Raw genomic sequence first — 57671 nt, forward strand, 5'->3', positions numbered from 1 at the left:
GGCTGTTGTCCGGTATAGAAGGATACAGCGTAGTCCAGATCGATGCCCAGCGGCGGGCCTATACCTGGCTGGACGACTACCGGAAGTCGGCGGAGAACGGCTCGGATGTTGTCCTGACGATCGATATAGCGGCCCAGGTCACCGCGGAACAGGTGCTTGAAGAGGCGATCGCATGGCACGAGGCGCTCGGCGGCATGGTCATCGTGATGGATCCGGGGAACGGCGACATACTGGCCATGGCCAGTTCGCCGGATTTCGATCCCAACACGCCGGGCCGGTTTTCCTTCGAAGCCCAGAAAATCAGGCCCGTGGTAGACACCTACGAGCCCGGTTCGACGTTCAAGATCGTCGCCGCGACCGCGGCCCTGGAAACCGGCGCGTTCTCGCTCGAGGACCGGATCGACACGAGCGAAGGACGGATCGAAATAGGTACCCAGACGATATCGGACCACGACGTCTTCGACGAACTGAGCGTGCGGGAAGTCATCGAGCATTCCAGTAACGTGGGTACCGTGAAAATCGCCCTGGAACTCGGCGAGAAGTCATTTTATGAATACACCCGGTCATTCGGATTCGGCATGAAGACGGGCGTGGCGCTGCCGGGCGAAGTCAACGGGATCCTGCACAAACCGGCCAGGTGGTCCAGGTCGACGCTGCCCACCATGTCCATCGGCTACGGGGTTTCCGTAACCGGAGTGCAACTCGCGTCCGCCTATTGCGCGGTGGCCAACGGAGGGCAGCTCCTGCAACCCCGGATCATCAAGTCCATCGTGCGAAACGACGGTACGGTGGTGTCCGTACCGAAATCCGTCGTTCGCAGAGTGATGAAACGGGAGACCGCCGAAACCTTGATGGACGTGTTTACCGGGGTGGTTGACCGGGGCACGGGGACGAAGGGCGCGGTGTCCGGATTCAAGGTCGCCGGGAAGACCGGCACGGCCTGGAAAGCGCGAGAGGACGGCAGGGGATACACCCGGAACTACCGGTCTTCATTCGTCGGCATGTTCCCCGCGTCGGATCCGGAGATAGTCGTACTGGTCATGATCGACGAACCGAAGAAACGCGGTTTCTACGGTGGGTCGGTGGCCGCGCCCGTCTTCAACAAGATCGTCCGCCGGCTCGTCCATCTGCCGGATGGTCCTGTGGAGTCGATACCCGAATCCGACGACGGTTTGCCGCTGCACCTGGCCTCCATCGAGCCGAACGCCGCTTCGGACCGTGAATCCGAAGTATCCGACCGGCTCGACCCAGGCTTCAGAGGTCCGATGCCTCGGGACCTGCTGCCGCTCGACGGCCGCTGGGAAATCGAGCGTCCCGGTTCCCTTACCGGGCCGGGCCGGGCCCGGGTCGCACTTCCGTCCGTCATCGGCATGAGCGTAAGAGAAGCCGTCAAGACCCTGGCTGAAATGGGCATCGAAGCGACCATAGTCGGCACGGGTTACGTCCGGCGCCAGATTCCGGCACCGGGCCACGGGGTCTATTCAGGTGATCGATGCATCATCGAATGCGGCCCATACAACTAGCCTTCCCACCGCTTGCCTCGAGCGGGGGACGGCACTGAGGGTCAAGGCCGTGATACAGCTTACCGAATTACTGGACGCGCTGCCTCGGAAAGAGGTGATTCGCTTGTCGGCTGGAGCGGCCCAGGCGGACCAGGCGACCCAGGCGACCCAGGCGGGCCAGGCGGACCAGGAGATCGGCGGGATCGTTCACGATTCGAGGTCCGTCAATCCCGGTGACGTCTTCGTCGCGCTGCGCGAACCGTCGGGCCGCGACGGCCACCGGTACGTCCGTGACGCAGTGGCGCGGGGCGCTTCGGTAGTGGTCCAGGAAAACGAAGAACGCCTCGCTGGCGCGACCACGGTAATCGTTCCGGACACCTCCAGAGCGTACGGTCTGATGGCGGCCGCGTATTACGGCCGGCCGGCGGACGACCTTTGCATGGTCGGCGTCACGGGAACCAACGGCAAGACGACGGTGTCGACGCTGGTCGAGGCCATCCTAAGGGAGTGCGGCCGGTCCGTGGGTGGCATCGGCACGCTGGGCAGCCGTTACATGGGCGAGATGCTCGACTGGAAGCTGAGTCACACCACGCCCTATCCGATGGAACTGCACCGCACCTTGAGGAAGATCCGGGACCGGGGCGGTGAATCCGTCGTCATGGAAGTTTCCTCCCACAGCCTGGCCTGGCAGCGACTGTTCGGTCTGCGGTTCACCACGGGCGTCTTTACCAATCTGTCCCGGGAGCACCTGGACGACCACAAGACCTTTGACGCCTACAGGGAGGCCAAGACGCTGCTTTTCTCCGAGATGCTCGACGAGAAGGGCACCGCCGTTCTCAACATGGATGATCCGGCCTTCGTGCATTTCAGAAACGCCTCGCGCGCGCGCGTCCTTTCCTATGGGTTGGACAAGAGAGCGGACGTCCACCGGGCGGGTCCGATCGGTTACCACGCGGACCGGACCACCCTGGCGGTGCAGGTTCGTTCCGATCCGCCGTTTAACGTGACGCTGCCGCTCCTGGGTCGATTCAACGCATACAACGCCCTCGCGGCGATTTCCGTGGGGCTGCAGTTCGGCATCGACGGCGCGCTGATGAACCGGGCCGTTTCCGGGATCAGGGTACCCGGCCGACTGGAGCGGGTCGACGCAGGACAGCCCTTCAACGTGCTCGTGGATTTCGCCCATACGCCCGATGCGCTCGGTGCCGTGCTGTCGGCCTGCCGGGACTGGACGCGTGGAAACCTGACCGTCGTGTTCGGCTGCGGAGGGGACCGGGACCCGGGAAAGCGGCCCCTCATGGGCAGGGCGGCTTCGACGCACGCCGACGTCGTCATCGTGACGACCGACAACCCCAGAACGGAACCGCCCGACCGGATCATCAGGGATATCGAGCCGGGTCTACTGCCTGATGTCCGCTCCCATATCGTCCAGGACCGCGGCGAAGCGATCCGGAAGGCTCTCCGTGAAGCGGGCGAAGGCGACACCGTGTTGATTGCCGGAAGGGGAGACACCGTCTACCAGGTCGTGGGCGATACGCAGATCGAGTTCGACGACCGGATCAAGGCCCGGGAATGTCTCGAGGCGCATTATGGATAATCACAACGGGAACGATGAGCCCACCCTGAAGGAAATCGCCGGAATCATGGGCGGCCGTCTGCACGTTCCGACCCCGGCGCATGGTCGCAGCCGGATCACGGGCGTCTGTTCGGATACCCGGCGCATCGAGGAAGGCAACCTGTTTGTCGCGATTGCCGGCGAGCGGTTCGATGGTCACGATTTCGTACCCGAGGCCGTGCGCGCGGGTGCGCGCGCCTCCCTCGTCACGGACGACTGGCATGCGCGCCGGCCGGACCGGGAAGCCCCGGACGCCGCGCGGATCGTCGTGCCCGAAGTACTTCCGGCGCTGCAGGCCTTCGCGGGCTGGCACCGGAGGCGTTTCGACCTGCCCGTCGTCGCGGTTACGGGCTCCAGCGGGAAGACCACCACGAAGAACATGATTGCCTCCGTGCTGGCCGAGCGCTACCGGGTCTTCAAGACACCCGGGAACCTTAACAGCCAGCTGGGCGTCTCCGAAGCCCTGTTTTCCCTGCAGGAAGACCACGGCGCCGCGGTACTCGAACTGGGCATGAACCACGCGGGCGAACTGGATCGGCTGTCCCGGATGACCCGTCCATCCATCGGCGTGATTACCAACGTGGGGCCCGCACATATCGAGTTCTTCGAGTCCATCGAAGGTATCGCCCGGGCCAAGGGCGAGATCCTCGACCACCTGCCGGAAGGCGGGAGCGCGGTGTTGAACGCCGACGACCCCCTCGTCATGAAGCAGGCCGGACGCAGCCTGGCGCGGGTGGTTACCTTCGGCCGCAGCGCGGGGGCCGACGTCCGGCTGGCACGCGTCCGGACCGAACTGTCCGGCTCGTCCTTCACGGTGTCGGACGGGGCTTCCTTTCGAATCAACCTGATGGGAGAGCACCAGGTCATGAACGCCTCGGCCGCCGTGGCGGTGGGCAGGCTTTCGGGAATCGACGACCAGGATATCGCCCGTGCGCTGCGGAGCGTCGAGCACACGCCCATGCGCATGGAGTACAGGAAGGCGGGCGCCGTTCACCTGATCAACGACGCGTACAACGCCAATCCGGCGTCCATGATGGCGGCCCTGGACGCGCTGGCAGTGGCCGATGGCCGTAAACTGGTCGTCCTCGGAGACATGCTGGAACTGGGCGAGCTGGGCAGGGCGGCGCACCGGGAAATCGGAAAGCGCGCCGCGGAGGTGGCGGAGCGGATCATCACGGTGGGAGAACTGGCCCGTGAGATCGCCGCAGCCGCGGTGGACGGCGGCATCCCGGCGTCTCGCGTCGTGTCCTGCAGCTACAACGACGAGGCGGCCGCAGCGGTCATGGCGGTAGTCGAAGACGGCGACGTGGTACTCGTCAAGGGATCGCGCGGCATGCGCATGGAAACCGTCATGGAATACCTGGAAAATTCGCTCGGCCAGGGCGAAACGGAGTAACCCCGTGTTGCATCAACGTATCGATCTTCCACTGCTGGTCTCGTCCCTGCTCCTGCTCTGCGTGGGGTCGGTCATGGTTTACAGCGCGAGTTCAGCCGTTGCCGCGGAGATGTTCTCCGGGGACAGTGGATTCTTCGTGAAACGTTACCTGGTGCGGTTGATCCTCGGCATCGTCATCCTGGTCCTCTTCGCCAGCCTGAATTACCAGAAGCTGCAGAAGTGGTCACCGATCCTGCTCGTCATCGGCATGGGGTTTCTGGCCCTCGTGTTCGTTCCCGGCATCGGGGTGACCATCCGCGGAGCGACGCGTACGATAACCCTGTTATCCATGACGATTCAGCCCGCGGAAGGGGTCAAGATCGCCCTGGTGATCTTCCTGGCCTACTGGCTGGCCAGGCGCCAGGACGTCATGGACCGGTTCTTCACCGGTTTTCTGCCCGTGTTGGCGGTGATCGCGACCACCTGCCTGCTGATCGGCCTGCAGCCGGATTACGGCACTTCGATCGTGCTGGCCGCGACCGCCTTCGCAGTGCTCTACGTCGGCCGAGCCCGGTTGCTGCACCTGGCAAGCTCAGTGGGGATCATGATCCCGGTCCTCTTCTACAAGCTGTACTCGTCCGCCCACAGCCGGGGCCGGCTCATGACCTACTTCGAGCGGTTTTTCGGCAATCCCGCCGATCAGGCCCACAATCTCCAGGGCGCGGATTACCAGCTGCAACAGGCACTGATCGGCCTGGGCACGGGAGGCATGTTCGGGAACGGACTGGGGCAGAGCCGGCAGAAGTTCCTGTTTCTTCCCGATCCCCATACGGATTTCGTGTTCGCGGTGATCGGCGAGGAGCTTGGGTTTCTGGGGTCGGTTGCGGTACTGGGCCTCTTTGTCGTCTTCGCGTGGAGAGGGGTCCGCATCGCCCGCATGGCGCCGGACGCCTTCGGGTTTTTCCTGGCATCGGGGCTGACCATGCTCATCACGCTGCACGTACTGGTGAACATCGGGGTGGTGACGGGCCTGCTGCCCACTACGGGCCTGCCGCTGCCCTTCCTGAGCTACGGGGGGTCCTGGCTGCTCGTCTGCATGATGAGTATCGGGATCCTCCTGAATATATCCCGCATGACCTATCGCCGTCAGAGGTTGCAGTATGACTGAACGGACAGACTGTACCGGCCCGACCGGACTGACCGGAGGCTCCGGACGGCAAGTACCGGAAATGACTTGCCGACACGCGCATTTCATCGGCATAGGCGGAATCGGCATGAGCGCACTGGCTGAACTGATGCTCGGAGACGGATACAAGGTCAGCGGATCGGATCTGCGGGGAACGCTGTTGACCGAGCGTCTCCACGGTCTAGGAGCATCCGTCTTTCAGGGCCACGACCCGGCCAACGCGGAGGGCGCCGACCTGATCGTGTATTCCTCTGCCATTTCCGGGGACAATCCCGAACTCGCGGCGGCCCGTCGTCTGGGCCGGCGTACCATCAGCCGCGCCGAACTGCTCGGCATAGTGATGCGCGGGACGCAGGGTATCGCCGTGGCGGGCACCCACGGAAAGACCTCCACGTCGGCCATGATCGTCAAGGTACTGGCCGCCGCGGGTCTGGACCCGACGGCCGTCATCGGCGGGGTCATGACGGAAAACGGATCCACCGTCCGCCGTGGAAACGGTCCGTGGATGATCGCGGAAGCCGATGAGTACGATCGTTCGTTCCATGCGCTGACCCCGGCCATGGCCGTAATCACTTCGGTAGATGCCGACCACATGGAATACTACGGTTCGCAGGAAGCCATCGATGAAGCCTTCACCTTCTTCGCCCATCTCGTGCCTGAGGACCGGCCGCTTATCGTGTGCGCGGACGACCCGGGCATTCGCAGGATCCAGTCCGGCCTGGCCCGCCGCCTGGTGACCTATGGGCTATCGGCGCACGCCTGCATCCGGGCGGACCGGGTGGAATCGAAAGGCTGGAGCGTTTCCGCCGAGGTGTACGTACGGGACGTGCCGGCCGGCCGGCTGGTGCTGCCGCAGCCGGGCGAGTGCAACCTGTCCAACGCCCTGGCCGCCATCGCCGTGGGCGACGATCTCGAGCTGCCCGTCGAGCGGACCATGGCGGCCCTGTCGGAATACCGGGGGCTGAAAAGGCGGTTCGAAGTGCTGGGCAGCATCGGCGGTGTCACGGTGGTGGACGACTACGCCCACCATCCCGTCGAAATCGAGGCCGCACTGCGCGCCGTGTCGAATGCGGGCGCCCGGCGCATGTTCGTGGTGTTCCAGCCACACCTTTACAGCCGGACGCGGAATCTGCGCCGGGAATTCGGACGCGTGCTCGGACGGTTTCCCGCATACCGGACGATCGTTACGGACGTATACGCGTCCAGGGAAACGCCCCGGGACGGGGTGACGGGTGAGATGATCGTCCACGACGCGAGCGCATTCGACGCAAACGTGGCGTATATCCCGGACAAGGACCGGGTAGCGGCCGCGCTGGTGGACGATCTCGAGCCTGGAGACCTGGTGCTGACCCTCGGTGCCGGGGACATTGGCGAGGTGGGAAGCCAGGTTTGCGAACTGCTGCGGAAAAACGGGGTCCGGTCTCATGGAAACTGCTGAACGCTTCAGCGGGCTGGTGCCCGCCGAACGGCTGCGCCGGAACGAGGGCCTCGACCGGCATACCACCTACCGGGTCGGGGGGCCGGCCGACGTGATGTGTCTGCCGGAAACCCGGGCGGAACTGCTCGAAATCGTCACCGCGGCCAGGGTGCACGAGGTCCCCTGGCTCGTGCTTGGGAACGGGAGCAACATCCTCTTCTCGGATGAAGGATTCAGGGGGCTGGTCATCAAGATACGCGGATCGACCCCGTCGGAGGGGACGTTGTGGGATCTGAAGCAGGAAGGCGAGTACCTCCGGGCGGGCGCCGGCGTCAGCCTGCCCCGGCTCGCATGGTCGGCCGCGGCCACCGGACTGGGTGGACTGGAGTTCTGCACCGGGATCCCCGGCGTGGTCGGCGGGTCCATCCGTGGTAACGCGGGCGCCCACGGGAGCGATCTGGGCGGCGTGCTGGAGTCCATAGAACTGATCCAGCCTTCCGGCGACATCGAGACGATCCCGGCCGGCGAAGCGGGGTTTTCCTACCGGGAGAGCGGTATTGATCCGGGCGGAATCGTGACCGGGGCCGTGTTCAGGCTGACGCCGGACGAACCGGAGAACGTGTATGAACGCATACGGGACTTCACCGAATACCGGAAGCGCACGCAGCCATCCGCGGACCAGAGTGCCGGATGCATGTTCAAGAACCCCGAGGGCGGCAAGGCGGGGAGGCTGATCGACGCGGCCGGTTGCAAGGGGCTGCAGGTCGGGGGAGCGAGGGTGTCCGACCTCCACGGGAATTTCGTAATCAACCAGGGCGGCGCGACGGCTTCTGACGCATTGCGACTGATCGACATGGTTCGCGAGCAAGTCTTCGAACGGACCGGCGTAGCCCTGGAACTCGAAGTGCGCGTGATGAAATCGGAGGTCATATGAAGCTGAACCGAACGCATCCCGCAGTCAGGCTGATGCTTGGACTCACGACCGGCCTGCTCGTCTCGGGCGTGGCGGCCGGACTCGCCATGGGCGGCCTGGCCCTGTCCGAGTGGACGAAGACCTCGCAGGCGTTCAATCTGCACGCCATCGACGTCGCGGGGAACCGCCTCGTCGGCAAAGAAGATATCATCACGGTTTCCGGTCTCGAGCGGGGACGGAACATCTGGTCGGCCGACCTCGCGGAGACCGAAAGGCGCCTTATGCTGGCCCGGCGGTTCGAACAGGTCTCGGTCACCAGGAGATTGCCCGGAACTATCGTTGTCCGCGTGGAGGAACTGCATCCGATCGCTTTCGTGCAGCTGGACCGGCTCTACGGCGTCTCTGTACGGGGCGAACTGATCCCCCTGACGCCAGGGATCGGACTGCCGGACCTTCCCGTGATCACCGTCGACGCTTCCAGCTACCAGTGGGCGACGGGTGCCGCGGAGTCGCGGGACCGCAGTTTCGAAACACTGAGAGACGCCATGCGGGTCAATCCGGAGATGGCCCGCGCGCTCTACCTGATGAGGGTGCTCAGGACGATGTCACCGGGGATGTATGACGAGTTGTCCGAAATTCACGTGTCCAGTCCCGATGACCCGATCGCCTACATGGTCGAAGGCGGACTGGCCATCCGGTTCGGGACGGGCCACTATCCCAGGAAGATCGAGATGTTGAGACGGACGGTGGAGAAGCTGGAAGCCGATGCCATCCGGACCCGCCTGATCGACCTGAGGTTCAAGGACCAGGTCATCGTCCGGCCGATCGTATCCAACCGGTCCGGAGGCGGGAGATCGTAGTGTTAAAAGGAGTTGAATATGGCTCGTGAACGTATCGCCGTGCTCGATCTGGGTACCACCAGAACGGTCGTGCTGATCGGCGAGATTGCAGACGACGGCCTGCGGATCCTGGGCAAAGGGGCAAGCGCGTCCCGGGGCCTCAGGCGAGGCGTCGTGGTCAATATGGACGAGGCCGCCCGTTCGATCGGTGAGGCGCTCCAGGCCGCGGAACGTGAGGCGGGCGCCAGGGTGAACGAGGTATTCGTCGGGTTTTCCGGCGAGCACATCGAAAGCGTCAACAGCAGCGGCGCCGTGGCCATCGCGTCCGACGTCGGCCGGGGCGTGACACGGGAGGATGTTCTCCGTGCCCGCGAATCGGCGACGGCCCTGAAAATACCCTCGGACCGCCAGGTGATCCACGTGCTCGCCCAGGACCACATCGTGGACGACCAGGGCGGGATCCACGACCCGTGCGGCATGTCCGGCGTCCGGCTCGAAGTGCGCGTGCATATCGTAACAGGCGCGGTCACCCCGCTGCGCAACGTACGCAACTGTATCGTGCAGTCCGGCATGCAGGTCCGGGAACTCGTCCTGGATACGATCGCCGTGGGCGAGGCGGCACTGACGTCCGACGAGAAAGAACTGGGTGTCGTGCTGCTCGACCTGGGCGGAGGCACGACGAAGGTCGCGCTGATCCACCACGGGAGCATTCGGCATTCGGCGGTCATACCGGCCGGGGGCAACAACCTCACGAACGACATCGCCATCGGACTCCGCACACCCCATGAGGATGCCGAACGGATCAAGTGCGGATATGCGAGTGCGGTCTACGTCCGCCCGGACAGGGACAACATGATCGAAGTGCCCGGGGTCGGCGGCCGCGAGCCGCGGCAGGTGACGCGGGAGGAACTGGCCTTCGTGGTCGGACCGCGGATCAAGGAGCTGCTGTTTCTCGCACGGGAGGAGATCCGAAGCAGCGGATTCGAACACAAGGTCGGCACCGGCATCGTCATAACCGGCGGCGGTGCGCTGATGCCGGGCATCGCGAAACTGGCGGAACAGGTCTTCGGCATGTCCGCGAAAATCGGCGGGCCGCGGGAGTTTCCCGAACTGGAAAGTGACGAGAACGCGCCTGCGTACGCCACAAGTGCCGGCTTGTTGCGCTACGCCATGAACAACCTATTGGAAAAGGAGTGGCACCATGGTACGGAAGGAGGATTGCTGGACCGTGTGATAAGCCGGATCGCGGCCCTGATGTAGCATCCAGTACACATAATCGTACAGATTCGAGCAAAACCGGCAGATTGCTGCCACAAACCCACAGAAGGAGGCTGTAAATGTCTACTTTCGACTTCGATGCGGAACCGGGACTGTTCGCTCGCATGAAGATCATCGGCGTGGGCGGCGCCGGAAAGAACGCCGTCAACCACATGGTTGAAATCGGCGTCCCGGGCGTCGATTTTCTGGTCGCCAACACGGACGCGCAGGACCTGGCGAGTTCCAATGTAAAGTACAAGATACAGCTGGGACACGAGATCACCCGCGGACTCGGCGCCGGCGCGAATCCGGACGTAGGGCGCAAGGCCGCGGAGGAAAGCCGGGACGTCATCGCGGAACACCTGACCGATATCGATATGGTCTTCATCACCGCGGGCATGGGGGGCGGCACGGGAACCGGCGCCGCACCGGTGATCGCGCAGATCGCCAAGGAGTTGGGCGTCCTGGCCGTCGGCGTCGTGACCAAGCCCTTTGCCTTCGAGGGACCCAAGCGGGCGGCGAACGCCGAAACCGGCCTCGCCGCGTTGAAAGAGCATGTGGATACGGTCGTCATCATCCCCAACCAGAAGCTGAAGGAGGCCGTGAGCCACACCACGACTTTCAAAGACGCCCTCAAGGTGGCCGACGAGGTCCTGCTGCAGGCCACGCGCGGCATTTCGGACCTGGTCACCCTGCCCGGGCTGATCAATGTCGATTACGCCGATATCAGGACGACCATGGAGAACAAGGGCGAAGCCCTCATGGGCACCGGCGAGTCCGAGGGAGACAAGCGTGCGCTGGAAGCGGCGGAACGGGCCATGAATCACCCGCTGCTGGCGGACATGGACATCGACGGGGCCAAGGACATTCTGCTGAATATCTCGGGCGGGCAGGATATGACCCTTTTCGAAGTGGAAGAAGTGATGACCACGGTTCAGGCGGCCGCGGGACACACCAACATCATCATGGGTACGGTCCTCGATGAGAGCCTGGAAGGCAAAATCCGGGTGACGCTGATCGCCACGGGACTGGACCAGGCCATGTCTTCGCCGGACGAAATGCTGACCCGGAACATTCTGAAGTTCCAGCCGGACCGTCCTGAAGAGATCGAAACCCCGGCCTTTCAGCGGGTCAAGCGAAACGGGTTCGAGACTGAGGAAGTGGCCGTGGGCGACCCGTCCGACGACGCGGTCGACAACAACGGTCTGGACGTTCCGACCTACATGCGCCGCCGCAGGGCTTTCGGTTCGTAGCATCCCGAATCATCCCCCGCCCGAACGGGTGATTCAGGCACAGGCCGTACCGGTCAAATTCGATTGACAGGCCAACGGCGGGACGATATTTTGAGGCTGGCGTTTCTACGGTGCTGGTTTCAAGATACCATCCCGTCGGAGGGCGTAGTCTTTCCTGTCCGGTATCCGGTCTGATTACGGCCATTCCATATCCTGTTCTATTCTGCAACTTCCGGTTCGACAGGGAGATACATCCGATATGGCCGAGGGATTGCCCCCTCAGTACGACCCCGGAACCGTTGAACGGAAGTGGTACGCTTTCTGGGAAGAGCACAAGTTCTTCCACGCCGATACGGCTTCCGGCAAGCCCCCTTATTCAATCGTCATACCTCCACCCAACATCACCGGTATTCTGCACCTCGGACATGTGCTGAACAACACGATCCAGGACGTGCTCATCCGGTTCAAGCGCATGCAGGGTTTCGAAACCCTCTGGATGCCGGGAACGGATCACGCCGGTATCGCCACGCACGTGGTCGTGGAACGGATGCTCGCGGAACGGGGCATCGACCGCGAGGAGATCGGCCGCGAGCGGTTCGTGGAAGAAATCTGGAAATGGCGCGAGCAGTATGGCGGCACGATCATCCGCCAGTTGAAGGAACTGGGTTGTTCCTGCGACTGGGAGCGCGAGCGTTTCACCATGGACGAGGGGCTTTCCAGGGCGGTACTCACGGTATTCATCGCACTTTTCGAGAAGAAGATGATCTACCGGGGAAATCGCATAATCAACTGGTGTCCCCGCTGCAACACCGCCCTGTCCAACGAAGAGTCCGTACCCCGGGACGACCAGGGGTCGCTGTGGCGGATCCGGTATCCCCTGGCGGACGGCTCGGGCGGGATCAGCATTGCCACGACCAGACCGGAGACCATGCTCGGCGACGTGGCGGTTGCCGTCCACCCGGAGGACGAACGGCACGCGCACCTGGTGGGCGAACAGGTCAGTCTGCCGCTGACGGACCGGACCATCCCGATCATCGCGGACACGGAACTGGTTGACCCGGCATTCGGCACAGGCGCCGTCAAGGTGACGCCGGCCCACGATTTCAACGATTTCATCCTGGGCAACAAGCACGATTTGTCCCAGATCGTGATCATGGACGAAAACGGCGTGATGAACGAAGCCGCCGGTCCCGCCTACCGGGGATTGGACCGGTTCGAGTGCCGGCGCAAGGTCGTGAAGGACCTGGAAGATCTCGGCCTCCTGGAAGGAATCGAAGGTCATGTCCATGCCGTTCGCCACTGCCAGCGTTGCGATACAGTCCTCGAACCCCGGCTTTCCCGCCAGTGGTTCCTGAAAACCCGGCCGCTCGCCCGCCGTCTCCTGCGCACTTTGGAAGAAGACCGGATACCGGGCATTACCCCGGAACACTGGGAGAAGACGTACCGCCACTGGCTGGAAAACATCGAGGACTGGTGCATTTCCCGCCAGTTGTGGTGGGGGCACCGCATTCCGGTATGGTACTGTGCGTCGTGTGGAAGCACGCACGCGGGCATCGAAGCGCCCTTGCAATGCGGCCGTTGCGGCCACGGCGTGCTGCACCAGGACGAAGACGTGCTCGACACCTGGTTCTCATCGGCCCTGTGGCCCTTTTCGACCATGGGCTGGCCGGAACGCACGGCGGAGCTCCAGACCTTCTATCCCACCTCCACCCTGGTCACCGGTCACGACATCCTGTTCTTCTGGGTCGTGCGCATGATGATGATGGGCTATGAATTCATGGACGACCGGCCCTTCGACGACGTCTATCTCACGAGCCTCGTCCGGGACATAAAGGGTCGCAAACTGAGCAAATCGCTGGGTAACTCGCCCGATCCCCTTGAGGTCATGGAAACCTACGGTGCGGACGCGCTGAGGTATGCCATGATGCTGATCGCGCCGCACGGACAGGACTTGCTGTATTCCAACGAACAGGTCGAGGTCGGTCGCAATTTCGCGAATAAAATGTGGAATGCCGCCCGGCTGGTGCTCATGCATCAGAAGCCGCCGGAATCCGGCCTCACGGTTTCCGAGAACCTCTGGGACCGCTGGATCCTGTCCCGGCTGGACCGCACCGTTGAACAGGCGACGCGGTCCCTGGAGCAATACGCCTTCCACGAGACGGCGCTGGTGCTTTACGACTTCTTCTGGCACGACTACTGCGACTGGTATCTCGAAGCGATCAAGCAACGGATCTACGACGAGACGGACGTCGCGTCCGCGGATCAAGCGCGGCGCACGGCCCTGCTCGTGCTCGAACAGACGCTCCGCCTGTTTCACCCGTTCATGCCCTTCATCACCGAGGAAATCTGGCAACATCTGAGACCCTACCTGGATGACCGCGACGCGGAACCGGCGGGCATCGTCGTCGCGTCCTGGCCGGAATCCCGTCCGGACCGGGTTCAGACGGATGCCGAAGGGGACATACGTTATGTCCAGGAACTGATCGGGGCCATCCGGGGCGTCCGCGCCGATTTCAGAGTCCATCCTACCCAGGAGATGGCGGTGCACTGCCGGGTCGCGGACCCCCGCATGATCGAAGTGCTCTCCGGCCAGGCACAGGCCGTCCAGTCGCTTGCCCGATGCAAGCTGGCCTTCGTCGACGGCGATGAGGCCCGTCCCGCCGGTTCTGCGTCCGGTGTTCTGCGGGACATGGAATTCTACATCCCGCTCAGCGGATTGATCGACCTGGAAATCGAAACGGATCGCCTTTCCCGGGAGCGGTCCCGGGTCGAGCAGGAGTTGGAAAAAGTCCGCAAGCGCCTGGCGAACGGCCAGTTCGTGCAAAAAGCGCCGGCGGATGTCGTCGAGAAGGAAAAGGACAAGCAAATCAACTACGAGGACATGATCGGCCGGCTGAATCGGAATCTCGAAATGATTTGTGCAGGATGAGCGTCGAGTGCTATATTGATTTGCACGCCCACAGCGACTGTTCCGACGGCGTCGATTCCCCGGAAGAACTCGTGTCGAAGGCCCGCGCGGCGGGCCTGTGCGCACTGGCGATTACGGACCACGACGCGGTAGACGGTGTGGAACGGGCGCGGCGCGAATCGGCGCGGCGCGAACCAACCCGGCACGAATCGGACCGGGAACTGGAAATCGTACCCGGCGTGGAGCTCAGTGCGCGGGAAGGCGCATCCGACGTGCATATCCTGGGTTACTACTTCGACCCCGGCAACCGGTCGTTGCTTTCGTACCTGGAAACCTTCAGGTCGCAGCGGTTGCACCGGGCGAAGGGCATTGTCCGGAAGTTGAACGACCTGGGCGTACCGCTTGAGCTGGAATCGGTCATCGCCCAGGCGAAGGACGGAAAGACCAGCGTCGGCAGACCACATATCGCCCGCGCGCTGGTGGAAAGCAACCAGGTCGATTCGATCCAGGACGCCTTTACGCGGTACCTGGGCAATCACGCCCCCGCGTACATGCCCAAGGTCTTCTTCGCCGTCGAAGATGCGATTCAGGTGATCCACGAAGCCGGCGGCGCGGCCGTTCTGGCCCATCCAGGGTCCCTCAGGCGGGACGAGTTGATCCCCGGTTTCGTCAAGTCCGGCCTTGACGGCCTGGAGGTCATCCATCCGGACCACTCCGGGACGGCCCGCCGCTACTACGGGCAGCTGGCTGCGAAGCACGGACTGGTTGCAACCGGTGGATCGGACTATCACGGACCCCGGGCGGACCGTTGCGGCCTTGGCGGCATGAAGGTACCTCTGCATCATCTGACGGATCTGAAACGGGTATTAGCTTGATGTAAAGCCGGATGTCGCGCCTACGTTTGGTGTTTCTGCAGGAATCAAGGAGACGAAAAATGCGTTTTACCCTGCCGGACTTCTTTTCCAATGATATCGGCATCGATCTCGGTACGGCAAACACGCTCGTTTACGTGCGCGGCAGAGGCATCGTCATCAACGAACCTTCCGTCGTGGCGGTCAATACCAAGACCGGTAAAGTTGTTGCCGTCGGCGCCGAGGCCAAGGTCATGCTCGGCAGGGAACCACCCGACCTCAAGGCGCACCGGCCGTTGCGCGACGGCGTGATCGCCGACTTTGAATACACCGAAGCCATGATACGGTACTTCATCCGCAAGGTGCTCAAGAATTCGTTCTTCATTCGGCCGCGCGTCGTGGCTTGTATCCCCTCGGGGGTGACCGACGTCGAGATGAGGGCGGTCCGGGATTCGGCGGAGCGGGCCGGCGCCAAGGAAGTGATGCTGATCTCCGAACCCATGGCGGCCGCCATCGGCTGTTCCCTGCCCGTGGAAGAGCCGGTGGGGAGCATGATCATCGACATCGGCGGCGGGACCTCGGAGATCGCCGTGATTTCCCTGGGCGGCATCGTGACGGCGAAGTCGGTACGCATCGGCGGCGATGAAATGGACGAGGCCATCATCAACCACATGAAGAACGACTGCAACCTTCAAATCGGTTTCAACATGGCCGAACAGATCAAGTGGAAACTCGGCTCGGCTTATCCCGTGTTCGACCGGGAACTGGAAATGACGGTAAAGGGGCTCGACCTGATCGACCGGATTCCACGTTCGGTCGTGGTCGATTCCCTGGCGATCCGCAGGGTACTTTCTCAACCGCTCGACGGCGTGATCATGGCGGTGAGGCAAACCCTGGAATTGACGCCGGCGGAACTCGCGGCCGATATCATCGATCGCGGGATCATCATCAGCGGCGGCGGGTCCCGGCTGCCTGGCCTGGACAGGCAAATCACGAAGGAGACGAAGCTGCCGGTAAGGCTCGACGACGAGCCCATGACCTCGGTAGTCCGGGGAGCGGGAAAGATCATCGAGAATTTCGCCGCTTTCGAGACGATGCTGAGCGTCCTGAAAGATTAGCATGTTCCGGTTCTTTTACATTCTCTACCACCATCGCCAGTACACCGCTTTCGTCCTTGCCATGATCATCTCGATCCTGCTGCTGACGGCGGCCCCGCAGCGACAGGTCGGTATCACGCGTATTGTCTGGCTGACGGTACTGACGCCGTTCCAGGAAGCGTTCGCCTTCATCCCTGCCTATTTCAATCTCAAATCCGAGAACCAGCTTCTGCGTCAGAAACTCGTCCAGATGCAGTTGCAGGCGGCCGACTTCGAGGAACGCAGATACGAGAACCAGCGGTTGCGCGGGTTGCTCAGCCTGAAGGAGAAAAACAGGTTCACCTACGTTCCCGCCGAAGTTATTGGCTGGAACACGGACCAGCGACTGAACACCATCGTCATCGACGTCGGCCGTTCCGAGCAGATCCGGAAGTACATGGCCGTAGTCATGGAAGACGGCGTCCTCGGTCGAATTATCGAAGTCGGCCTGACTTCGTCCTACGTCCAGCTGCTGACCAACAGGAACTCTCGGATCAGCGGTCTGGTCCAGCGAAGCAGGGAACAGGGGATCATCCGGTATGTAAATGATGCGTTGTACATGCAGTTGCCCCTCAGGGCCGATGTCCGCATAGGCGACCGCGTGGTGACGTCGGGCCTGGGGGAGACCTTCCCGTCCGGATTGCCTGTGGGCAGCATCGGCCAGATCGCGCTGGATAGCCGGAACCTGTTCAAGCAGGTTTCGATTACGCCCGCGGTGGAACTTAACCGCCTGGAGGAGGTGTTCGTAATCGCGGGTGAGGAAACGCCTGCCGCGGAAGATTCGCTCCTGGCCCAGTGACTTCGGTGAATCCAGGCCGGTTAAATGACCCGGTTTTCCCATGCGTCTAAAACACGTTATCCTGCTGTTCCTGGCGTTTGTGGTCGACAGCACCTGGGGACACGAGATCGCCATTCGGGGAATCCGGCCCGATTTCGTTCTGATGATGCTGATCTACGGCGCGATGGGATCGGGGGCCTTCGCGGGGACCATCCTGGGCTTCAGCGTCGGGCTGCTGGAGGATTTCAACGGCTCGCCTGAGCAACTGGGACTCAACGCCTTGTGCAATACGCTGGTCGCGTACGGTGTGGGCATTGCCGGAAACACGCTTTACCGGGACAGCCTCTCCACCCTGCTGCTCACGCTGCTGGCCGCCAGCTTCGTCCATTCCGCCATATACTGGCTGGTGTTTACCCGTTTCCAACTGGTCGAATCGGTTTACATGCTGGGAACGGTTTCGCTGCTCACGATGCTCTACACGATCTCCGTTGCGCTCCTGCTGATCATCGGATTGACCTATCGACAGGGACAGTTCAATGTCCGTTGGCTTTTCCCAGAATGACAGCCCCACCCACAGGGGCCAGTTATACCTGTTCATCGGCATCGTGACCGCGCTCTTTCTGCTGCTGGCCGTTCGCCTGTTTTATTTCCAGGTCATTTCCGGCGAGGAGTACCGGGCGCATTCGGAACGGAACCGTATCCGTCCCGTCGTGATCGAGGCGTTGCGTGGACTGATCATGGACCGCAACGGGGTCGTCCTGGCGGAGAACAGGCCATCCTATACCATCGCCGCCGCCCCTTTCGAGACCTCCGACGAGACCGTGGACTACCTGGGGGAACTCACCGGGCGGGAAGCCCGGGCCATCCGAATGCGTCTCCGCGATCCGGCGGTGAATCAGTTTAATCCCATACCGGTCCAGCGAAACGTTTCCTATGAAATCGCGTGCCGGGTCGAAGAACATCTTCCGGACCTGCCCGGCGTACTCGTTCAGATCACTCATGGCCGGATGTACGGCACGGGCACGCTGGCGAGCCACGTGCTCGGTTACGTTTCCGAGATCAGCCAACAGGAACTCGAGGGACGGAGCGAAGAAGGCTATCGTTCCGGGGATATCATCGGCAAAATGGGGGTGGAAAAGGCCTTCGAGCATCACCTTCGCGGACAGAACGGCCTGGAATTCATGGAAGTGAACGCGCGCGGGCAGGAACTCGGTCCGTTGCCCGGCATGCCGGCCCTGCTGCCGGAATCGGGAAACAACATCTATCTGACGCTGGACACCCGGGTTCAGGCTGTCGCCGAAGAGGCGATTCCCGATAGCCTGGCCGGTGCGCTGGTGGCGGTGGATCCCATGACCGGCGCGGTCATCGCAATCGTCAGCAGGCCCGGATTCGACCCTAACCTGTTTACGGAGCGGATTCCCCAGGAGACGTGGGATTCGCTTGCCAACCATCCCATGAAGCCCCTGTTGGACCGGACCCTGGACGGGCAGTATCCGCCGGCTTCCACGATGAAGATCGTAACGGCCTCCGCAGCGCTGGACGAGCACGTGGTCACGCCGTCAACGCTTCTCCGCCCCTGCAATCACGGCTACCAGTTCGGAAACCGCTGGGCGGGGTGCTGGACCGCCGGTCACGGTTCCTTGCCGTTCAGGGACGCCATGGCCCGGTCCTGCGACGTCTATTTCTACCAGGTGGGACACCAGCTGGGACTGGAACGCTGGAGCCGGTACGCCCGGGGCTTTGGCCTGGGAACGCCTACCGGTTTCGACGTGGGCGACGAACAGGGCGGCCTGGTTCCGGACACAGACTACTACGATCCTGCGGAAAACCGCGTATGGACGCCCGGAAAGATTCTGAACCTGGCGATCGGTCAGGGCGAACTGCTCGTCACGCCGCTGCAGATGGCGATGTTGACCGCCGCGGTGGCAAACGGAGGCACGCTTTACCGGCCCTACATACTCGACCGGGTGGAGTCCGCCGGCGGAGAAACTGTGGAATCCGGCGAATCGAGCATCAGGGACACGCTGTCCGTTTCCCCGGAGACGCTGCACCTGATCCGGGAATCCCTGATAAGCGTGGTCAATGAGGGGACCGCGCGGTCGGCGCGACTGCCCTACGCGCAACTGGCGGGCAAGACGGGCACGGCCGAAAACCCGCACGGCGACAGTCATTCCTGGTTTGTCGCGTATGCTCCGGCTGAATCACCGCGTATCGCCGTCGCGGCGATCATGGAGAATGCGCCGTCGGGTGCTGCCGTGCCGGTCGTACGCCAGGTTGTCGACACCTGGCTTTCGCTCGAACCGGTACCTGTCGCCGGTGTGATCGACGCCGGATACACGGAAGAAGCCTCGCATTAGCGCCCTTGGGCCCCGGGAGTACGCCTTATAAAACATGGAAACCCATTTAAGCCGCACGCTTGTCATCATCTCCATACTGTTGTCCGTGATCGGCATCATCGTGATCTACAGCGCCACGCGGGACGAGACCGGCCTGGGTACGTCCCGTTACATGCTGCAGTCCATGTGGTTCGTGGCCGGCATCGGGGTGATGTACATCACGTCGGTGCTGCCCATTCGTTTCCTCCAGGCCATGACTATTCCCGTTTTCGTCGTGGTGATGATCCTGCTGGTCGCCGTACTGGCCTCCGAAACCGTCAAGGGGTCCAGCCGTTGGATCAGACTCGGCTTCATCGGCATTCAACCTTCCGAACTGGCGAAGATCGCCGTTATCATGGCGCTCGCGCAGTATCTTTCCCAGTTGCGGACCAACATACACCGGCCCTCGGTCATGGCTACCTGCGGCGTGATCGTGGCGTTGCCCGTTTTTCTCATCCTGTCCCAGCCCGACCTGGGCACCTCCATCGTCTTCGGGGCGATCTTCTGCGGCGTGCTGCTCTGGGCGGGATTGAGCGTCCTCCAGCTGCTGCTCATGGTATCCCCCCTGATCGGCGTCGTGATCGGCGTCGTGAGCGGGTTCGACTGGGTCATCTGGTCCGTATTCATACTGATCGTGGCGGGCATCATGTACCTGAAGTGGCCGCCTCGGTTCGTCATCATATTCCTCACCGTCACGCATCTGGCCGTGGGCCTGGGTGCGGAGCCCCTGTGGGATTCGCTGCACGACTATCAGCAACAACGCGTCGAGACCTTTCTGAATCCCCAGGTAGATCCGAAGGGCGCGGGGTACCAGATCATCCAGTCCAAGATCGCCATCGGATCGGGCGGACTGCTCGGGCGCGGGTTTCTGCAGGGGTCCCAGACCAGCCTTGCGTTCCTGCCCGAACAGCACACGGACTTCATCTTCTCGGTCATCGCCGAGGAATTCGGGTTCGCCGGCTCTATGGCCGTCCTCGTCCTGTACTACGTCTTCATACTCATCGGGATCTACATCGCGATGAACGTTAAAAGCCGGTACCAGAGCCTGCTCGCGGCCGGCTGCGTATCCGTCTTCGTTTTTCACGTGATCATGAACGTGGGGATGGCCGTCGGTGTGCTGCCGATCGCCGGCGTACCCCTGCCCTTTCTCAGCTACGGCGGCTCCTTTCTGATGACCAGCCTGATCCTGTGCGGCCTGCTGCTGAACGTATGGCGCCATCGATTTGACTACTGAATGCGGTTTCACGCCTGAATGCCGGCTGCCGCCGCGAACGAGGAAAGTCCATGCATCCCATCCTTTTTGAGATCGGTCCGTTCACCGTACGCACCTATGGCCTGTTGCTGGCCGTTTCATTCATCGCGGGGATTCTTCTGGCGCTGAGGCGGTCCAGGGCGCGCGGCCTGAACCAGAACCAGATGATCAACATGAGCCTGCTCATCATGCTCGCGGGCATCGTCGGCGCCAGGATCATGTACGTCATACCCCACTGGAACGAGTTCAGCGCGAACCCCCTCGACATCATCAGTCCCTTTCAAAGCTCCGGTTCGATCGGCCTGACCGGCCTGACCATGTACGGCGGGTTCATCGCGGCAGTCCTGGTATCCATCCTCTACCTTCGCGTGAACCGGCTGTCCATATGGAAGGCCTGCGACGCCTTCGCGCCGAGTATCGCGCTCGGCATCGGCGTGAGCCGCGTCGGCTGTTACATGAACGGCTGCTGCTTCGGACTGCCCACCGAGTCCGCCCTGGGGGTGGTCTTCCCGGCGTTCAGCGCGGCAGGCTCGTTCTACCCGGACGTACCCCTGCATCCGGCCCAGCTTTACAACGCGGCGCTGGGCTTCGGTCTTTTCGGCCTGTTGATGTGGCTGGACCGCAGGCCGAGATACGACGGATTCCTCTTCGCCGTGCTGCTGATCGCCGAACCCATCACCCGGTTCTTCGTCGATCTCTTCAGATACTATGAATCGAGCATGACCCTGGGCAGCCTGGGCGGGGTGGCCCTGTCCGTAAACCAGGGGATCAGCCTCGTACTGATCGGCCTGGGACTCCTCCTACTTGGATGGACCAGGACCCGTGCGCGGCAACGCTCGCCGCGAAACCGGTCCCGTCGCGGGTAATGGTTCCGTGCGCGGCGGCCGTGCGTAATGGTACTGAGCACGGCGGCCGTGCGTAATGGTACTGAGCACGGCGGCCGTGCCAGTGCCTGACGTACGCTTCCTACCTTTTACACTTAAAATTCGAACAATACCCCGTCTTTTTTCGACGATTAGGAAGAAGGGGACTGCCGGACTCCGGGGCATGGTCCTGTCCGGCCTGTCCGGCCTGTCCAGCCAGTCCGGCCTTTCCGGTGGTTTCAGTGCGTGCCCGCTCGTGAGTGCCGATCGTTCCTGTCAAGGTTCGAGCCGATCTGATTGATGTCTATGGTTCTGTTTACCCAAACGTTACGCACGGCAGGCCGCACGGCCCTCGACATGGTATATCCCCCGTGCTGCGTCCTCTGCAAGGCCCGGATCTTCGACGAACGCAGCGCCCTCTGTGTCGATTGTGGATTGGGCCTGCTTTCGATCGATGCGCCGTACTGCGAACGATGCGGCCATCCGCTGGCCACCCCGGTAGCCTCGTGTCCGGCCTGCACGGGCCGCACATTCTATTTCGACGGCGCGTTTTCCGCGTTCCTGTTCAACCGGCCGCTTCAGGATCTCATCCACCTGCTCAAGTACCGGAACCGACCCGGGATCGGCCGGTTCCTGGGGTCCCTGCTGGCAAAAAGGGTTGAACAGGCCCCCGGGATACCGCATATTACGGGCGTTTTGCCCGTCCCCCTGCATCCGCTCAGAAGGCGGGAAAGGGGCTACAACCAGAGTACGTGCATCGCCCGGGGCCTATCCGACGTAACGGGCATTCCGGTGCTGGAAAACGTGCTTGGGCGAAACCGGAACACACCGACGCAGACTTCGCTGAGTCCCGAAGCGCGGATGGCAAATGTCGAGGGGGTGTTCGAAGTGGTCCGGCCCGATGCGGTGCGCGGCGCCACGGTATCGCTGCTCGACGACATATTCACAACGGGGGCAACGATTAACAGCTGTGCCCGGGCCCTGCTCCAGGCGGGCGCCGGCAGGGTGTTTGCCCTGACCGTCGCGCGCACCTGAGGCTTTTCGACTCATCGCTGGCGCCCTGGGTGACCTGACACGGCGGGCAGCCCGGCCCCTTTGTATCACCTGTACGCGGGAGAGAAGACATCTGATGCATATCGGTATCCTGACGGGCGGCGGTGATTGCCCGGGTTTGAACGCCGCGATCCGGGCGGTAACCAGGCGCTCGATCAAGTCTTATGGCTCGACGGTTCTCGGAATACGCAATGGATGGGCCGGATTGATCAACAACGATACCAGTCCACTCAGCCTGGTCTCCGTATCCGGCATACTGCACCGGGGCGGAACCATCCTGGGCACTTCCAGGACCAACCCGATGAAGGACGAAGGCAACATTGAACGGATCAAGGACAACGTACGGGATCTAAACCTGGATGCGGTCGTCGCCATCGGCGGCGAGGACACCCTGGGCGCCGCGGCCGCGTTGAACGAAGCCGGCATTCCAATGGTGGGCCTGCCAAAGACGATCGACAATGATATCGTCGGGACGGACATGACTTTCGGCTTCGATACGGCGGTCACAATCGCCACCGACGCCATCGACCGCCTGCACACCACCGCGGAGTCCCATCACCGGGTGATGGTCATCGAGGTGATGGGCCGGCATACGGGGTGGATCGCCATCAAGTCGGGGATCGCCGGCGGGGCGGACTGCATCCTGATCCCGGAGGTGCCCATGGACCTGGACGTGGTTTGCGCGCTCGTCAAACAGCGCATCGACCGGGGCAAGACGTTCAGCCTCGTCGTGGTCGCCGAAGGATTCACCATGAAGGACACCCCGGGCCAGGTGACCCAGGATGACCAGGTCGATGAATTCGGTCACGTTCGATTGGGCGGCATCGGTGAAATAGTCGGCGCCGAGATCGAACGACGGGCGGGCATAGAAACCAGGGTGACCATCCTGGGGTACATTCAGCGTGGAGGATCGCCTACGCCCTACGACCGCGTCCTGGCGACGAGGTACGGCGTGACCGCGGCGGACCTGGTGCACGACGGGGATTTCGGCAAGATGGTGGCGTTGAAGGGCTCGAGGATCGAGAGCGTGCCGTTGTCCGAAGTGACCGGCCGGATCCGCACGGTCGACATGGAGTTGTATGACATTGCCCAGGTATTCTTCGGTTAGTCTGCCAACGGAGTGGTTGTGAAAACGACGGCGCGCCGGTTGATCATCGCCGGCAATTGGAAAATGCATACCGACCTGGTCGAAGGCGCTTCGCTCGTCGCCGAGGTGATCGAACGCACGGAATCGCTCGCCCTGGACGCGGACCTGGTATTGTGCCCGCCTTTCACCCATCTGACCGTGGCGGCCACGCAGCTGTCCGGCAGTTCCATCTCGCTGGGCGCCCAGCACATGCACGATGCCCCTGAAGGCGCGTACACGGGGGAAGTGTCGGCCAGAATGGTGTTGACTTCGGGGTGCAGGTACGTTATATTGGGGCACTCCGAAAGACGGACGTATTTTGGTGAAACGAACGCGTCTGTCAACGGCAAAGTGAGATCTGCGATTTCAGCGGGTCTCACCCCGATCGTCTGCGTCGGCGAGACGCTTGAGGACCGGGAAGCCGGCCGTACCGAGGAGGTTGTCTCCGAACAGGTTCGAGCGGGTCTGTCAGGAACGGATCCCGGGTCGGCCGATGGTCTTGTCCTGGCTTACGAACCGGTCTGGGCGATCGGGACCGGCAGGGTAGCTACTCCCGAGCAGGCGGACCACGTGCACGGTCACCTGAGGAAGGAGATCGCGGATCTGTTTGACGACGACTTCGCCGACCGGATCCGAATCCAGTACGGGGGCAGCGTCAAACCTGAAAACGCGGGCGAGTTGATGAACCGGCCGAACATCGACGGAGCGCTCGTGGGTGGTGCCAGCCTGGACGCCGCCTCGTTCGAGGCCATTGTCCGGGCCGGACTGGAAATCAATGGCGGCTAGCGGAACCTGACCGGCCGCCGGTCGTCAATCGAAGGATACATACCGTGTTTACCACCGTGGTTGCAGTACATGTGCTGGTCTGTCTCGTTCTGATCCTGTCCGTCCTGTTGCAGTCGGGAAAGGGCGGCGGCCTGTCCAGCGCTTTCGGCGCGGGCGGACCTTCCGGTGGCGGCATGGCCGGCCAGATGTTCGGCGGCCGGGGCGCCGCGACTTTCCTGGGCAAGGTGACCACCGTGCTGGCGACGCTTTACATGCTGATCGTCATCGGTCTGAACCTGATCCCCGACGACGTGCAGGGCACGCGAAGCATCATCCAGGAAGAAGCCCTGAGAAACCAGCAGACGTCCCCCGCCCAGGGATTGCCCGACGCTGGATCGGGCCTGCCCCCCGCGCCCGGGGATCCAGGGTCCACGCCTTAGTCCATCGACTATAGTAAGGCGATCCAGCCGCCGGCCGGTCGTCATGACGCCGAAGTGGTGGAATTGGTAGACACGCTGTCTTGAGGGGGCAGTGGGAGAAATCCCGTCGCGGTTCGAATCCGCGCTTCGGCATCCTTTCCTTCATTTCTGTCGTACATCCCTGCCCTCGTGAATCCGGAGGCGTCCCATGCGTCCGGCACGTATACTGTTCTCCCTGTTCGCCGGCCTGGCGACCCTGGCCGTCGTCTCCGTATCTTCCGGCCAGCCTGGCCAGCCCGGCCAGCCTGGCCAGCCCGGCCAGCCTGGCCAGCAACCGCGCACGAATTCGGTGGGCAAGGTCATGCCTCCCGATGCCGCTTCCCTGTCGCAGCAGGTCATTCGCGTGATGAACATGGAGCCGCGCAGCATCGACTCCGGCATCCATCCTTACGACGACGAGGGGTTGGTCATGAGACCCTTCGAAACGCTGATGTGGCGCGATGAATTCATGCGGCCCGTTCCGGGGGCGGCCGAGCGGTACGAGCGATCCGAGGACGGCCTGACCTGGACCTTCTACCTGCGGCCCGGAGCCCGGTGGAGCGACGGACGACCGGTCACCGCCCACGATTTCGTGTACACGTTCCGGCGGAACATCGATCCCGCATCGGCGAACATCTACGCGAATTTCTACTACGACTTCAAGAACGCCCGCGCGATCAACCAGGGGCTGATAGACGATGTCACAACACTGGGCGTCCGCGCGCTGGACGACCTGACCCTGGTCATCGAAACCGAACAGCCAACGCCCTACCTCCTGCACATCATATCGTTCCCGGACACCTTCCCTGCGCCTCGATGGGCGATTGAAAAGTACGGCCGCAAATGGACCGAGCAGGGCAAAATCGTCACCAACAGCGGCTTTAAACTGTCCGAGTGGGTCTCCGGGAGCCATATCAAGTACGTGCCGGATCCCATGTACAACGGTCCGCACAAGCCCTTCCTGGAACAGGTTGTCCAGTTGTTCCGGGAGCCCGCGGCAGCCAACATCCTGCCCTACGAAAACGACGAAGTAGACATGGAAGCGGTCGACCTGGCGGAACTGCGCCGCATCCAGGACGATCCCCGGCTCAGCAAGGAGATCGTCCGTTCGCCGAGTTACCAGACCTGGTACTTTATTTTCAGGACCCGGGAACCCCCCTTTGACGATGTCCGCGTCCGTGAAGCCTTTGCCCGGGTCATCGACCGCGAGTCGATCTGCCGCGTGATTCTCCAGGGCGCCGGCATCCCGGCCTATTCCATGATTCCGCCGGGATTCGACGCCTACGCGGGACCCGAGTACGAGCCGATACAGGGATATGACCCGGAACGGGCCAGGGCGCTCATGGCGGAGGCCGGCTATCCGAGCGGACGGGGCTTCCCGACCGTAGAGACGTGGTTGAGGGCGCCCAACCCCATTACCCGCCGTATTGCCGAGGCGGTCCAGGGCATGGTGAGGAACCATCTCGGGGTGGACATCACCTTTCGCAGCGCCGATATGGGTTCCTACATGAGCGCTTTGTTCGACTGGCAGATTCCTCTCGGATTCATCGCCTGGGGGGCAGACTACCTGGATCCGAGGAACATGCTGGACATGACCTGGCATTCCAGGCCGCGGGGGGCGCAGCGACAGGACTGGACCCATCCCGACTTCGACAATCTCGTGGACCGGGCGGTCGGGGAATCCGACCCCGCACGGCGCACGGGGATATATAAGGACGCCGAACGTATCCTGGTGTCCGACTTCGGCGGGGCATTCGTCTATCATCCCATCGGTTACGGCCTGCGCAAGCCCTGGTTGAAGGGGTACTCCAGGCAGCCCGACGGGACGGTGGGAAGCCTACTGTGGACCGAAGTCTACATCAGTGAACGTTGAAGACGGACAGGGAGGCGCGTCATGACTGGTGAAAAACCTGCCATTCCCGCGGAACAGCGCATCAACATGAGTTGCGGGCAGACGCCCCTCTCGCCTGCCTGTCTCGCGGCCATCGGGAAGCAGCTCGTGGAGCCAGTCTATTATGCCCATTATCCCAAGGTCGAAAAAGAAACGTGCCTCATGCTCAAGCAGCTGATGCATACCGAAAACGGCCCCATGCTCATACCGGGATCCGCCGTGTACGGTCTGGAAGCGGCCATGCTCGGTACCGTGGAGCCCGGAGACCGCGTGCTGACCGTCCAGACCGGCGTCTTCGGCCGGCTGCTGACGGAACTGTCCAGGTTCGCGGGCGGGGATACGGCCGAGGTCGCACTCGAGGAAGGGCAGTCAGTCGACCCGGAAACGATCCGCGCCCGACTGCTTGACGACCCGGAAATCAGACAGGTCGCACTGGTCCACTGTGAGACCACGACCGGTACTTTGAATCCTATCGAGTCCATTGGACGAATGCTGAAGGACGAGTTTCCCCACGTGATCTATATGGTGGACTGCGTGTCGTCCTTCGGTGGGGTCGAGGTGCGCGTCGACGACTGGGGCATCGATCTGCTCGTCACCACGCCCCAGAAGTGCCTGAACGCACCCCAGGGCCTGGCGATCGTGGTGGCCAGCGAAAAGGCGTGGGACAAGATCGAAAACCTGAGGAACGCGCCGCGGGCCATGTGTCTCGATCTCCATTCCTGGCGGCGCTACGGCATGGAGGGAGGTGCCGCGATGGGGTACAATTCGCTTGAAGAGGGGAGCGTTCCCCGGGCAAAAAAACCTCATCCGCGGGACTGGCCCGTCCACGGCCCCCACGCGTCATACACCCTGGTCGCGGGGCTGCACGCCTCGCTGAAGGCCATCATGGACGAGGGGCCGGACCAGGTCTACCGCCGCCAGTACGTCGCGTCGAGGGCGGTCCACGCAGCACTGCGGGCCATGGGTCTCGGCATCTTGGCCGAAACCGAAGCGTCGGCCGCGCCCGTGGCGACCCGCATCGTGTTACCGGACCATCTGGATGCGGCCGAGTTGAACCGGATCCTCTTTGAAGAGCACGGTATCGCGATCAGCAGCCTCGCCCGGATCGGGACCATGGGCTTCATGGCCGTTCCGGAGCACGTGCTGCGGACGATATCGGCGCTGGAGCAGACCCTTGACAAGATGGGATGGGAAGTGGAGAAAGGCGCGGGCGTAGCCGCCGCACAGGATGTTCTCGAACGTTCGGAGGTCTTCAACGCCTGGATCCGAAGAGCCAGTCCCAGAAACCCTCGTCTCGATCCTCGTATGACCCGTCCCTCGTGACCTCCTCCGTGACGTAAAGCGTCGTCGACAGGTTGAGATGCTTGTCGCGGCGTATCGCGTAACCACCCCGCTCGTTCTGCTCGAGAGCCTCAGTGCGAAGATAAGGCTTCCACAGTTCGTTGTGCTGACTGTGCCACAGGAACACGCCGGCCACGTCCTCGACCACGATGCGTTCGGCCTCCTCGTATAGCGCAATACGTCTTTCCGGGTCGCCGATCAGATGATTGGCCTCCGACATAACGGATTCGAATCGCTGGCTGTACCAGGCATGGCGGCCCGTGGAAAGCCAGATGCCGAGCAGGTTGCTTGGATCCATGTAGTCGTAACCGTAGGGGATCATGGCGAAGGCAATGTTTCCCTGGTACATGGTTTCCATGAACAGTTTGGCCTCCGTGTTCTGCACGCCGATATCCAGGTTCAGATTGCGCTTGAGCATGGCCTGTACCGCCTGGGGCGCCTGGCCCCCCTGTAGATTGGTCCCCCTCATCCACATTACGGTTTGGGGGAACCCTCTGCCGTCCGGATAGCCGGCTTCCGCGAGCAGCCGGCGTGCCAGGTCGGGATCGTATCGCTGAACGGGCGCGAGTTCCCGGGTGTTTGCCGCGGGAAACCCGTCGGGCAACATGGACACCGCGGGAACGGCGACGCCCTGGAGGGCGGACTCGACCAGCGCTTCGGTATCGATGGCGTGGCTGAACGCCTGCCGCACCCGGAGATCGTCGAAAGGGGGCTTGAAAGTGTCCATCATCAGGTAGGTGGTCCCGAAGGCCGAATAGGTGACGAGCTGGTCCCTGAGCCGGGCATCTTGCTTTACACGGTTGATTTCCGCCTGGTTCGTCAGGATAGCCAGGTCCACCGCACCCGCCTCATAGGACGACAGCATCGGCGGGAGAACCGCGGCGTTGAAGAGCTTTGAGACCACTTTTTCGAGGTAGGGCTTGTGGGGTCCCCGGTAGTGGGGATTCGGCGTCAGCACGATCCGGTCCAGTTTCGACCATTCCTCCAGCCTGAAGGGGCCGCTGCCCAGCAGCGTTTCCGGTCTCGTCGACCAGCCCGGACCGTACTTCTCGAACAGGTGGGTGGGCGTTACCCAGCTGAAGGTCAGGATCAGGGGCAGGTAGGGCGTGGGTTCGTCGGTTGCAAAAGCGATCGTGTGATCGTCCATCGCCGTGACGCCCAGGGAGTCGAGGGGCATTCTGGCGGCGACGACTTCGCCCCAGTTCCTGATCGACCGGTAGAACCATTCGAAATCGAATCCCGTGGCCGGATCCGCCCACCGTTTGAAGGTGTCCTCGAAGTCGTGGGCCGTAAGGGGATGACCGTCGGCGAAGATCAGGTCGGGTTGCAGGTGAAACGTCCAGGTGAGCCCGTCCCCGGACACCTCCCAGCGCGTCGCGGCGGCCGGCAGCAGGTTGTAGTTCCGGTCCATGCGCACCAGCGGTTCGTTGACCAGGGCGTAATCATGGCCGATCACCTGGTAGTGGGAGACGGCCAGGTCCAGGTAGCGGTCCTCGGCCTTGAAACTGGTGAAGACCTGGTACTCGGGCGGGGCCGCGTCGGGCGGCAGCGGAATGCCGATGGAGTTGGTGTAGGTCGCGGGTGGATCCGCGTCCGGCCAGGCCAATGCGGCCGTGCCGGCGATCATCACCGCGGAGAGGAACGCAATGGCGAACCGGACACTCATGAAATCTCCCCTTCTTCCTTCGCTATGGATACCGGTCCATCCAGGTACAGGACCACTTGATCCGCTTCGATCTCCACCCGGTAGGTCTTGACCCGCAGCGCAGGATCGTAGAGCGCCTGGCCGGTGGCGAGGTCGAATTCCCACTGGTGCCAGGCGCACTTCAGGACCTGCTTCTCGCAATGTTCGACCGAGTAAACCTCATCCGCTGTCACATGGGGCCGCAGTCGGCCGAGACAGAGCGGACCGCCCTTGTGCGGACAACGGTTCCGCAGGGCGTAGAATCGGCCGCCGACATTGAACACGCCGATCCCGCCGCGCCCGTCCGCGGGCACGATACGCCGCTCACCCGGCAGAAGGTCTTCCACGGCAGATACCACGTATCGGCGGCTCATTAGCAGGGATTCCCGTGTTCGTCCAGGCCGTACAACTCCCGCGCCGTCTCCACGAACACACGCCGCTTCAGTCCGGCATCCACGCCGGGCAGTACCGCATCCGGCGATTCCCAGTCCCAGTGGGGATAGTCGCTCGCGTACACGAGGATTTCGTCCGCGTGCAGCCAGTCGAGGAAGGTCCTGAGGTCCTTGCGGGTCGGCGGCTGCTCCATGGGCTGGCATCCGAACCGGACGTGGTCCCGGATATACTCGCTCGGAGGCTTCCTGACCCAGGGCGTGTAGTCGCGGACCGCCTTCCAGTCGGCATCCATGTGCCACATCAGTCCCGGTACCCAGAAGGTATCGTGTTCGATGAAGAGGAATCTCAGGCCGGGGAATTTCTCGAAGGTACCTTCGCAGATCAGGCTCGAGACGTGCGCCATGGCGATCTGGGGCCGGGCCATGCGCATTTCCAGGTAATAGGAGGGATAACCGGCGGCCGTAGGCGCATTGGCAAAACCGGCGCCCTCCACGCCGAAGTGCACGCACATGGGAAGCCGGCATTCCTCCGCCGCTTCGTAAATCGGGTCGTAGAACCGGTTCCCGAAAGGCATGCGGCCCCCGGCGGGCATGATGACCTGGAGCACCTCGGGCCTGTCGCCGATCCGCCGGATCTCCGCGGCCGCCTGCTTCGGGTCGGACGGCGCTATGGCCACCGATGCGCGGAATCGGCCGTCCGCCTTGATCCAGGTCTCCAGGGTCCAGTCATTGAAGGCCCGGCACATGGCGGCGCCGAAGTCGGCGTCCGGGTGCACCGCCGCTCCGTACACCGTTACCCCCGTCAACAGGGCGACGTCGATGTTGTATTCGTCGAGATGGTGCTTGCGGGCCAGTTCGATGTTGCTGCTGGGATGGGTTTCGGTGTGCTCCCAGAGTTCGGCCCGGCAGCCGCCCTTCGGGAGATTGGTATAGACAAGGCCGGGCATCATGGACCCAAAGTCCTTCACGTACTCCACGTAATGACCAGGGAGGTAGGGAAATAGATCTTCGATTTCCACGACACCGTGGTGCAGGTCGCAGTCGATGAGACCGATGGGAGATGGGGTTTTCGATTCGGTTTCAGTCATGATCTGGTGGCAGCTCGCCAGGAAACCGGCGGAAATCGAACCCGGTGGAGATTCGTCCGGGCGGAAATCCGAAAACGTATCACTGCCATAGATACGCCGTCCCGGGTTCCTGTCAAGGTGATCATGCGACGTGCGACAGAATGTGCTTTGTAATTACCGGCGAGATGCTACATTGCCATACCGTTTCATTCCAGCGACATATACGACCGCGGTGCGACCGGGTCGGTTCCGGCCTTCAGCCTTTAGCCGCGTCCGCAATCTGAGAGGATCACATGGAATACCGGCAACTTGGTCGCTACGGCGTGCGTGTGTCCCCTATCTGTCTCGGTACGGCGTTCCGGGGCTTCTGGGCCGGCCGGACGGACGAGAAAACCTGCATACGCACGATCGAAACGGCGGTGGATCTCGGGATCAATTTCATCGACTGCGCGAACTTCTACTTCGGCGGCCGGTGTGAGGAAGTGCTGGGCAAGGCCCTGGCCGCCATGAAGGACAAGCGGGACAACCTGGTAATCACCAGCAAGGTCTGGAGCGAGATCGGCCCGGGGCCGAACGACAAGGGCACCTCCCGCTATCATATCATGCGGGAGATCGACCGTTCGCTGATCCGCCTGGGACTGGATCATATAGATCTCTATCTCCTGCACCACTTCGATCACGATACGCCCCTGGAAGAGACCCTGGACGCCATGAACGACGTGGTAAGGCAGGGCAAGGCCCGGTATGTCGGCATGTGCAACTACACGGCCGCCCAGGTCGTCGAAGCGCTGTGGGTGGCCGACAGGCGCGGATTCGCGACGCCGGCATGCCTGCAAAACCAGTACAACCTGATCCATCGGTCCGGCGTGGAGACCGAACTGCTCGACCGGTGCCGTCGGCATGGACTGGGGATGATGACCTACAGCCCCATCGCCGTCGGCCTGCTTACGGGCCGGTGCAGGCGGGGCGAGGATCCGCCCGTGGGCTCGGTCTGGGCGAAGGATATCGATCGGTACAAGAAGATCATGACCCCGGCCGTCGATCATCTCGTCGCCACGTTGATCGACGTGGCCGAGGAACTCGACAGGACCCCCGCGCAGGTAGCCTTCGCATGGATCCTGGACCATCCCGAAGTGACGGCCGCCATGACGGGACCGGATCTACCGGAGCACGTGGAAGAGGTTTGCGGCGGGGCGGGTTGGAAGCTGCCCCACGACATGCGAATCAGACTGGACGAGGCTTCCGCCCCAAACCGGCTCGGTCAGGATGCGTAGCGACTACCCTTGACCGTTTCCCGCATCCGCTTCCGCCACATCGGGCATATCGGCCATGCGATCGATCCTGAGCCGCTGGATGCGGGTCGGCTCCACGCGCAGCGCCGTCATCAGGTGGGTGCCGGCACGGACCTGTTCCCCCTGCCTGGGGATGTGCCCGAGCAGTTCGGTCATCACCCCGCCCGTGGTATCCGAAGTCAGTTCGTCGGGAAGTTCCAGGCCGCAGGCGCGGACGACCTGGTCGACGGGGCAACTGGCATCGACCTCGAACCGGTGGGGTCCCGTCCGCACGATGAGCGGCGCCTCGCTGTCGAATTCATCCTGAATCGGGCCTACCAGTTCTTCCAGTACGTTCTCCAGCGTGATCATCCCGGAAACCGTTCCAAACTCGTCCACCAGGACGGCCAGTACGGAATTGCGCCGCTGGAACTCCAGGAGCAGTGCGTCGAGGCGGATGGTCTCGGGCAGGAACAGCGGCTCGCGGGCGATACTTTCCAGGGAGGCGAACTGGTCTTCGTCGTAAAGGCCCTTCATGAGGTCCTTGACGTGAATGATCCCGATGATCTGGTCCAGGTCCTCGTCACACAGCGGGAAGCGCGTGTGTCCTGATTCGGCGACGACGCGCAGTTTCTCTTCGGTGGGGTCGTTCTGGTTCACGAACACGATCTGATTGCGGGGAAGCATGTAGCGCCGGGCCACCTTTTCCTCGAGGTCGAGCACGTTTTCCATGATCCGGCGTTCCCGCCGGGAAACGTGCCCCCCGGCCACCATGCTGACCAGGGCGATACGCAGTTCCGATTCGGTGAACGATTCGCCGTGCGCGTCTATCACCCGGATACCCAGGCACCTGAGCATGAGATTCGCACTTACGTTCAGCAGCCAGATGAAGGGCCTGAACACCCTGTAGAAAACGACGAGGGGAATACCGATGACCAGCGCCACCTGCCGGTACTTCTGCAGGGCGACGAACTTGGGAACGAGCTCGCCGGCCGTGATGAGCAGGAAGGTCATCACGACGAGGGCGAGCGGGATCGCGATGAGATGGGCGGTCGCCGCGGAAAAACCCAGGGACAGCACGAGCGGTTCGAGCAGCGCGGCTACTGTCCGTTCGCTGAACCATCCCAGGCCCAGGCTACCAAGCGTTACCCCCAGCTGGCACGAGGAAAGATAGGTGTCCAGATTCTGCAGTATATTCCGTACGGTCTGCGCAATTCTGCTTCCATCCTGGACCATGACCTCGATTTCGGCCATCCGGATCTTGACCAGGGCGAATTCAGCGGCAACGAAGAAGCCGTTGAACGCGACCAGCAGAAGTACGATTATGAGGTCGTTCATGGTGCCGGGGATTTGCGGAGAGAATCAGTCTTTGTTGGTGGTCGGGTGCGAATGAACCCTCAGCGAACGGGACGACCGAATCTATCGGCGAGGGCTTCGCGCCGGTAGTCGAAAATGGCGTTGAGCTGGTTCTTCACGATCGCCGCATGTACCATACGGCCCAGCACACCAAATGGCAAGGCATAATGGATCAGGTCATTCATTTCCACGCCGCCTTCCACGGAACGCAGCCGGTGTTCGTGGTGCCAGAACCTGTACGGACCCGATCGCTGCTCATCGATAAAGTAGCTAAGTGGTTCTGCCTGAGTAATTTCCGTGACCCAGTTAAAGTATAACATTGAGTAGAGTCCGAGCCGGTACGTGATGATGAGACCCGGGTACATCCGGGCCGGGAGATCCGAAGTCACGGTCAGCCCGACCCCAGGCGGGGTCAGGTCGCGCAGGTGCTCGGGCCGGCACAGGAAATCCCAGGCGACATCCAGGGATACGGGCAGCATCTGTGTGCGCTTCAACCGGTAGACGTGCATGGGAATTCGGCGCTCCAGTCCAGGTTTCCCTTCCCGTCAAGGCGCGGCTGGTCCATGGCGCCGACGGGTGGCCGGCCCATGGCGCCGACGGGCGGCGGGCACGGAACGCAACGCAACCGCACTAACTGGATACTACGGTAATCGTCGTAGCGAGTCAAACCACATTAGCCGGGCGAGGAGGCCGGACGAGGAGGCCGGGCGAGGAGGCCGGACAAAGGAGACCTGGCAGTCAGCCCGGGCGCGGAGGACGTACGGCAGGCCGGGTCGCCAGGCCGTGCGAACAGCCCTTGTGCACCGACTGGGCGTACATGTCGTGTGGTCGTCCCGGCCTTGACACCGTCCGGCCCCGGTTTTAACTTTCGCCACACTATGACCATACTCGTTAGCGGTGGATCCGGGTTGATCGGCCGCCGGCTGATCCCCTGCCTCGAGCAGTGGGGCCATCGCGTCCTTCGCCTGGTCCGGTCCAGGGACCTGGCCGGCGACAGGGCGGTCTACTGGTCCACCTCGGAAGGCGGCTTTGACTGGGACGAATCGGGTTCCATCGACGCCGTCGTCCATCTGGCAGGCGAGTCGATCCTGGGACGTTGGACCGGGGCCAAGAAAGCCCGGATCCGGGAAAGCCGTGTCGACCCCACGCACAACCTGAGCGTGTTTCTCTCCGGGATGGCGTCGCCGCCATCGGTCCTGGTGTGCGCTTCGGCCACCGGTTATTACGGCGACCGCGGCGACGAACCACTCGGGGAAGCGTCGCCGCCGGGAAACGGGTTTCTGCCGGCGGTCAGCAGGCAGTGGGAAGCAGCGACCGAACCGGTCCGGGACGCCGGGATCCGGGTCGTGAACCTGCGCATCGGCATGGTGCTGACCCCGGAGGGAGGCGCGCTGGCCGCCATGCGTACACCCTTCCGCCTGGCCTTGGGTGGAAAGGTCGGAGACGGGCGCCAGTACATGAGCTGGATCACCCGGGACGACCTGGTTGCCGTAATACGTTGCGCCCTGGAATCGGATAGGCTGGCCGGTCCCGTCAACGCGGTTTCTCCCCAACCCGTTACCAATGCAGAGTTTACCCGGACACTGGGCCGGGTGCTGCGCCGTCCGACCCCTTTTACGGTACCCGCCTTCGCCGTCCGCCTGTTGTTCGGCCAGATGGGAAGCGACCTGCTGCTCGCGAGCGCACGCGTTGAACCCGAAAGGCTTCGGGAAGTGGGATTCCAGTACGAGCACGCGGACCTGGAGACTGCGCTGAACGACCTGTTGAGGGCGAAGCCTTCGAGCGCCGCGCACTGAGCAGACCGGACCGAACCTCCACGATGGCGGTGCCTCCCTCGACGGCGGTGCCTCCCTCGACGGCGGTGCCTCCCGCGATGGCGGTGCCTCCCGCGATGGCGGTGCCTCTTGCGACGAAGGTGCCGCACGCCACAAGACACGCCACGGAAGGGCCATGAATAAAGACAGCCGGCAACAACCCGCCCAACATCAACCGGCACCCGCGAGTGCATCACCCGAAAGCGCGGTACCCGCGGGCACAGCGGCTTCCGGCGGGTTCCTGGACGCTATCGAACGGGTTGGAAACCGCCTGCCCGATCCGGCAACGCTCTTCCTGATCGGCGGGCTGTTCATCATCGTCCTCTCCGACATCGCGGCCCGTGGCCAGTGGACCGTGGTCCAGCGCCTGCCGGAACAGGTGGTCCTGCAGGATGGTTCGGCCGGCGTGGAATGGCGCGAAACCGAGAAGACCTTCACGTCCACCAGCCTGCTTACCCGGGACGGCCTCTTCTGGGTCGTGGGCAACATGGTGGAGAACTTCATGCGATTCCCGCCGCTCGGTGTCGTACTGGTCGGGATGCTGGGTATCGGCGTGGCGGAGCGGACCGGCATGATCGGCGCCCTCCTCAAGGCGTTCATGCTGGCGGTTCCGGTCCGGTTGCTGACTCCGGCCATGGTCTTCATCGGCATCATGTCTTCCATGACGCTCGACGCCGGATACGTCATACTTCCACCCCTTGCGGCCGCACTGTACAAGGCGGTCGGCCGGTCGCCGCTGGCCGGCCTTGCCGCCGTATTCGCAGGAGTGTCCGCGGGATTCAACGCCAACCTCTTCGTGACGGGCCTGGATCCGTTGCTGGCCGGCCTTTCCACGGCCGGGGCGCAGACGATCGACGCGGCTTACCAGGTCGCCGCCACGTGCAACTGGTATTTCATGATCGTGTCGACGGTGATCATGACCCTGGCGGGCTGGCTCGTCACGGCCTGGTTCGTCGAGCGGCGACTTTCGAACAAGCCGCCCGAGGAAGGCGGACCGGCACCCGCGTCGTCCACCGGTCCGGAAGAACACGCCCTGACCGCGGTGGAGAAGCGGGGCATGGCCCGTGCATCCCTGGTGTTCCTGGCAGTACTCTCGGCCATCGTGTTCATGATTTTGTGGCCCGGCGCTCCGCTGCACGGCACCGGCAATCTGTTCGACCGGTGGGTGGAAGCCATCGTGCCCCTGTTGCTGTTCTGTTTCATCCTGCCCGGTATCGTTTACGGGATATCGGTAGGCGCCATCAAGAACGACAAGGACGCGGCCCGGATGCTCATCGAAACGATCGCCACCATGGCCCCGATCATCGTCCTGGCCTTCTTCGCCGCCCAGTTCATCGCCTACTTCCAGTATTCGGGACTCGGCCAGATGCTGGCGATGGCAGGCGGCCAGGCCCTCGGCCAGGCCCAGATGCCGGCGTGGATGCTGATGATCGCCTTCATTCTCATCACGATGATGTTCAACCTGCTTATCGGCTCCATGTCCGCCAAGTACGCCCTCTTTGCGCCGATCTTCATTCCCATGTTCATGATGGTGGGCATCAGTCCCGAGTTGACCCAGGCGGCCTACCGGATCGGCGACTCTGTCAGCAACACCATCACGCCCCTGAACCCCTACCTCGTGATCATCCTGGTATTCATGCGCCAGTTCGTGCCCAAGGGGGGCATGGGCACGCTGATCTCCACGATGCTTCCCTATACCGTCGTTTTCGCGGTGATCTGGACGCTGCTTCTCGTGGCCTGGATGGCGATGGGCATTCCCCTCGGCCCGGCGGGCGGACTGGTCTACGTACCCTGATCGGCGGATCGGTCTAGCTGTCTGTTGCTGAAGGCGCGGTCGTGCGACGGCGCAGGAACAGGTAGGCGGGGATGCCCAGGGCGGTCAGCGCGAGGCCCGCGATGGATTCGACGGGCGTCTCGAAGAGCATGTTGGCAAGAATCCCGGCGGAACCGGCGATGAACAGCAGGGGGACGACCGGGTAGCCCCAGGCACGGTAGGGCCTGGGCAGGTCGGGACGTTTCCTTCGAAGTGTGAATACAGCGGCGGCGCCGGCGATCCACAGCATGAGATTGGCGAAGGTGACGAATGTGATCAGGTCTTCGAAGGTGCCGCTGAGGGTGAGCACGCACGCCCAGGCCGCCTGAAACACCACGGCCTGCCCCGGTGTGCGGAACCTGGGATGCACCGATCCAGCACGCCTGAAAAACAAACCGTCTCTCGCCATGGCGAAATAGACGCGGGGTCCTACCAGGACGGTGGCGTTCAGCGCGCCGACGATGGACACGATGACGGCAGCCGACAGCAGTACGGCGCCGGTTTCGCCGAAGAGCACGTTGGCGGCCGCTTCCCCGACCCGGACGACTCCGGCCATTTCCCCCACGGGCAACGCTTTGAGGTAGATGTAGTTCACCAGCAGGTAGACGATGGTGACGGTCGCGGTGCCCATGACGAGAGCCCGCGGCAGGTTCCGTCCGGGCTGCCTGACTTCCCCGGCGACGAAGGTGACCTCCTCCCAGCCCGCAAAGGCCCAGGACACGGCGATCAGGGCGACGCCGAAGGCGACCACCAGCTGACCGAAGTCGATCCCCTGAGCGTTGAAGCTGAAGTCGATCGGCTGGTCGGATCCGGCCCAGAGCCCGAACAGGATGAACAATCCGAGCGCGGCGATCTTGATCACCGAGGAAACGTTGGTGATATACTTGCTGAATGTTACGCCGCGGTAGTTTACCACCGTGAGCAGAAGGACCAGGACGAGTGCGGTGAGGTGCCCGGCGGAAAGCGCATACGGGAACGTCCAGCCGGGCAGGGAGATTTCGGTTTCGAAAAACACGTTGGTCATCCCGAGCGCGGGGATGAAGTAGCCCGCGTACTCGGCAAATCCCACGCCGAGGGCGGCGATGATGCCGGTCAGGTACATGGTGAAGGAGACCCAGCCGAACAGGAATCCGCAGAACGGACCGTAGGCTTCCCGGAGATAGACGTACTGGCCGCCTGCCCGGGGCATGGCGCCACCGAGCTCACCGTAGGCCAGTGCGCCTGCGAGGGCGTGAAGCCCGCCGAACAGCCAGGCCAGGAGAATGAGGGACGCGGAAGGAATGCCCCGGGCCATCAGGCCGGTCGTGAGGAAGATCCCCGAACCGATCACGATGCCGATGATGATCATCGTCGTGTCGAAAAGGCCAAGCTGGCGGACCAGGCCAGACTTTTCTTTTTGATCGCTTGGAATTGCCATATATTGAGGGTAGATGTCGCTCCACCGGACTGGCGTATTCAACAGGTGCGGTGGCAGCCGCATCCGACAGTGCGGTGGCAGCCGGCGCGGTCAAAGGGAAGTTGAAAACGAACGTCCATTTTACCGGGACGGTCCGCCAAAGTCAAGGCGGTACTCGGCGGAAACAGGCGGGACCAGACAGAACCAGGCGGGACCAGACAGGACCAGACAGGAGCAGACAGGTCCGTAATTCCGAAAGGATATCACGCGGTGAACGATTCGGCGCTGGACCTCATCGACTCGATGACCTACCCCATTCACCAGTCCGAATCGGCTGCATACCGTGCGCTGGTCGCCAGGTGCAGGGACGACCTGTCGGCCCGGAGCGCCTGCCTGCTGCCCGGTTTCGTCACGGAGGAGGCGCGGGTTCGCATGGTGGAGGAGGTGGACCGCGCCGCCCCGGACGCGTTTACATGCCGGAAACCTCACAACGTCTACCTGGAAGAACACGACGACGCCTTTCCGTCCGACCACCCGAGGCGGAGGCCCCAAGCCACGGAACTGGATTCGGTTGCCTTCGACCAGTTCCGCCCCACCGACGGCCTGCACCGGCTGTACGTCTGGGATCCGCTCCTTTCCTTTGTCGCCGATGTCCTCGACAAGGAACACTACTACCGGATGGCGGACCCGCTGGCCGCGCTGACCGTAAATGTCATGCATGAGGGACAGAACCATGGCTGGCATTTCGACGAATCCGAGGCAACGACGACCCTGATGCTTCAAGCGCCCGAAGCGGGCGGTGTTTTCGAGTACGCCCCGGACGTACGTCCAGCAGACGGAGACGGCTACGAGACCGTGGACCAGGTGCTTCGCGGCTTTTACCCCGATATTCGCACGCTCGCGGTGGAACCCGGCACGCTCATCCTCTTCGTCGGCTTCCGGTCCATGCACCGGGTGACTTCCGTCGAGGGACCGTTGACCCGGTATGTCGCCGTGTTCTGCTACAAGGACCGGCCCAACGTCCGCAACAGCCGGGAGGTACAGGAGCTATTCTACGGACGTACGGCCTGAGAGAGGCACGATAGAGACCGCTAGAGGAGGTGGACCACCTTTGCACACCGTGATCGTTGGGAACGGCGTAACCGGCGTAACGGCCGCCACGCGGCTCAGGCAGATGCAGCCGGACTGGAAGATCACGCTGGTATCCGGTGAATCGGCCTACCATTACTCCCGCCCCGCCCTCATGTACATCTTCATGGGGCACATGACCTACGAGGCGACGAAACCCTTCGAGGACCGTTTCTGGAGCGACCAGCGCCTGGACCTGGTCAGGGACTGGGTCACCGGCATCGATATCGAGGACAAGCAGCTCGTGCTGCATAAGACGGGACGGCTGCCCTATGACCGGTTGCTGATCGCCACAGGCGCCAAGTCGAACAGGTTCGGCTGGCCGGGGCAGGATCTCGATGGCGTGCAGGGCCTGTACAACCTGAAAGACCTGCGCCAGCTGTACAAGAACGCGGAGCGGACCCGTCAAGCGGTCATCGTCGGCGGCGGGCTGATCGGCATCGAACTGGCCGAGATGCTCCATTCGAGGCACATCCACGTCACCTTTCTCATCCGCGAAGCGTCCTACTGGTGCAACATCCTGCCCATTGAGGAGTCGGGCATGATCAACCGGCTGATCGAGGAGCAGGGCATCGGCCTGATCCGGGAGACCAACCTGAAGGAGATCGTGGACGACGGCTCGGGCAGAGTCGAAGCGGTCGTCACCGAGTTCGACGAACGGATCGACTGCCAGCTCGTCGGCCTGACGCCGGGTGTTTCGCCAAATACGGACCTGGCAAAGTCGACGCCCATCGAAACCGGCCGGGGCGTCCTGGTCGACCATTCCTTCCGGACGAACATCCCCGACATATACGCCGCCGGAGACTGCGCGGAAATCGTCAGCAGGAACGGGGGACGCAACCTGATCCAGCAGGTCTGGTACACGGGCAAGAAGCAGGGTAAGGCCGCCGGTGAAGTGCTGGCCGGGGAGGATATCGCGTACGATCCGGGGATCTGGTTCAATTCAGCCAAGTTCTTCGACCTGGAGTACCAGACCTACGGCATGATCCTTAGCACCCCCCAGCCTGGCGAGCAGCACCTGTACTGGGAACATCCCTCCCACCGCCATGCCGTCCGCGTCGTCGGCGTCGACGGCTGCATCAAGGCCTTCAATTTCATGGGAATACGCGCCCGTCACGAGGTGTGCGAACGCTGGATCGCCGAGCGGCGCACCGTAAAGTACGTCCTGGATCACCTGGAAGAAGCCAACTTCGATCCGGAGTTCTTCGTCCGCCACGAGACGGAAATCGTTCGCTCGTTAAAGGAGCAACTCGTATGAGCACACCGCCCGCTGGAACGACGTTGATCGATCCGGAAACCATCGCGTACTTCTATGACGAAGAGGCCGACGGTTTCGGTGAGCCCGCCACCGCGGCCGAAGCGCCCAGGAACCCGGGCATGATGGTCTCCGCCGGCGTGATCGGGCTCGGTTTCCTCGCACTCGCCGTCATCCTGCTCGGCATGCCCCTCACCGGCGACTGGACGCCCTTCCTGCTCTCCTTCGGCCTGTTGTCGGCCGGCACGATCGGTTATGCCTGGTTCGCCTACAAGGATACTGTGCCCGGCATCAAGCACGACGGCATCATGTTCGGAAACACCACGCACCGTGGCGCGATCGCCTGGGCGCTGGGCATCGCGCTCACCGGGTTCTACGTCGTGCTGTACTGGTGGCCCGAATACCTGGCGCGTGCCATCGCGCTTGTCGAGCCGCTGTCGCAGGCCCTGGCGGGACAACCGGCGAACCAGTGGTTTCTCTACGGGTTTCTCTACACCATGGCCGTGGTGCTATTCGGTTTCCGCATGTTCATGCGGTACCGCCACAACCGCTACCACATCGTCCGGACCATCTCGGTCATGTTCTTTCAACTGGTGCTGGCCTTCGTCCTGCCCCATTTACTCCGCGCCCTGAACGAACCGGAGTTCTATTTCAGTTATTTCTGGCCGCTGAAGTACGACTACCTGTTCCCCGGCACCGTGGATTACCTCGTCAACAGTCCAGGCGCCCTGGGTTCTTTCATGGTGTTCTGGGGCGCAGTCTGCTCCTTCATCGCCACGCCCGTGCTGACCTATTTCTACGGCAAGCGGTGGTACTGCTCCTGGGTATGCGGCTGCGGCGGACTCGCCGAGACCCTCGGCGATCCCTGGCGGCACCTGACGCCCAAGTCGACGGTGTCGTGGAAGATCGAGCGGGCGATCATCTATGCCGTGCTCCTGCTGATCATCCTGACGACGGCCGTGCTCTGGGTGAGCAGCACGTCCGATGGCGCGCTAAGCAGCATTTCCGCCCCACTGCAACGATGGTACGGTTTCTACATCGGTGCCGTCTTCGCGGGCGTCATCGGCGTGGGGTTCTATCCCGTCCTCGGCAACAGGGTCTGGTGCCGCTTCGGGTGTCCGATGGCCGCGGTGCTGGGAATCATCCAGCGCTTTTTCTCCCGGTTCCGCATCACGACCAACGGCGGCCAGTGCATGTCCTGCGGCAACTGCACAACCTATTGCGAAATGGGGATAGACGTGCGGGCCTACGCCGAACGCGGCGAGAACATCGTCCGGTCTTCCTGCGTGGGATGCGGGGTCTGTTCGGCCGTGTGTCCCCGCGGTGTGCTCAAGCTCGAGAACGGCACGTCCCACGGCGACAGGTACCCGGGGTCCGACAATCCGCTGGGTGCTTTTTCCACGGCGATCAGCAAGGGCGCCCGGGTGTACGGCGACCGCGACGGGTACGTCTGAGCCGGAGCCCCTTGCCTCCGTTCGCGTGCCCGGGTCGGACTTCTCACCTGTTTCGGCCGGCGGTTGCCCCCATGCCTCGGCCAACCGGCCCTCACCGGACTATCCCGCAATCCTCGGTCGGAGTCCGCCCGGCCCTCACCTGACCAGGAAGATCACCACCGCGACCGTGACGATGCTGCAGACGGTGGACAGGAACACGGCGTTGGCCGCAAAATCCTCCCTGCTGCCGAATTCCATGGCGATCAGCACGGTGTTGATCGCGGTGGGATAGCTGGTGGACACCACCAGGATCGGGGCGATCCGGGGATCGATGTCCAACAGAAGCACGAGTCCGTAGCCTATCAAGGGGGAAATCACCAGGCGGCATACCAGGGAGGCCAGGCTGGCCTGCCACGCGTGCGTGATGCGGGTCCGGGCCAGCTGCATGCCCAGGGTAACCAGGGCCATGGGAACGAGCGCTTCGGCCAGGTACTCGATGGGAAGCCAGACGAAACCGGGGAGTTGCAGGCCGAAGTTCCGGATGGCAAAGGCCAGGATCAGCGCGTATACGAAGGGCATTTTGAAGGACTGCAGGAACGCCCTCCTGGCCGAAATGCGGCCGACCGAGACGAAGAACAGTCCAAGGGTGAACACGAGAAAGTTCTGGACGGCCAGGACGATGGACTGCACGGCCAGGCCCAGGGTGGGGAAGGCCAGTTCGCTGGCCGGAAAGCCGTAGTTTCCGCTGTTGTAGTACATGACCGAAAGACTGAAGGCCTGCTTCATTTCCTTCCGGTACCGCATGATCAGGGAACCGGCCAGGCTCAGGATATAGAGGGCGACCAGCATGAGCAGGCAGAACACGCTGGTGTCCCAGACGAAATCGGCGGAGAGTTCGGACTGGGTCAGGGATACGACGAGGGTCGCGGGCATGACCAGGTACAGCAGGACCCGCGTCAGGGCCTGCATATCGAAATGCCATTTCTTCTGAAACAGGTAGCCGAGGGAGATGAGGACGAAAATCGGGGCGATGATGTCGAACAGGATGTTCAGGAAGGGCATCGCATCGCCGGGATTGGAATCGGTTGGACTCGCGTGGGTGCGTTGTTCGGCGGTCAGCCGCCGAAGGGATCGAAGCGGCCGTCCACCGCCGTCCACCCGCCGTCGACGAACATGACGGAACCGGTGGTATAGGAACTGGCGTCCGAAGCCAGGTAGAGGACGGCCCCGGCGATTTCATCCGGCCTGGCCCATCGCCGGAGCATCGTCTTGTCGGCATACGCGCCGTACCAATCCGGGTGCTGCTTGATCTGGGCGGTCAGCGGCGTGTCCACCACACCCGGGGCTATGGCGTTGGCCCGCACGCCCCGGTCGGCGAGTTCGGCCGCCAGCGCACGGATCATGAGCACCACGCCGGACTTCGTCGCGGCGTAGACGCCCTGGCCGGGCTCTACGACCTGTGACCGGATACTCGAGAAGACGATGATACTGCCCCCGCTGTTGTCGGCCATGGACCGGGCGACTTCGCGCACCAGGCGGAAGGTGCCTTTCAGGTTGAGATCGACGACCTGGTCGTACTCCTCGTCGGTGTACTCGAGGAGCGGTTTGCGAATGTTTACGCCGGGTGTGCTGACGAGGACGTCCGGGGGAGGAATCCGGTCTAGCACACGCTGTATTTGGCTGGTATCGCGCATGTCCAGCACTGCCGCATCGGCCGAGCCGCCGTCCTTGCGTATCTCTCCCTGGACGGATTCCGCGGCCTCCTGCCGTACATCCGCGCAGACTACGTGCGCGCCGAACTGGGCCAGGCACCGGGCCGAACTCCGGCCGATGCCGCTTCCGCCGCCGACGACCAGCGCGCTGCGGCCGGTCAAATCGAAGAGGCTTCTGTAGTCGGTCATACCGTGGTCCGGGATGTCGGTGTTTACGTCCTTGTGCGGGTAATACCATGCCCGATTTTCGTCCACGCGCCCGTCAATCCAGTTGGTTGCATTGGCTTTATCCGGCCGGCCCACTATCTTAGGACGAGGGCTTGCCCCTGTCAAGGTGTTCGGCCCCGGACCGGACGGGCGTATTCGAGCAAGGACGGACATATCCGGGTTCTGGGCAGACCAGGCCCGGACAGGCGAATCCGGCGCCCGGGATGGGTTGCGTCGTGCGGGTGGCAGCGCGGTGGATTACGCCGGGAGGGTGTAAATGACGGGTAAAACGCTTATCGTCGCGAATCCCACATCGGGCAATGGACGCGGCATGAGGTACGCGGAGCGGGTGCGGGACCTTTTAAATGAGAACCATGGGGCCGTCGAGATCCGTCCTACCTCGGCCCGGGGCGAGGCGGAATCATTCGCGGCGGAAGCGGTGCACGCGGGATATGCCTGCGTCGCCGCCTGCGGGGGCGACGGAACTGTTCACGAGGTGGTGAACGCTTTGGCCGGGACGGACGTCGCCCTCGGCATCCTGCCCTGCGGACGCGGCAACGATTTCGCCCGGGCGATGGGGATACCGTCCGCGCCCGAGAAGGCCGCAGCCCTCCTGCTGCAGGGTCATGTCCGTCCCTTCGACCTGGGCAAGGTGAACGACCGGTACTTCGGGACGGTGGTGACGCTGGGATTCGATTCGGAGGTGGCAAGGCTGGTATACGAAGGGCAGGTCCCGTTCAAGGGCACGGCGGCCTACCTGTGGGGCCTGGCGCGCATGCTGCGGGTCTATCGGGGCGTGGCGCTGCGCATGACCGGGGACTTCGGCACCATCGACCAGACAGTCCTGCTCGCGGCCACCGGGAACACCAGCACCTACGGCGGCGGGATCAGGATCGCGCCGAACGCCAACCCGGCGGACGGGGCCCTCGACATCTGCCTCGTGCGCATGATGAGCGCGAGCCGTATCCTGCGCGTGTTTCCCCGGGTCTACTGGGGCGGGCACCTGACCCACCCCGGCATCTTCTCCTATAGGACGGCCAGGCTGAGCATGGAAACGGAGCGGCCGGTCGTAATGTTCGCCGACGGCGAGCCCGTGGGCGAGACGCCGGCGGAGATCATCGCGGTGCCCGGCGCGTTGCGGGTCGCCTGTCCGGATCCCGCGGCCTGAACCGTATTCGGAATCCCTCTTCGCTACTCCCTGGACTTGTATAGCCGGGAATACATGAGGGCGCCCACGATACCGTCGTAATCCCTGGAATAGCCCTTGAGGTTGGACTTGCGGAGCTGAAGCGTCAGGGGATGGAAGACGAAGGCGGCGGCATAGTCCCTCACGAGTATCTCCTCCGCCTGCCTGTAGAGGTCCGTTCGCATGACCGGGTCCAGTTCGGCCCCGGCGCTCTCGACCAGCGCGTCGAATTCGGGCTGCGCCCAGTCGTGCCGTCCCGCGCCTTTCGGCTGAGAGTGCCACGTCATGTCGAGCATGTTGCGCGGATCCATGTAGTCGGCGACGAACCGCAGAAAGCCGAAGTCCATTTCCCAGTTGTACAGCTTGCTCATGTAGGCCGTCCTGTCGAGCGTGCGAACGGTGACATCCACCCCCAGGTGTTCCAGCAGCATGCTCTGAATGGCCTCGCCGGCCATCTTCATGGATGGCGTCGGCGCGCGCAGCCACATTTCCTGTCTCGGAAACCCCCTGCCGTTCGGATAGCCTGCCTCCCTCATCAGCGTCTTCGCGCGAGCCGGATCGAAGTCCTGATAGGGTCTCATCGCGTCGCCGTTGTATTCCTTGAAATCGGGCGGCATCATGGAATAGGCCGGCGCCGCCGCGCCCCTGAGGACGACCCTGCAAATCGCGTCCCGGTCCAGCGCCCTGGCGAAGGCTTCTCTCACGCGGATGTCGTTGAACGGCGGTCCCGCCACCTTGAAGAACAGGTACCAGGTCGTTCTTCCCGGGGTCTTCACGAGTTCCCGGCTGAGTACGGGATGCCGTTCGATCCGGTCCATGTCGTTGATATCGACGGTCTCCACGTCCACCTCGTTGTTCTCATAGGCCAGGACGGTCTGTGCCGCCGCATAGCGGAATGGATGGATGACCTTTTCCAGCAGGGGCTTGTGGGGGCCGTTGTACATGGGATCGGGGACGAAGGTCATGTGGCTCCCTGTTGCCCATTCGGCCATCCTGAAACCGGAGTTCGACACGATGCGGTCGACCTCGGTCCATTTTCGGCCGTGTTTTTCCACGGCCCAGCGCGGCGCGGGGTAGGCCAGTCCGAAGGACACCACGTGGGGGAAGTGGGGTGCGCTGTGCTCCATGTCCACCTGGAGCGTGAGATCGTCGACGGCGCGGACCCCGAGCCGGGTCAGGTCGGTGATCTCACCGAGACTGATGGCCTTCGCGTTCCTGATATCGTAGTAGAAGAAAGCGTAGGGATTGGCGTTGGCCGGATCGAGCATGCGCCTGAAAGCGAAAACGAAGTCGTGGGCCGTTACGGGCCTGCCGTCGCTCCACCGGGCGCCGGGCCGGAGGTGGAACGTCCATTCCATGGCGTCGTCGGAGACGTCGTAGTGGGTGGCGGCGCCTGGTATGGGTTGCCACAACTCGTCCCTGATAAGCAGGGTTTCGAAGGGCAGGAGCGTGGATTCACCGTCGTACAGATTGATCTGGATGTCGAGGCTGCGCGGTTCCGGGCTCATTACCCGGAAAACCTGCTGGTCGGGCGCCGCCGCGTCAGCTGGCAGCGCGACACCGACGGAATTCGTGTACTGGCCATGGGAGATTCCGGCTGGCAGCAGGACGGCCGCGGCCGGCAGCAGGAAGGCCGCGGTCGGCAGCAGGACGGAAAGTACCTTGTGCATGGAGGTTCCGGGGTAAGGTGTATTTGAATCGTCTCTACTGTCAATGCGTGGTCAATATAGACCCGCCGTCGAAGGCTGGTCAAGAGATTGTCCGTCGTCCTGTATTTGCTTGACATCCTCCATCCCTGCGCCTACTTGATTACACGGCGTTTCCGTCAAGATCGGTGTTCAGTCCCGGGTCATGCTCATGCTGTCCGAAAGTACCTTTACCTTCGACCGCGTAGTCCGCATCGCCATCGCCGTGGGCGTGATCTGGCTGTTGATCACCCTGATCGCCTACCTGAGCGATGTGCTCATCCCCTTCGCCGTCGCACTGCTGCTCGCCTATCTGATCAATCCCCTGACTTCCTGGCTGCAACGGAAACTGCCCTTCAAGCACCGAATCATCTCTGTACTGCTGAGCCTGACGATCATTCTCGCGGCCGTGATCCTGTTCCTTTCCGTTCTGATCCCGATGGTCGTGTCCGAAGTCGCACAGATGCAGCGGCTGCTCTCCGGGCTGGTGGACGCGGACCAGTGGCAGGCGAGACTTCAGGACTATGTGCCCGAGGAAATCAGGATGTACATCGCGGACCTGGTCCGCTTCGAAGAACTGGTCCAACTGCTGAACTTCGAGAACATCCGGCTGTTCTTTCAACAGGTCCTGCCCGGCATATGGGGCGTATTCTCAGGCACCATCAGCTTCGTCATCGGTCTTGCGGTCATCATCGTCATCCTGCTCTACCTGGTGTTCATCCTGCTGGACTTCGACGAGATCTCCGAAGGCTGGAAGGACCTGATCCCCGATCAGTACCGGAAGGTCGTCCTCGACGTCGTATCGGACTTTACCAGGGCCATGCGGGTGTATTTCCGCGCCCAGGCCCTCATCGCCTTCATCGTCGGCCTGCTCTTCGCGCTGGGCTTCTGGCTGATCGGCCTGCCCATGGGCATATTGCTGGGCCTTTTCATCGGGCTGCTCAACATGGTGCCCTACCTGCAGGTCGTGGGCCTCATCCCGGCGGTGCTGTTCGCGATTGTCGGGGCCCTGGGCGCCGGCGAAAGCATCTGGGTCATGCTCATCCTCGTCCTGACCGTGTTCGCCGTCGTACAGGTCATCCAGGACGCCATCCTGGTGCCCAGGATCATGGGCAGGGCGACCGGGTTCAATCCGGCCGTGATCCTCCTTTCCCTGTCCATCTGGGGAAAACTGCTGGGTATCCTCGGGTTGCTGATCGCGCTGCCGGTGACTTTCCTGGCCCACTCGTACTACAAGCGGTTCCTGAAAGGATCTCAACCGGTGGAGGAGCAGTAAATGGACAGGATCTCCTGGGACGAGTATTTCCTGCGCATCGCCTATGCCGTTTCGGCGCGATCGAACTGCATACGCCGGCACATCGGCGCTGTGATCGTGAACGACAAGATCATCACCAGCACGGGCTACAACGGCACTCCCATGGGCATTCCCAACTGCTTCGACGGCGGATGCAGGCGGTGCAACTCGGACGGACCGTCCGGGGCGAACCTCGACGAATGCATCTGTATACACGCCGAAGAAAACGCCATCGTCTTCGCCGCGCGCCACGGGTCATCCACGAGCGGCGCCACGCTCTACACGACCAACAAGCCCTGCCTGGGCTGCCTGAAAAAGTCCATCCAGGCGGGGATCCGCCGGGTGGTCTATGCGGAGGAGTACGCCTACACGAAGTCCGTCGCAGAGGTGTATGAGTGGCTGGTGGGAGAATCCGGTATCAAAATGGTCGAATTGAAGTTGGACCAGCATCCGGAGACCGTCGTGCATACGGTCTGACAACCCCGTGAGCCGAGGGATATTCTGCTTGACGCGCAGCCGGCCATTCCGGAAATTACGCGGCGAATCAACAAGGACCATTGAACGTGCGAACCGGGTGACGTTTTGCATACCACCGAACGCATTACGCAGTCGGACTTCGTCTATCGCCGGAGGAAGGACACGGAAACGAAGGTCCTGTCCTTTTCCGAAGCGTATCCCGATTACCATCCTCAGGATCGCGTGGGACTGGTCTCACCCCGGTTGGAAGACGGCGTGTTCGGGTTGGCCGGCGCCGTCCTCGGCCTGGCGACCGGGTTCTACGACTGCCTCCGCTCGAAAGGGGGCGAGTTCTTTAATTATCCCCAGCATCACGCGTTTATCGGGGGACGGAATGGGCGCGTGCACACGCGAAGCGGTGACCAGGACCTTACCATCCCGGAGTTGGGAAGTGCCTGGGGATGGCTCGACGTCTGGCCGGAGACCAACTGGCATCTCTGTCCGGCGACGCCGGCCGGCATGCTCGAGGCGGCCTTCCGCCTCCAGGTCAACCGTCTTTTCTGGCCGTCTACATTCATGCCCGGAACCGTGGATAAACCGCTTTCGCATTATGCGTACAGACTGCTGCGCGGAAGGCTTAAATCCGTCTGGTATTACGACTGCGAGGCTGGGAACCTGGAAGTCCGGGCATCGGGGGCCGCCGCGGACGTCATCCGGGAAAGCCTGGAACGTCTGCCCGGTCGAACCCAGGAGCCGGATCACGAACTAAACGCAACCTCCCGGCCGGGGTTTGATAGCCGGTTCAATCCCGTGGAACCTGAAGCGTTTCTTGAAGATATGTCGGTCTGCTTTACTGATGGATGAACTGAAAGAATCCATGCCATAATGGAGCCATGCCAAAAAGGAGCAGTGAATCATGGTGGACAGATCCTACCTTTTCGACGATGACGCCATGCGCGACTTCATCGTGAACGGCTATCACGTAATCAATGTGGACAAGCCGGTCGCGTTGCACGATGACATCTACGAGAAAACGAAGGCAATCATCGACGAAGACGGGAATCCGGGGAACAACCTGCTGCCTCGCGTGCCCGAGATCCAGCAGGTCTACGACGATCCCAAGGTGCAGGGCGCGCTGACGAGCCTGCTCGGACCGGACTACGTGATGCACGCCCACCGCCACCCGCACGTGAACCCGCCGAACAGCCGGGGAGGCGCCTGGCACAAGGACAGCTACTGGGGTTACACCAAGGTGCGGGACCACCATCCGCGCTGGATCATGGCCATGTACTATCCCCAGGACACCCCGGTGGAAATCGGTCCGACGGGGGTGATCCCGGGAAGCCACTATATCGAGTCCCGCGAGGAGACCGTCGGCGGGAATGGGTCCGTTCCCGACGGGTTCCCCGCGAGCGGCAAGGCAGGCACCGTTACCATCATTCACTTCGACCTCTGGCACCGGGCGTATCCGAACCAGACGGACAAGGTCCGGTACATGATGAAGTTCCAGTTTACGCGGATGTCGGAGCCCGATCGCCCCGGGTGGGACCGGCAGCGCGAAGATATCGACCTCGGCGATCTGTCGGAAGATCCCCGGAGCGCCATGTGGCGGAACATGTGGCACTGGCTCGCCGGAAACGGGTCGGCCGGGACCCGGCAGGAAGGCGGGGAGGACGTCGAGTCGCTCGCCGGCGACCTGACCCACGAACTCGAGCAGAAGCGCCTGCACGCGGCCTATACCCTGGCGGAGTGCGGGGAGGCTGCCTTGCCCCACCTGATGGAAGCGCTCCAGCATGAACGGGACGAGGTCCGACGGGAAGCGTGCTATGGGCTCGGCGCGCTGGGTGCCGCGGCCGTCGAACCGCTGGTCTCCCTGCTCGGGCATGGGAACGAGCGGATCCGGGGCTATGCGGTCTACGCCCTTGGAGACATCCGGCACGGCAACCCGTCGGTAGCGGCGCGCCTGGCGGGTCTGTCTGACGACCCGTCACCCTTTGTCCGCCAGAACCTGGCCGATGCCCTCGGCCAGATGAAGCTGGCCGCGGATTCGGCCGTTCCCGCGCTGATTGGCATGATGAAGGACGAGGATGAGCAGGTGCGCTCCAGGAGCGCCTACGCGCTGGCCCGGTTCGGGGACGATGCCCAGGTGGCCATTCCACAACTCGCGGACGCGTGTTACGATGAAAACAGGTACGTGCAGGGCCAGGCCGCCATCGCCCTCGAACAGATCGGTACGCCGGAAGCCCTGCGCACGCTGCTGCACTGGTTGCAGGCCTCGCGGTGGTGTCCCCTGACGACGGCGAAGAGTACGTACTAGCAGCCGGTTCCCGACCGCTACCAGTCGTGTATCATATGACCCTGTCCGGGATAGAACAGGGCGTCCGCGATGAAGGACAGGACGATGCCCAGGGTGTAGCCTAGCAGCACGCCCAGGAAGAACCGCTGGCCCGTGCGGTAGGCGCCGGTCCCGACCTTCAGCAGGATGAACTTGACGAGCCAGGCGAGGAAAACGGACAGGATCGAGTCCCGTATATTGCTGGCGAAGCAGATGGCGAATCCTACCGGGGCGAGGGGCCACCAGACCAGCCAGTGCCTCAATTTCAGCAGGACCAGGAAGATCACCGCGCCCCCCGCCATGAACCAGGGCTCGTTCTGTCCCAGCGACAGCGGGTTCTTCATCCAGGTCACGATCTCGTCGTAGTAGTGCGTGTTGAGATTGGTGAACGCCCCTCCGCCGAAGTTGTACGCACCGATAGTGTATCCCGCCTGAATCGTATAGGAAACAGCCGTTACCATGCTGACCAGGAAGGTGGCGGAGAGCACAAGCAGCAGCCCCTTCTTCCGCGGCCAGAAACCGTCGGTTAGGCGGTCGGCCAGCACGACCGATCCCATCCCCAGTCCCCGCCAGTTCCGCGCGTAGGCGCTCGCCAGGCCCAATGACGTCAGGCTGGGTCCCGACACGTTCCCCGATCCCAGGGACAGCACCGTGATCTGGTGCGCGTTCACGGGCAGGTCGAGAAACACCACCCCTGTTTCGGCGATGACTTTCGTGGTACCGAAGTATAGCACGAACAAGAAAGCCAGGAAAACCGCCATTACCGGCAGGGACAGTCCGGACTGGTACAGCCAGGCGCAGATGAAGGCGGATCCCAGCAGCAACCCGATGACGGCCGTCCGGTAGGATACGAGTTCTTTCGAATCATCCAGTCCGGCGTTTCGTCCGATCGCTTTCCTGAAAACCCCCGCCAGGTGGCTGCGTGCGGACCACAGGGCGTAGCCCACGTAGACGAGGAACCCGCCGAAGAACTGGGCGTTGACGCCGCCGTCGCCGCCCGGTCCTCCGCCTTCGGTGTTAAGGCCGATGTAGTTCAGCGCGCCGATCTCGAAAAGCCCCAGCATGAAGAAGACCCAGATGCTCAGGAGGATGTCGACGTTGATGAAGTATCCGAAGCTGAGCATGTAGGGGCTGATGCGCAGGGGGATGGCAGGAAACATGGGGCTCAACTGGAGCGGCGTCTCGAAGAAGGTGCCCACGGGCAATTGCGGAACGACCAGGGCGAAGGAGAAGATGTTCCAGATGGCGATGGCCAGCGCGAGGCCGAATCCGATCTGGAAGAGGCGGTCGTAGACCAGCTTCGGCCAGCGGCCGACCGTCTGGTCCCCGGCGATGAGCTCCAGGGGGACCTGCACGAGGGGAAAGGTGAGCCGCTCGTAATCCACCCACTGTTTCCGGAATATGGTCGCCACGCAGGCGCCGACCACAAAAATGGCTACGAAAAAACTCATCCACCAGGCGACGGGTATGATCCAGGGCGACCACGGAATGGTTCCGCCCGGGGGCAGTCCCTCGTAGAACCACCCCATGGCGTTGTTCTGGTTGCTCGCCACGAGCCATCCCGGCAGATAGGGGTGGAACAGTTCCGCCCACTGGTTCTCGGGCTGGGCGAAATAAAAGGGCGTCGAAATGATGGTCAGGAAATACGAAACGAAGGCCTTGCCCGGTATGAGGCTCGAAATGAGCAGGATGCAGAAGATCAGCGCCAGCTCGCGGCCGGTGAAGGCGGCCTGCTGGGCAATACCCCGGACGACGGGATTGTATACGAAGACGACGAGCAGGAACAGGGCCAGGGCGGAGATGGGCAGGTGGGCCACCGACATGCGGGACGAGTGCAGGATATAAGTCCCGTAGGTCACCCAGATGTTGAGGACGATGGCCAGGACCAGCCCCGTGGCGAGGGACCGGGACGTGATTACGGAGTTTGGCGTTCCTGCCACACGACCTCCAGGGGATCGGGGATGGCGTAGGGCTTGACCCGCTGTTCGTGAAGCCACTCCGACAGACAGTGATCCATTCTGTGCAGGATCTCCGGCTCATCGCCGGCCAGGTTCCGCGTCTGGTACGGGTCGCTTACCATATCGTACAGGGCCACCGGGGCGAACTGGTATCCGAAGTCGTCGTAGGTCCTGATCATGAGGTGATCGGGTGTCCGCACCGCCCGCTGCAGCGTGTACAGGCCGTGACCCCAGACCAGGTAGTCGTGCAGGCGGCACTGTCCGGTGGCGAGTCCTTCCGCGAAGGACCGCCCGTCAAAGTATTCCGGTACTTCGCCGCCGACCAGGTCGATGAGCGTGGCGCTCAGGTCCACGTTATACAGCAGATCGTCGCAGGTGGATCCGGGCGGCGTAACCCCCGGCCATTTCAGGATCAGCGGGATGCGGTGTATGCATTCGTCGGCGCATACGTGGTCGCCGTAGATGCCGTGCTCCCCCATGGCCTCGCCGTGATCCGCCGAGATGATGACCGCCGTGTCGTCCAGGTCGCCCAGGTCACCCAGGGCGTCCAGCACTTGCTGAACGTGATGGTCGGTGTAGCGGATCTCCGCGTCGTACCCGGTCACCATGTGATTCAGGTCGTCCGTGTTCCGGATGGCGTCCGGCATGTTCGGCGTGGGACTCGGCCGATCCTCGGGAAAGAGGTGGGACGCGGTAAACCAGCCGTCGACATCCTGGTGGCCGCGTATCGCTTCCTCATCGGGCCAGTCCACCGCCGACGGATGTGCCGCCATGCGGTCGAACCCGTCGCGAGGTGCTTCGTAGACCCGGTGCGGGTCCCAGTAGTTGATGTACAGCAGGAAATCGTCCCGCTCGCCATTCGCGGCGATCCAGCGGAGCACGGCCTCGTTGACTTCGTCCGCCGTCTCCGATCCCGTCTTCAGGTTGGGCGAATGGAACTCCGACCAGCCCAGCCCGAACCAGGTCGCGCAGTGCCGCGTGGGGAAGTTGGAGAAACAGACGGTGTCATATCCGTGCTGGCGCAGTCTTCTCTGCACCAGCTGGTTCCGCTCGTCGGGTCCGCCGTACTGCTGCTCGATTATTTGAAGCTTCGATGCGGGTCCGCCGTGGGTCACCACGCCGTTGTTGATCCCGAAACGGCCGGTGATCCATCCGTGCCTCGACGGCATGCAGGGAGAGTCCGCGCAGTAGTACCGGTCGAAACGCATCCCCTGCGCGGCGATCTCGTCGATGGCGGGCGAGGTCGGCCGGCCATAGCCGTAGCAACCCAGGTGGTCGGGTCTCAGGCTGTCGATGTCGAAGAAGACGATGCGCAAGGAGGATTACCGGTATCCTGGGTAAGTGAGAACCGCTAGGCCGCGATGGCCTGGTCGATGATGACCTTCATCTTGTCTCCGTGCTTGTGGCGGCTGGCGGCTTCGATGAGGGCTTCGATGGGCAGAAACCCATTGTCCTGGAGCCAGTGGGCGATGGCGGCCAGGGCGGCGCCTTTCGATCCACCCGCCTTCCGGAAGTCCCGGGTCACCAGGTTGATTGGACCGTTCGGCCCGGACGCACCGATCGACCCGATGGTACCGTTCGGACCGGTCAGCTCCGCAAGCTCGGGACCCAGTTTCGAGTCCGCGATCACCAGGGTATGTTCGCCGATGCGGGACCGGACCTTGTCCAGTCCGTCCTGCGATATGACGATCATGATGTCGGGACAGTCGATCCCGGTGTAGTGAACCGGCTGCCGGGAGAGGATCACCTCCGCCACGGAGAACCCGGTGCCGATGGTGATGGGGTAGTCGCCCTTCTTGGTGGCGGAAAGGCCCGCGGTGATGCCCGCCGTGGAGAGCAGGTCCCCCGCGGACTGGATGGCCTCGCCGGCCGAACCCGCGACGATGATTTCCAGGCGGCCGTCGAGCGGCGCCTCGCAGGTGTGTTCGATCGGTTTCAACGCGTCCAGCAGGGACCGTCCCATCGCCTTGTGCGGCAGGCCGGCCGCGCGCGGGTTCCTCGTCACCACGCTTTCGTAGTCCGCCGTATCGTGGAGTTCCTGGACCTTCCGCATGCCGTACGCCGGGCACATTTCCACGATCTCGATAAGCGAGAATCCCGGCGTGGACAGGGCCTCCTTCCAGAGTTCGGCCGTATCCTTGCCGATAAACGTCCGTGCGGTATAGGCCGCGCCGGCGTTGTGGGCCAGCGCGCAGATGTCGTACCCCGGCACGGCAGTCTCGGGCCGGCCAGGCTCCTTGAACTCGGTGGAAGACAGCCCGCTGATCTGGCCGCCCGTCATGCCGTAGACCATGTTGTTCTGCACGACGAGGGTGAGGTCCAGGTTGTGCCGGGCCGCCTCGAGCAGGTGCTGCAGTCCGATCGTGGCGCCGCCGTCGCCCTGCAAGGCGATGATCTTCTTGTCCGGATGCTCGAGTCCCATGCGGATGCCCATGGCCAGGGCGACCGCCCGGCCGTGGAGTCCGTGAATCGTGTGGCAGGTAAGCAGCGGGTCTACGAGCCCCGTGCAGCCGATGTCGCTCACCACGATGACGTCGAGGGGGTGCACGCCCATGTCCGCCAGGGCCTTGCTCATGGACTTGTTGGCGACCGTATGACCACAGCCCGGACAGTAGGGCATTTTCAGGTCGTTCAGGATGGTTTCCTGCATTGCCTTACTCCTTCCGCGATCTCCTGCGGGGTGATCATGTGGCCGATTTTGTTCACGCCGTGTATCCGGTCGTGCTGCCGGTTTCCGTAGAGCAGTTCCCGCAACAGGCCGACGATGTTCTCCTCGACGACGACGACGTGCCGGTATGCCGAAAGCAGTTCGTATATGCGAGGAGGTACCGGCAGCAGCGTCTTCATGACCAGGAGCGATACGGATGCATCACCCGCACGTAGCAGGCCGACGGCCTCCCGGGCAGCCTCCGCCGAGATGCCGTAGGTCAGGATGACGGTATCGGCGTCTTTGTCCTGATCGTGTTCGAAGTAGGTGTATTCATCGACGCTCTGTTCGATCTTGTTCTTGAGCCGCTCGGTATTGCCCAGGGCCTCGGGACTGTTCTTCTGGGTGATGCCTTCCATGTCGTGCGTCGATGAGTTCAGCCGGACCTGGTGCAGGTCGTTGCCCAGGGGCAGAAAGGGCGGCGCCATGTTTCCATTAACCCCGTAGGTATTGTATTGCCCGTTCCCTTCGTGCATGTGGCGTTCCGCGCGCTCAACTTCCTTCAGGACGGAAATGTCCATGTTCTGGTTGGTCATGACCATTTCCTTCGAGGTCAGCAATACGACCGGGGTGCGGAGGTTCACTGCCGTGTGCACGCTGGCCGCGGCCATGTCCCAGCAGTCCTGCAGGTTCGAAGGGCAGAATACCGGTAATGAATACCCTCCGGAGATGCATCCCCGGAGCAGGAGCAGGTCTCCCTGGCCGCCCGTCGTGGCCGATCCGGTGCTCGGGCCCAGCCGCTGGGCGAGGATGATGACCATGGGCAGTTCCATCATGAAGGACATGTTGATCGATTCGATCATGAGGGCGAAGCCGGGAAAAGCGGAGGCCGTGACCGGGAACACGCCCGACGAGGAGAATCCGGCGGCCCATTGCAGCGCCGTGATCTCGTCCGGCGCTTCGAGGGCGATGGGGATTCGCTGCTTGGCGCCCGCGAAGAGCCAGTTGACGGGCGTGATGGGATACCCGATGTAGGCGCCTGCGCCGGCCCGGGCCATCGCCTCGATGATCAGCCTGGACCCGTCCAGGAAGACCATGCGTTCGTTAACGGTCGTCATGATGCGTGCGCTCCCGCTCATCTTGAATGGATTCCGCCACGATTTCGGCGATATCCCGGACCCGCATGGGTTCGCCGGCCCGCTTGTTGGCGTCGTTCATCATCCTGGCGCAGAAGGGACAGCCCACGGCCAGGGTGTCGGCCCCGGTTTCCCGGGCTTCCCGGAAGCGATGGTCGCTGACCGCTTCCCTGCCTTCCTCTTCTTCTTTCCAGACCTGTGCGCCGCCCGCGCCGCAGCAGAAAGACCGGTTCCTGCTCCGGGCCATTTCCACCAGGGAAGGCCGGGCTGCCGCCAGCGCCTGTCGGGGCGCTTCGTATTCACCGCCGTGGCG

At 62.8% G+C, this 57671-nt stretch carries 48 protein-coding genes and 1 tRNA gene (1 of these 49 running past the window's edge); 35 read left to right on the top strand and 14 right to left on the bottom strand.

From position 1 onward, the window contains the following. The 24 genes from OXH56_07480 to OXH56_07595 all read left to right on the top strand — a co-directional run. Positions 1 to 1523 (top strand): penicillin-binding protein (locus OXH56_07480; protein MCY3555147.1); only part of this gene is annotated, 1523 nt, incomplete at its 5' end. Positions 1524 to 1626: 103 nt separating this feature from the next. After that, positions 1627 to 3099: a UDP-N-acetylmuramoyl-L-alanyl-D-glutamate--2,6-diaminopimelate ligase gene (locus tag OXH56_07485; GenBank protein ID MCY3555148.1), complete on the top strand. Its 1473-nt coding sequence runs from the start codon at positions 1627 to 1629 to the stop codon at positions 3097 to 3099. Then, complete coding sequence (locus OXH56_07490; GenBank protein ID MCY3555149.1) at positions 3092 to 4513, top strand: UDP-N-acetylmuramoyl-tripeptide--D-alanyl-D-alanine ligase; 1422 nt, start codon at positions 3092 to 3094, stop codon at positions 4511 to 4513. The genes OXH56_07485 and OXH56_07490 overlap by 8 nt, the downstream gene beginning before the upstream one ends. 4 nt (positions 4514 to 4517) lie before the next feature. Continuing rightward, positions 4518 to 5660: a putative lipid II flippase FtsW gene (ftsW, locus tag OXH56_07495; protein MCY3555150.1), complete on the top strand. Its 1143-nt coding sequence runs from the start codon at positions 4518 to 4520 to the stop codon at positions 5658 to 5660. Between the two features lie 61 nt (positions 5661 to 5721). Continuing rightward, entirely contained in the window at positions 5722 to 7116 is a 1395-nt protein-coding gene (gene murC, locus OXH56_07500; protein ID MCY3555151.1) for a UDP-N-acetylmuramate--L-alanine ligase, read from the top strand. After that, entirely contained in the window at positions 7103 to 8029 is a 927-nt protein-coding gene (gene murB / locus OXH56_07505) for a UDP-N-acetylmuramate dehydrogenase (GenBank protein ID MCY3555152.1), read from the top strand. Before murC ends, murB begins: the two co-directional genes overlap by 14 nt. After that, a complete protein-coding gene (locus tag OXH56_07510; GenBank protein ID MCY3555153.1) occupies positions 8026 to 8868 on the top strand; it encodes an FtsQ-type POTRA domain-containing protein in 843 nt (280 codons plus the stop codon). The genes murB and OXH56_07510 overlap by 4 nt, the downstream gene beginning before the upstream one ends. 18 nt (positions 8869 to 8886) lie before the next feature. After that, positions 8887 to 10107, top strand: coding sequence for a cell division protein FtsA (gene ftsA, locus OXH56_07515; GenBank protein MCY3555154.1), 1221 nt, complete (start codon positions 8887 to 8889; stop codon positions 10105 to 10107). 77 nt (positions 10108 to 10184) lie between these two features. Continuing rightward, positions 10185 to 11357: a cell division protein FtsZ gene (gene ftsZ / locus OXH56_07520; protein ID MCY3555155.1), complete on the top strand. Its 1173-nt coding sequence runs from the start codon at positions 10185 to 10187 to the stop codon at positions 11355 to 11357. Between the two features lie 238 nt (positions 11358 to 11595). Further along, positions 11596 to 14265, top strand: coding sequence for a valine--tRNA ligase (locus OXH56_07525; protein MCY3555156.1), 2670 nt, complete (start codon positions 11596 to 11598; stop codon positions 14263 to 14265). Continuing rightward, the gene (locus tag OXH56_07530) at positions 14262 to 15119 is read left to right on the top strand and encodes a PHP domain-containing protein (protein ID MCY3555157.1); all 858 of its coding nucleotides are present in this window, start codon (positions 14262 to 14264) and stop codon (positions 15117 to 15119) included. The genes OXH56_07525 and OXH56_07530 overlap by 4 nt, the downstream gene beginning before the upstream one ends. Positions 15120 to 15178: 59 nt before the next feature. Further along, a complete protein-coding gene (locus OXH56_07535) occupies positions 15179 to 16213 on the top strand; it encodes a rod shape-determining protein (GenBank protein ID MCY3555158.1) in 1035 nt (344 codons plus the stop codon). Position 16214: 1 nt separating this feature from the next. Beyond that, on the top strand, positions 16215 to 17030 hold the full coding sequence (mreC, locus tag OXH56_07540) for a rod shape-determining protein MreC (GenBank protein MCY3555159.1): 816 nt from the start codon (positions 16215 to 16217) through the stop codon (positions 17028 to 17030). 40 nt (positions 17031 to 17070) lie between these two features. Next, complete coding sequence (mreD, locus tag OXH56_07545) at positions 17071 to 17571, top strand: rod shape-determining protein MreD (protein ID MCY3555160.1); 501 nt, start codon at positions 17071 to 17073, stop codon at positions 17569 to 17571. Further along, positions 17546 to 19366: a penicillin-binding protein 2 gene (gene mrdA / locus OXH56_07550; GenBank protein MCY3555161.1), complete on the top strand. Its 1821-nt coding sequence runs from the start codon at positions 17546 to 17548 to the stop codon at positions 19364 to 19366. Before mreD ends, mrdA begins: the two co-directional genes overlap by 26 nt. Positions 19367 to 19400: 34 nt before the next feature. Next, complete coding sequence (gene rodA, locus OXH56_07555; protein ID MCY3555162.1) at positions 19401 to 20618, top strand: rod shape-determining protein RodA; 1218 nt, start codon at positions 19401 to 19403, stop codon at positions 20616 to 20618. A 50-nt stretch (positions 20619 to 20668) separates the two neighbouring features. Next, positions 20669 to 21502 carry a prolipoprotein diacylglyceryl transferase gene (gene lgt, locus OXH56_07560; GenBank protein MCY3555163.1) on the top strand — a complete coding sequence of 278 codons (834 nt, stop codon included), beginning with the start codon at positions 20669 to 20671 and terminating at the stop codon, positions 21500 to 21502. Between the two features lie 354 nt (positions 21503 to 21856). Then, positions 21857 to 22534: a ComF family protein gene (locus OXH56_07565; protein MCY3555164.1), complete on the top strand. Its 678-nt coding sequence runs from the start codon at positions 21857 to 21859 to the stop codon at positions 22532 to 22534. A 94-nt stretch (positions 22535 to 22628) separates the two neighbouring features. Then, positions 22629 to 23660, top strand: coding sequence for a 6-phosphofructokinase (locus OXH56_07570; GenBank protein MCY3555165.1), 1032 nt, complete (start codon positions 22629 to 22631; stop codon positions 23658 to 23660). Between the two features lie 18 nt (positions 23661 to 23678). Beyond that, on the top strand, positions 23679 to 24464 hold the full coding sequence (gene tpiA, locus OXH56_07575) for a triose-phosphate isomerase (protein ID MCY3555166.1): 786 nt from the start codon (positions 23679 to 23681) through the stop codon (positions 24462 to 24464). A 44-nt stretch (positions 24465 to 24508) separates the two neighbouring features. Continuing rightward, on the top strand, positions 24509 to 24883 hold the full coding sequence (secG, locus tag OXH56_07580; protein MCY3555167.1) for a preprotein translocase subunit SecG: 375 nt from the start codon (positions 24509 to 24511) through the stop codon (positions 24881 to 24883). Between the two features lie 48 nt (positions 24884 to 24931). Further along, positions 24932 to 25015: transfer RNA gene (locus OXH56_07585), tRNA-Leu, on the top strand. Between the two features lie 55 nt (positions 25016 to 25070). Beyond that, positions 25071 to 26774 carry a peptide ABC transporter substrate-binding protein gene (locus OXH56_07590; GenBank protein ID MCY3555168.1) on the top strand — a complete coding sequence of 568 codons (1704 nt, stop codon included), beginning with the start codon at positions 25071 to 25073 and terminating at the stop codon, positions 26772 to 26774. Positions 26775 to 26795: 21 nt separating this feature from the next. Then, on the top strand, positions 26796 to 28115 hold the full coding sequence (locus tag OXH56_07595) for an aminotransferase class V-fold PLP-dependent enzyme (protein MCY3555169.1): 1320 nt from the start codon (positions 26796 to 26798) through the stop codon (positions 28113 to 28115). Here the strand turns inward: OXH56_07595 and OXH56_07600 are convergent. The 3 genes from OXH56_07600 to OXH56_07610 are packed head-to-tail and all read right to left on the bottom strand — an operon-like array spanning position 28045 to position 31297. Continuing rightward, positions 28045 to 29799 carry a peptide ABC transporter substrate-binding protein gene (locus tag OXH56_07600; protein MCY3555170.1) on the bottom strand — a complete coding sequence of 585 codons (1755 nt, stop codon included), beginning with the start codon at positions 29797 to 29799 and terminating at the stop codon, positions 28045 to 28047. The genes OXH56_07595 and OXH56_07600 overlap by 71 nt on opposite strands. Further along, positions 29796 to 30191 carry a Rieske (2Fe-2S) protein gene (locus OXH56_07605; protein MCY3555171.1) on the bottom strand — a complete coding sequence of 132 codons (396 nt, stop codon included), beginning with the start codon at positions 30189 to 30191 and terminating at the stop codon, positions 29796 to 29798. The genes OXH56_07600 and OXH56_07605 overlap by 4 nt, the downstream gene beginning before the upstream one ends. Continuing rightward, entirely contained in the window at positions 30191 to 31297 is a 1107-nt protein-coding gene (locus tag OXH56_07610) for an amidohydrolase family protein (GenBank protein MCY3555172.1), read from the bottom strand. Before OXH56_07610 ends, OXH56_07605 begins: the two co-directional genes overlap by 1 nt. Before the next feature lie 272 nt (positions 31298 to 31569). On the opposite strand from OXH56_07610, the gene OXH56_07615 reads away from it, so the two are divergent. Then, on the top strand, positions 31570 to 32550 hold the full coding sequence (locus OXH56_07615) for an aldo/keto reductase (GenBank protein ID MCY3555173.1): 981 nt from the start codon (positions 31570 to 31572) through the stop codon (positions 32548 to 32550). A 3-nt stretch (positions 32551 to 32553) separates the two neighbouring features. Here OXH56_07615 and OXH56_07620 read toward each other — a convergent pair whose 3' ends face one another. After that, positions 32554 to 33885 carry a hemolysin family protein gene (locus OXH56_07620; protein MCY3555174.1) on the bottom strand — a complete coding sequence of 444 codons (1332 nt, stop codon included), beginning with the start codon at positions 33883 to 33885 and terminating at the stop codon, positions 32554 to 32556. A gap of 59 nt (positions 33886 to 33944) precedes the next feature. After that, the gene (locus tag OXH56_07625) at positions 33945 to 34412 is read right to left on the bottom strand and encodes an SRPBCC family protein (protein ID MCY3555175.1); all 468 of its coding nucleotides are present in this window, start codon (positions 34410 to 34412) and stop codon (positions 33945 to 33947) included. A 369-nt stretch (positions 34413 to 34781) separates the two neighbouring features. On the opposite strand from OXH56_07625, the gene OXH56_07630 reads away from it, so the two are divergent. Continuing rightward, a complete protein-coding gene (locus OXH56_07630; protein ID MCY3555176.1) occupies positions 34782 to 35699 on the top strand; it encodes a TIGR01777 family oxidoreductase in 918 nt (305 codons plus the stop codon). A 154-nt stretch (positions 35700 to 35853) separates the two neighbouring features. Continuing rightward, positions 35854 to 37512, top strand: a complete 1659-nt coding sequence (locus OXH56_07635; protein ID MCY3555177.1) for an AbgT family transporter — start codon at positions 35854 to 35856, stop codon at positions 37510 to 37512. A 13-nt stretch (positions 37513 to 37525) separates the two neighbouring features. Here OXH56_07635 and OXH56_07640 read toward each other — a convergent pair whose 3' ends face one another. Beyond that, entirely contained in the window at positions 37526 to 38947 is a 1422-nt protein-coding gene (locus OXH56_07640; GenBank protein ID MCY3555178.1) for an amino acid permease, read from the bottom strand. A gap of 249 nt (positions 38948 to 39196) precedes the next feature. Here OXH56_07640 and OXH56_07645 point away from each other — a divergent pair, with 249 nt between their 5' ends. The 3 genes from OXH56_07645 to OXH56_07655 are packed head-to-tail and all read left to right on the top strand — an operon-like array spanning position 39197 to position 42763. Next, complete coding sequence (locus OXH56_07645) at positions 39197 to 39997, top strand: hypothetical protein (protein MCY3555179.1); 801 nt, start codon at positions 39197 to 39199, stop codon at positions 39995 to 39997. A gap of 49 nt (positions 39998 to 40046) precedes the next feature. Next, positions 40047 to 41312, top strand: a complete 1266-nt coding sequence (locus OXH56_07650; GenBank protein ID MCY3555180.1) for an FAD/NAD(P)-binding oxidoreductase — start codon at positions 40047 to 40049, stop codon at positions 41310 to 41312. Then, on the top strand, positions 41309 to 42763 hold the full coding sequence (locus OXH56_07655) for a 4Fe-4S binding protein (GenBank protein MCY3555181.1): 1455 nt from the start codon (positions 41309 to 41311) through the stop codon (positions 42761 to 42763). The genes OXH56_07650 and OXH56_07655 overlap by 4 nt, the downstream gene beginning before the upstream one ends. Positions 42764 to 42898: 135 nt before the next feature. Here the strand turns inward: OXH56_07655 and OXH56_07660 are convergent, their stop codons facing one another. Together OXH56_07660 and OXH56_07665 are read right to left on the bottom strand one after the other, a co-directional pair. Further along, the gene (locus OXH56_07660) at positions 42899 to 43804 is read right to left on the bottom strand and encodes an AEC family transporter (protein ID MCY3555182.1); all 906 of its coding nucleotides are present in this window, start codon (positions 43802 to 43804) and stop codon (positions 42899 to 42901) included. A gap of 53 nt (positions 43805 to 43857) precedes the next feature. Then, positions 43858 to 44643, bottom strand: a complete 786-nt coding sequence (locus OXH56_07665) for an SDR family NAD(P)-dependent oxidoreductase (GenBank protein ID MCY3555183.1) — start codon at positions 44641 to 44643, stop codon at positions 43858 to 43860. A 295-nt stretch (positions 44644 to 44938) separates the two neighbouring features. Here OXH56_07665 and OXH56_07670 point away from each other — a divergent pair, with 295 nt between their 5' ends. Then, positions 44939 to 45829: a diacylglycerol kinase family lipid kinase gene (locus OXH56_07670; GenBank protein MCY3555184.1), complete on the top strand. Its 891-nt coding sequence runs from the start codon at positions 44939 to 44941 to the stop codon at positions 45827 to 45829. 23 nt (positions 45830 to 45852) lie between these two features. On the opposite strand, the gene OXH56_07675 is transcribed toward OXH56_07670, so the two are convergent. After that, positions 45853 to 47517 (bottom strand): peptide ABC transporter substrate-binding protein, encoded by a 1665-nt coding sequence (locus OXH56_07675; protein ID MCY3555185.1) that lies wholly within the window; start codon positions 47515 to 47517, stop codon positions 45853 to 45855. A gap of 187 nt (positions 47518 to 47704) precedes the next feature. On the opposite strand from OXH56_07675, the gene OXH56_07680 reads away from it, so the two are divergent. The 4 genes from OXH56_07680 to OXH56_07695 all read left to right on the top strand — a co-directional run bounded on the left by OXH56_07680 (position 47705) and on the right by OXH56_07695 (position 51599). Continuing rightward, positions 47705 to 48808, top strand: a complete 1104-nt coding sequence (locus OXH56_07680) for an AI-2E family transporter (GenBank protein ID MCY3555186.1) — start codon at positions 47705 to 47707, stop codon at positions 48806 to 48808. Then, entirely contained in the window at positions 48809 to 49303 is a 495-nt protein-coding gene (locus OXH56_07685) for a dCMP deaminase family protein (GenBank protein ID MCY3555187.1), read from the top strand. It begins immediately after the preceding gene. Between the two features lie 105 nt (positions 49304 to 49408). Beyond that, positions 49409 to 50146, top strand: a complete 738-nt coding sequence (locus OXH56_07690; GenBank protein ID MCY3555188.1) for a hypothetical protein — start codon at positions 49409 to 49411, stop codon at positions 50144 to 50146. Between the two features lie 52 nt (positions 50147 to 50198). Further along, complete coding sequence (locus tag OXH56_07695; GenBank protein ID MCY3555189.1) at positions 50199 to 51599, top strand: HEAT repeat domain-containing protein; 1401 nt, start codon at positions 50199 to 50201, stop codon at positions 51597 to 51599. Positions 51600 to 51616: 17 nt separating this feature from the next. On the opposite strand, the gene OXH56_07700 is transcribed toward OXH56_07695, so the two are convergent. The 5 genes in view from OXH56_07700 to OXH56_07720 are tightly spaced (at most 35 nt apart) and all read right to left on the bottom strand, a layout consistent with a single transcriptional unit that may run on beyond the window. After that, entirely contained in the window at positions 51617 to 53557 is a 1941-nt protein-coding gene (locus OXH56_07700; protein MCY3555190.1) for a hypothetical protein, read from the bottom strand. Further along, entirely contained in the window at positions 53533 to 54891 is a 1359-nt protein-coding gene (locus tag OXH56_07705) for a sulfatase (GenBank protein ID MCY3555191.1), read from the bottom strand. Before OXH56_07705 ends, OXH56_07700 begins: the two co-directional genes overlap by 25 nt. Before the next feature lie 35 nt (positions 54892 to 54926). Next, on the bottom strand, positions 54927 to 56225 hold the full coding sequence (locus tag OXH56_07710) for a thiamine pyrophosphate-dependent enzyme (protein MCY3555192.1): 1299 nt from the start codon (positions 56223 to 56225) through the stop codon (positions 54927 to 54929). After that, positions 56207 to 57340, bottom strand: a complete 1134-nt coding sequence (locus tag OXH56_07715; GenBank protein ID MCY3555193.1) for a hypothetical protein — start codon at positions 57338 to 57340, stop codon at positions 56207 to 56209. The genes OXH56_07710 and OXH56_07715 overlap by 19 nt, the downstream gene beginning before the upstream one ends. Continuing rightward, positions 57327 to 57671, bottom strand: partial view of a (Fe-S)-binding protein gene (locus OXH56_07720; GenBank protein MCY3555194.1) — the 3' end only. Its footprint extends 1710 nt past the window's final position; only the last 345 of its 2055 coding nucleotides appear in the window; its start codon lies beyond the right edge, outside the window; the stop codon is at positions 57327 to 57329. The genes OXH56_07715 and OXH56_07720 overlap by 14 nt, the downstream gene beginning before the upstream one ends.

This window comes from Gemmatimonadota bacterium (assembly GCA_026702745.1).
Taxonomy (GTDB): domain Bacteria; phylum JAAXHH01; class JAAXHH01; order JAAXHH01; family JAAXHH01; genus JAAXHH01.

Excerpts from the sequence above, each read along its gene's own strand:
- OXH56_07490 (MCY3555149.1), top strand. The coding sequence starts at position 3,092 with ATGGATAATCACAACGGGAACGATGAGCCCACCCTGAAGGAAATCGCC.
- murC (MCY3555151.1), top strand. The coding sequence starts at position 5,722 with ATGACTTGCCGACACGCGCATTTCATCGGCATAGGCGGAATCGGCATG.
- murB (MCY3555152.1), top strand. The coding sequence starts at position 7,103 with ATGGAAACTGCTGAACGCTTCAGCGGGCTGGTGCCCGCCGAACGGCTG.
- OXH56_07510 (MCY3555153.1), top strand. The coding sequence starts at position 8,026 with ATGAAGCTGAACCGAACGCATCCCGCAGTCAGGCTGATGCTTGGACTC.
- ftsA (MCY3555154.1), top strand. The coding sequence starts at position 8,887 with ATGGCTCGTGAACGTATCGCCGTGCTCGATCTGGGTACCACCAGAACG.
- ftsZ (MCY3555155.1), top strand. The coding sequence starts at position 10,185 with ATGTCTACTTTCGACTTCGATGCGGAACCGGGACTGTTCGCTCGCATG.
- OXH56_07525 (MCY3555156.1), top strand. The coding sequence starts at position 11,596 with ATGGCCGAGGGATTGCCCCCTCAGTACGACCCCGGAACCGTTGAACGG.
- OXH56_07530 (MCY3555157.1), top strand. The coding sequence starts at position 14,262 with ATGAGCGTCGAGTGCTATATTGATTTGCACGCCCACAGCGACTGTTCC.
- OXH56_07535 (MCY3555158.1), top strand. The coding sequence starts at position 15,179 with ATGCGTTTTACCCTGCCGGACTTCTTTTCCAATGATATCGGCATCGAT.
- mreC (MCY3555159.1), top strand. The coding sequence starts at position 16,215 with ATGTTCCGGTTCTTTTACATTCTCTACCACCATCGCCAGTACACCGCT.
- mreD (MCY3555160.1), top strand. The coding sequence starts at position 17,071 with ATGCGTCTAAAACACGTTATCCTGCTGTTCCTGGCGTTTGTGGTCGAC.
- mrdA (MCY3555161.1), top strand. The coding sequence starts at position 17,546 with ATGTCCGTTGGCTTTTCCCAGAATGACAGCCCCACCCACAGGGGCCAG.
- rodA (MCY3555162.1), top strand. The coding sequence starts at position 19,401 with ATGGAAACCCATTTAAGCCGCACGCTTGTCATCATCTCCATACTGTTG.
- lgt (MCY3555163.1), top strand. The coding sequence starts at position 20,669 with ATGCATCCCATCCTTTTTGAGATCGGTCCGTTCACCGTACGCACCTAT.
- OXH56_07565 (MCY3555164.1), top strand. The coding sequence starts at position 21,857 with ATGGTATATCCCCCGTGCTGCGTCCTCTGCAAGGCCCGGATCTTCGAC.
- OXH56_07570 (MCY3555165.1), top strand. The coding sequence starts at position 22,629 with ATGCATATCGGTATCCTGACGGGCGGCGGTGATTGCCCGGGTTTGAAC.
- OXH56_07590 (MCY3555168.1), top strand. The coding sequence starts at position 25,071 with ATGCGTCCGGCACGTATACTGTTCTCCCTGTTCGCCGGCCTGGCGACC.
- OXH56_07595 (MCY3555169.1), top strand. The coding sequence starts at position 26,796 with ATGACTGGTGAAAAACCTGCCATTCCCGCGGAACAGCGCATCAACATG.
- OXH56_07600 (MCY3555170.1), bottom strand. The coding sequence starts at position 29,799 with ATGAGTGTCCGGTTCGCCATTGCGTTCCTCTCCGCGGTGATGATCGCC.
- OXH56_07605 (MCY3555171.1), bottom strand. The coding sequence starts at position 30,191 with ATGAGCCGCCGATACGTGGTATCTGCCGTGGAAGACCTTCTGCCGGGT.
- OXH56_07610 (MCY3555172.1), bottom strand. The coding sequence starts at position 31,297 with ATGACTGAAACCGAATCGAAAACCCCATCTCCCATCGGTCTCATCGAC.
- OXH56_07615 (MCY3555173.1), top strand. The coding sequence starts at position 31,570 with ATGGAATACCGGCAACTTGGTCGCTACGGCGTGCGTGTGTCCCCTATC.
- OXH56_07620 (MCY3555174.1), bottom strand. The coding sequence starts at position 33,885 with ATGAACGACCTCATAATCGTACTTCTGCTGGTCGCGTTCAACGGCTTC.
- OXH56_07625 (MCY3555175.1), bottom strand. The coding sequence starts at position 34,412 with ATGCACGTCTACCGGTTGAAGCGCACACAGATGCTGCCCGTATCCCTG.
- OXH56_07630 (MCY3555176.1), top strand. The coding sequence starts at position 34,782 with ATGACCATACTCGTTAGCGGTGGATCCGGGTTGATCGGCCGCCGGCTG.
- OXH56_07635 (MCY3555177.1), top strand. The coding sequence starts at position 35,854 with ATGAATAAAGACAGCCGGCAACAACCCGCCCAACATCAACCGGCACCC.
- OXH56_07640 (MCY3555178.1), bottom strand. The coding sequence starts at position 38,947 with ATGGCAATTCCAAGCGATCAAAAAGAAAAGTCTGGCCTGGTCCGCCAG.
- OXH56_07655 (MCY3555181.1), top strand. The coding sequence starts at position 41,309 with ATGAGCACACCGCCCGCTGGAACGACGTTGATCGATCCGGAAACCATC.
- OXH56_07660 (MCY3555182.1), bottom strand. The coding sequence starts at position 43,804 with ATGCCCTTCCTGAACATCCTGTTCGACATCATCGCCCCGATTTTCGTC.
- OXH56_07665 (MCY3555183.1), bottom strand. The coding sequence starts at position 44,643 with ATGACCGACTACAGAAGCCTCTTCGATTTGACCGGCCGCAGCGCGCTG.
- OXH56_07670 (MCY3555184.1), top strand. The coding sequence starts at position 44,939 with ATGACGGGTAAAACGCTTATCGTCGCGAATCCCACATCGGGCAATGGA.
- OXH56_07675 (MCY3555185.1), bottom strand. The coding sequence starts at position 47,517 with ATGCACAAGGTACTTTCCGTCCTGCTGCCGACCGCGGCCTTCCTGCTG.
- OXH56_07680 (MCY3555186.1), top strand. The coding sequence starts at position 47,705 with ATGCTGTCCGAAAGTACCTTTACCTTCGACCGCGTAGTCCGCATCGCC.
- OXH56_07685 (MCY3555187.1), top strand. The coding sequence starts at position 48,809 with ATGGACAGGATCTCCTGGGACGAGTATTTCCTGCGCATCGCCTATGCC.
- OXH56_07695 (MCY3555189.1), top strand. The coding sequence starts at position 50,199 with ATGGTGGACAGATCCTACCTTTTCGACGATGACGCCATGCGCGACTTC.
- OXH56_07710 (MCY3555192.1), bottom strand. The coding sequence starts at position 56,225 with ATGCAGGAAACCATCCTGAACGACCTGAAAATGCCCTACTGTCCGGGC.
- OXH56_07715 (MCY3555193.1), bottom strand. The coding sequence starts at position 57,340 with ATGACGACCGTTAACGAACGCATGGTCTTCCTGGACGGGTCCAGGCTG.